Raw genomic sequence first — 44,704 nt, 5'->3', positions numbered from 1 at the left:
CTGCGCAGAGAGAACCTCGAGCTGCGCCGCGCGAACGAGATCCTGCGCAAGGCCTCGGCTTTTTTCGCAGCGGAGCCAGGCCGCCCCACGACGAGATGATCGCGTTCATCGATGAACACCGCGATCAGTTCGGGGTCGAGGCCATCTGCCGCACCCTGCGTGCGACGCAGTGTGGGTTCATCACCTCGACGTAAGCTACCGCGCCGCGAAGACACGACCCAGGTCTTCGAGAACGCTGCGGGACGAGATCCTCGTGGAGGAACTCCGCCGGATCCATGCGGAGAACTACAGCGTCTACGGCGTCCGAAAGATGCACCACGCGATGGCCCGCGCCGGGTGGGAGATCGGCCGGGACCAGGTCGCCCGACTGATGAAGCTCGCCGGCGTGGAAGGGGTGCGGCGCGGACGTAAGCCGGTCACCACGAGGCCGACAGGTGAGCCGGATGCCCGCCCAGATCTGGTCGAGCGCCGCTTCACCGCGGAAGGCCCGCACCAGCTCTGGGTCGCTGACATCACCTACGTGCGCACGATCTCGGGGTTCTGCTTGAGTCGCTTTCATCACCGACGTCTGCTCCCGGCGGATCGTGGGATGGGCGGTCTCGGGCAGCCTTCATACCGCGGGGCTGCCGTTGCTCGCCCTGGAGCACGCCCTCGTGAGCAGCGGCGCCAGCCGAGGTCGCCAAGGCCTGATCCACCACTCGGACCGCGGCAGTCAGCTTGGCCTACTCGGATGCGCTCATCACGGCGGGGGTGAGCGCCTCGGTGGGCACCGTGGGCGACTCCTACGACAACGCTCTCGCGGAGACCGTGAACGGGCTCTACAAGGCCGAGCTCATCCACTCCAAGCGGGTGTGGGAGTCGACCGAGGCGGTGGAGCTGGCCACCATGGGGTGGGTGCACTGGTGGAACACCGCCCGCCTGCATGAGGCCCTTGGCTATCACACTCCCGCAGAGGTTGAGGCGGCTTACACTCACGATCAGGATTCAGCGCCCGTTGCGTCCTGACCTCGGAACGAAACCCAGGGCGCTTCAGTCGGGGTTGTTCGAGGTGCTGCATCACCGGGCGTGGGAGCGGGCCGGGCATACGGGTGGTTTCGATGATCGGGGTCCGGTGGTGTTGGACAGGCGTCGGGCGGTGGCGCCGAACACGCCGCAGGAGGACCCTGCCGCGTGATCCCCGCGGGGCTTCGTCGTCGTCGGGGGAGCGGCTCAGTCCCTCGCCTCCACCGAGCGCAGCACGCGCGGCCCCGTGGTCAGGAGCAGCCCGCCGAGGATGTTCAGGGGGATGACCCACCAGATCCACCCCAACCAGTCGAGGTAGTCGATGCCCGCGGCCCCGGAGTGGATGGCGCCGAACATGATCACCGAGTCCAGCACCGAGTGGAACAGCGAGCCGCCGCCGAGCACCACGGCGCCGGCCACGGCCGCCGCCACCCTCGTGGGTGCGTCCTCGGCGCCGGCCTGCATCCGGGTCATCAGGGTGATGGCCGTCCCCGCCAGCAGGGCCAAGGCGGCGCCCTGCCAGCTCAGGCCGATCTCGAGGAAATGGTGGGCGGTCTCGGCCAGGTCCGGGTGGAGCTGGGGGAACGCCAGGGCGATCAGCCCGACCGTGACCCAGCCGCCGAGCAGGTTCGTGGCCAGCGTGACGCCCCACAGCCGCAGCAGCTCGAGCCAGGTGCCCTGGCCGTCGACGATGGCCATGATCGGGTAGAAGAACCCCTCGGTGAACAGCTCGGAGTGCGCCAGGAACAGGGCGATGAACCCCACTGAGAGCGCCACGCCCGCCAGCAGGTGGCTGCCGGTCTCGTGCAGGGCGAGCAGGTACGCCAGCAGTCCGATGGTGATCTCCACCCCGCCGAGGAATCCGGCGGTCAGCAGGGCCGGCCACGAGCGGTGCAGCCGGTCGGCCCCCTCCTCGGAGGCCTCTCCGTAGGTCTTCTCGACCGGCTCCTCGACGTCGTCGTCGGCCCGCTCGTGCTCCGTCCGGCCCTCACACCCGGTCCGCGGCGGTCATCGGGTGCCGCCCGAGCCAGTCGGCGACCTTCGCGTAGGCGTCCCGGCGGGCGCCCTCCCGGGAGAGGAACACGTCGTGACGCGCCCCGGGGACCTCGACGACCTCGACGTCCTTCCCCAGCGACGGCGCCCGCGCGGCGATCTGTGTGACGTCCAGGACGACGTCGGAGACGTCCGAGTCCTCCGAGCGGGTGCGGGAGAAGTGGCTGCGGTCGGAGTGCAGGACGAGCGTGGGGACCCCGACCTCGACGCCGCGGTGGACGCGGGCATGGCCGCGGCGGATCGCGCTCAGCCAGCCGGCGGTCACCGGGAAGGCGGCGTGGGGCTTCAGCTCCAGGTCGTAGTCCCACTCCCCGCCGTCGCCGACATGCAGGGACTGCCCGTACACGGTGGCGGTCGTCGTGACGGGACGGAACGGCCTCACCCGGGCGAGGGCCCGCAGGCCGACTGTGAAGGCGGCGCTGCGCATGGCGGGGCGGCCCTGCAGGTCCAGCCAGGGGCTGTTGAGCACCAGGCCGGCGATCCGGCCGGTGCGCCGTTCGCGGCGGCGCCGGTCGAGCCAGAGGGGGGTGATGAGCCCGCCGGTGGAGTGCGCCACCACGAGGAGCGGCTTCTTGGGGTTCTCCAGGGTGATGACCTTGACGGCACGGTCGAGCTCGAGGTCGTACTGGCGCAGGTTCGAGGCGTAGTGGCCGTGCTGCTCGGCCGCGCGGGCCCGGCCGCTCTTGCGCAGGTCCAGGGCGTAGAAGGCGAAGCCCCGGGCGGCGAAGAAGTCTGCCAGCTCGGTCTGGAAGAAGTAGTCGGCGAAGCCGTGCACGTACAGCACGGCTCCCCGCACCTCCTCGCCCGCCCGGGGGACGCGCCGCACCAGCACCGCGTGCACCTCGCCCTGACCGTCCGGGTCGGGGCCGAGCTCGAAGATCGTCTGCTCGTAGCCCTCGCCGAGGATGTCCGGCTGCCACTCGACTGCGGCGCTCATGCGCGGGCCCCCGATCCCGCGTCCGCGAACCTCAGGTGCTCGTCCACGACGGCGGCGCGGCGCAGGGTCTTGACGTCCTGGAAGTAGTCCATCGACATCAGCCACGGCGCGGCCGTGCCCTGCCTGGGCATGGAGCCCAGGGCACGCTGGACGTATCCGGCGCCGAAGTCCAGCAGCGGACGCGTCTCCATGTCGGGGTCGGCCACCGCCCACACGGCGTCGTGGCCGTGCTCGTCCATGTAGCCGAGCATCCGGCAGAAGTACTCGCACACCAGCCCGATCTTCAGCGTCCACGACGAGTTCGTGTAGCCGATCGCCATCGCGAAGTTCGGGATGCCGCTGAGCATCATGCCGCGGTAGGCGACGCTGTCGGCGACGTCCACGGGTTGGCCGTCGACGGTGAGGTCGACGCCGCCGAAGAGCTTGATGTTGAGCCCGGTCGCCGTCACGATCACATCCGCCTGCAGCTCCTGACCCGACTCCAGGAGGATGCCGGTCTCGGTGAACGTGACGATCCGGTCGGTGACCACGGAGGCGTCGCCGCTGCGGATGGCCCGGAAGAGGTCTCCGTCGGGGACGGCGCACAGCCGCTGGTCCCACGGGTTGTACGGGGGGTTGAAGTGCTCGTCCACGGGGAAGCCCGCGGGCAGGCGCTGCTCGTTGAACCGTCGGATGGCCTTGCGCGCCGGGCCGGGGAACTTCTGGGCGAACGTCCAGATGGCCCGCTGCTTGACGATGTTCTTGCGCCGGGCCAGCGCGTGGCCCCGCTCGTCCCCGAAGCGGCGCCGCAGGCGGATGGCGAGCTTGTCCTCGCGGGGGATGGGCATCACGTAGGTGGGGGTGCGCTGCAGCATGGTGACGTGGGCGGCCTCGTCGGACATCGAGGGCACCAGGGTGACGGCGGTGGCGCCGCTGCCGATGACCACGACCTTCTTGCCCTCGTAGTCCAGGTCCTCGGGCCAGTGCTGCGGGTGCACGATCTGCCCCTGGAAGCGCTCGCGGCACTCGAAGTGGGGGGTGTAGCCCTCCGCGTAGTCGTAGTAGCCGCCCGCGGAGAACAGCCAGCCCGCGCTGAAGAGGCGCTGCTCACCCGTCTCCGCGTGCTCCACCGTCACGAGCCAGCGGGCGGTCTCCGACGACCATTCGGCCCCCACCACGCGGTGGTGGTAGCGGATGTGCTGCTCGAGGTCGTTCTCGCGGACGGTCTCGCGCAGGTAGTCCAGGATCTGTGAGGCGTCCGCGATGGACTCCTCCTCGCGCCAGGGCTTGAACTCGTACCCGAACGTCGTGAGGTCGGAGTCCGAGCGGATGCCGGGGTACCGGAACAGGTCCCAGGTGCCGCCGGAGGCTCCCCGGCCCTCGAGGATGACGAAGCTCTTCTGCGGCAGCGTCCTCGTGAGGTAGCAGCCCACGCCGATGCCGGAGAGGCCGGCCCCGACGATGAGGACGTCGACCTGCTCGACGGCGCCGAGCGGCGCGCTCTCGGTGTCGGGCATGGATGGATGCGGCATGGTGTCTCCTGGCGGTTCGGTGCGTGGGCGCGGAGGGCCCCACGGCGTTCGATGTCTTCTGTGTCACAGTCTCCGACGCCGCCGCGTCCACGGATAGGGCGATCCGCCCCTGATCATTGAGCCGCGTGGTGCACAATGCCACTATGACCGAGCCGTGGCCGACCCCCTCGCCGCCGGTGCGGCGCCTCCTCCGCCAGGCCGCCGAGCTCGCGCTCCGGCCGCGTCCGGAATGGACGGCCGACATCGACGCCGCGGCTCTGGCCGGCACCCGCATGGAGGTCATCGCCGCGGACCCGGTCCTCGCGGAGGGCATCCGCCGCACCACCACGGCCAACCTGCTGCACTGGGCCGCCGCGAACGTGAAGGCGCCCGGCCGGAGGGTCCCGCCGAACCTCGAGCTGGACAACCTGGAGACCGCGCGCGACCTCGCCCGGCGCGGCCTGGGACGGACCGCGCTGGACAGCTACCGCACCGGCCAGAGCCTGGCCTCGCGGCGCTGGATGGCGATCTGCTTCGAGCTCACCCAGGACCTGAGCCTCCTCCACGAGCTCCTCGACGTCTCGCTGCTGTCCATCGCCACCTTCATCGACGACACCCTCGACGCCGTCTTCGCGGTCCTCGAGGCCGAGCGCGATCAGCTCCACCGCGGCAGCCATGCTGAGCGCCGGGCCGTCGTCGCCCGCATCCTCGAGGGGCAGCCCGTCAGCCGGGCGCGTGCCGAGACCCAGCTCGGCCACCCGCTGACCGGGCCGCACGTCGCCGCCGTCGTGTGGACCACCCTGGGGGGGGACCCCGCCGCGCTCGAAGCGGCCGCGGAGGCGCTGGCCCAGGCCGGCGGGACGGCCCGACGGCTCACCGTCGTCGCCAGCTCCGCCTCCCACTGGCTCTGGCTCCCCCTCGCCGCCGCGCCCGCGGTCGACGACGTCGCCTCCCGGCTGGCCGGGCACCCCGAGGTGAGCGTCGCCATCGGGCGCCCGGGCCATGACGTCGTCGGGTTCCGCCGCAGCCATCTCGACGCGGCCGCCGCCCAGCGGATGATGACCCGCCTGGCGTCCCCCCAGCGCATCGCGCGGTACCAGGACGTCCAGCTGGTCGACGTCCTCACCGCCGAGCCCGTGCGGGCGGACGGGTACGTCACTGACGTCCTGGGAGACCTCGCCACCGCGGCCCAGGAGATCCACGACGCCGTCCTGACCCTCGTGCAGGAGCGGTTTAACACCTCGCGCACCGCCGAGCGGCTGCACACCCACCGCAACACCGTCATCCGGCGCCTCGCCCGCGCGGACGAGCTGCTCCCGCGGCCGCTGGCCGAGAACCCCGTCGACGTCGCCGCCGCCCTGCAGGTCCTGCAGTGGCGCGGGGCACGCTGAGCCGTCTCGGTCCGGTGCCCGTGGCCCGACGGGGGCTCCCGCCGCTGCGGCTACGCTCGGGGGCATGACCGCCGCCTCCACTCCGTCGCCGTCCCCGGTCGTCTGGCGCTTCCGCGGCCACATCCTCGGCGTCGGCACCGTGGAGGGCACCCGGATCGTCGTCGGGCTCTGGCCGGACTCCCCGCTGGGGTCCTTCGCGGACGTCATGGTCGAGCGCTCGGACGGTCACCGGCTCCTCCTAGCCCCCACCCGCGAGGTCGCGGACTTCGTGACCGCCACCTACCGCTTCGACGAGGTGCGCATCGCGCCCGTCACCGCGGACCTCACCGCCGGCGCCCTCACCGTCACGACGCCGTCGCTCACCCTGACAGCGCACCTGGGCCGACGCCGGCCGCTGGGCTGGGCGCTGCGCCTGGTCCCGGCGTCCGTGGCCTCCCATCCCGCGTTCTGCGCGCTCTCGGACCCGATCGCCCGCGTGGTGATGCCCGGGGTTCGCACGCGCGGCACCGCGGGGCAGGGCCGGCGCGAGTTCTACGGAGCCACGGACGTGCGGGACGTCGTCGGCATCGGGGCCCGCTGGGAGGGGCAGGACCTCGGGGCGCTGGCTCCGGTGGACCCGCCCACGCGCTTCGGTTTCTCGTCCACGCCCCGCCGGCCCGCGCTCACCCGCGTGGTCACCACCATCCGCGGCGCCGCCGGCGGCGCGGGGCTACCCTCATGACCATGAGCACCACCGACGAATCCGTCCACGTCCGCCCGCTCCGCGCCGAGGACGCGGCCTGGGTCCAGCCCCTCTACGCCGCCAATAGCCGGGACGCGCTCACCCCGGAGCAGCGCGCCGAGCACGGCTTCGTCCAGGGCCGGATGAGCGCGCAGGCCCTGCGCGCCCGGCTGGACGGTCCCGGCAGCGTCGTCGCCGAGGTGGACGGCCGCCCTGCCGGGGTGCTGCTCACCTCGCCCGCCGAGAGCGCCCGGGGACGCGGGGTGCTGCGGGCCGGGGCCGAGCACGTGCTCACCGCCACGGCTGCTGCCCACCGCGCCGCCGTCGCCTTCGTGGAGGACGAGAACACCGCCTCCATGGCCGCGCACACCCGGCTGGGCGGGGAGCCGGTCGGCCGGTTCGCGCACGAGGGCCGCGGCTTCACCGTGCTCAGGCACGCCACCACCGGCACGGGAGCGTCGGCGTGAGGGCCGCGCTGCCGGTCATCGCCATGGCGGTCGGTGCCGTCGCGTTCGTCCTGGCGGTCGTCCTCCGGGGAGGCGCGGGGGACGTGCTCTCCGTGCTCGGCCTCGTGCTCATCGGCGTGGGCTCCCTCGTGCTGTTCGGACGCCTGTTCCAGGACAAGTGGGACCGGGTCTCCGGCTCCGGCTCGGGCAGTCGGCACGAGATCTCCCGGGGCGGTGGTCTGTTCTGAGTGGCTCGTCCACCGGCCCTCAGCGCTCGGAGGGTGTCGTCGCCGTGTGGCATGACGATCAGGGGTGGGGCGTGCTCGACTCCCCGGACACCCCGGGCGGGTGCTGGGCGCACTTCTCCCACCTGCCCGACGCCGGCGGGCTCCGCGCCGCGGCCGTCGGCGCGCGGGTCTCGTTCACCTTCGAGACGCTCACCGTGGGACAGGAGCAGGACGGCTTCCTCTTCCGCGCCGTGGCGGTGGAGCCGTCCCCCGCCTGATCCGGCCCGCGGTTCCGCCTACACTCGCCTCCCGTGACCGTCCCCGACCCCGCCGCCACGCCACCCCGGCCCCGCCGCATCCTCGCGGACGTGGACACCGGCATCGACGACGCCTGCGCGCTGCTGCACCTCGCCGGCGCCGAACAGCTCGGCCTGGCGGAGATCGCGGCCGTCACCGTCACCGGCGGCAACGCCTCCGCGCGGGACTGCGCCCTCAACACCGCCGCCGTCCTGGACCTGGCCGGCCGCCCGGACGTGGAGGTGGCCGTCGGCGCCGAGGCCCCGTTGCGCCGCCCAGCGGTCACCACGCCGGAGACCCACGGCGACGGCGGCCTCGGCCACGCCCGCATCAAGCGCCGTCCCGAGCGGATCAGCGCCCGCCCGGCGCTGGAGGTCTGGCTCGAGGAGCTGCACACGCATCCGGGGCAGACCACGATCCTGTGCACCGCGCCGCTGACGAACCTCGCCCTGGCCCTGCGGGCCGAGCCGGACCTGCCGGAGCTGGCGGCCGGCGTCGTGATCATGGGCGGCGCCTACTACTACCCCGGCAACACCACGCCCACCGCGGAGTGGAACACGTGGGTGGACCCGGACGCGGCCAAGGAGGTCTTCGCGGCCTTCGAGGGCCGCCCCGAGCATCAGCTGCCCCTCGTCTGCGCGCTCGAGACCACCGAACGGATCGAGTACACCCCGGCTCTGCTGGATGCGCTCCTGCACGACGCCGGCGCCCGCCCCGTGCACTGGGACGTCGCCGCCCCGCGCGTCGCCGGGCCCGCCGCGGTCACGGGGAACGCGGTCACGGACGCCCTCGCCGACGCCCTGCGGTTCTACTTCGAGTTCCACCACGACTACGACCAGGGGTACATCGCGCATCTGCACGACCTGGTCGCCGCGCAGGCGGCCACCGGCCAGGCACGACTGAGCACGCGGACCACCGTGGTGGACGTGGAGGCCGACTCCGAGCTGCTGCGCGGCACCACGGTGCACGACGACAGAGACATCTGGGGCCGTCGCCCGAACGCGCGACGCGTCACGGGCAACGACCCCAGGGGAGTGTTCGCGGCCTTCGCTCAGGCGGTGGCCGCCGTGGTCGAGGGGGAGACTGCGTCCGCAGGCCGGTAGGTGGGCTCGATCCGCTTGAGCACGAGGATCACGGCGAGGGTGACGGGCACGATCAGGATCTCGACCGCGGTCTTGTAGAGGAACCCGGTGATCGTGTAGTTGGCCAGGTCAAGCAGCGTGATGGTGCCGGCGAACGCGATGGTGCAGAAGACCAGGGTGTCGAAGAACTGGCCGACCACGGTGGAGAGGATGAGCCGGAACGCCACGTGCCGTTCCTTCATGCGCTCCTTGAGGCGGACCACGATGGACGCGTTGAGCAGGGAGCCCACGAGGAACGCCACGAAGCCGGCCACCGTGATGCGCAGCATCGGCGACAGCGCCTGGTCCCAGGCCTCGAAGCCCTCGACGGGCGTGGTCCACGAGACCACCGTGTACGTGAGCGCGGCGAGGACGAGCATCGCGAAGCCGAGGAGGATCGCGCGGCGGGCCCGGCGCCAGCCGTACACCTCGGCCAGGATGTCGCCGATGATGTAGACGAACGGGAAGAGGAAGGCGCCGCCGTCGAAGATGAGGGGCCCGCCGCCGTAGAAGACGTCGGAGAGCACGGGGACGGTGGGGCCGTAGAAGAGCTTGGCGGCGGTGACGCCGGAGAGGATGAGGAGGGCGACGAAGACGCCCACGAAGATGTCGTAGTGGCTCGCGGGCACCCGGGCGTGGGCCGGGGTGCCCTGCCCAGGGGCGGGCTGGTGGGGGGACTGGGGTGCAGTGGTGGTGTTCACCGGGACATCCAACCATCCCCGCCGGTGCCCGTCCGGTGGGCGCGGCTCCGCTGACGCGTCGAGGGGGCGTGGGGTCACTCGCAGGCGACCCCGTCGTCGTCGCCGTCCATCCGCGGCCGGTAGCCGGGCTCGCCGCGCAGCAGCGGGGCGGCACCGGCCGCACGGGCCGCGGCGCAGTTCTCGTAGAAGACCTCCGCGGCGGGCGCCGACGGCTCCTCCGCCGGCGCGGCCGGCTGCGGGGCGGGCTCGGGCGCCGCGGGGGCCTCGACCTCGGTGGGCTCCGCCTCGGGCTCCTCCGGCTCCGCCTCGACCACCGGCTCGGCGACGCCGTCGCCGGGCAGGCTCCCGGCCCGCCCCCGCGTGGGGACCTCCTGGTCCGGGCAGTCGGCGAGGACGCGGGCGATCGCATCACGCTCGGCGGCGGTGACCCAGAGGCCGTACTCGGCCTTCACGGCCACCTGCCGGGCCACGAACGGGCAGCGGTAGGCCTTGTTCGGGGGCAGCCAGGTGGCGGCGTCGCCGTCGGACTTGGACTGGTTCGTGGGCCCGTCCACCGCCAGCAGGTTCAGGGGGTCGTTGGCGAACGCGGCGCGCTCGTCCGCGCTGAGCGACTGGGCGCCCTTCTGCCAGGCGTCGGACAGGGCCACCACGTGGTCGATCTGCACGTCCGCGGAGGTGTCCGGCCCGGAGACGAACGCGATGGTGGTCCCCGTGTATGGCCCGTGCAGGGTGCCGCGCAGGACCTTGCACCCGCCCGTGCCGGCCTTGAGGACCACGTCCACGAGGTCCCGGCGCAGGATGTCGTTGCGGGTGTCGCAGCCGTTGCGGTCCACGTCCGCCCAGCTCTGCCCGAACCGCTCCCGCTCGTAGCCAGTCTTCGGCGCCCGCCCCTTCACCTCCAGGGTGTCCAGCAGGGCCAGGGCGGTGCCGGCCCGCGCGGGGGCCGTCGCCGGTGCCGTGGGAACGGCCGGAGCGGACGACGACGGCGCCGCCTCACCTGCGGTGCCCGCCGCGTCCTCCGCGGGCGGGCCGTCCGTCCGCTCCGCCTCGCTGGCGCCGGCTCCCGCGGGGGAGAGGGAGCCGCCCGCCACGGAGGGAGAGGACGGCGCGGGGGAGGGGGGCGTCGTCGCCGGCGCCGTGGAGGTCGAGGAGGCGGAGGCGCCGCCGCCCGCCGAGGGCCCGGGCGCGCCGGCGAGGGGCGCCTGGGTCGGCTCCGCCGCCGGTGTGGCGTCCGCGGCGGAGGAGGTGGGGGAGCCGGCCGCGGGAGCGGAGTCCCCGAGGTCGCGCCCGAAGCCGCCGATCAGCAGCGCCAGCAGGAGGAGCCCGACCACGAGGACCGCGAGGCACCCGCCGCACCCCGCCGTGCCCGTCCCGCGCCCACCGCCGTCCGCCGGGGCGGAGGACTCGGCGGGACGGGGGCGGGGCGGACGCGAGGAGGGCATCCGTCCACCCTAGTCAGCGCCGGATGCGGGCCGCCGCAGGCGGGGAGTGCGGGCGCGTCCGCGTAGGCTCCCACGGGTGAACCGCACCGCCTGCTCCTCCGAGAGCGCCCCAGCCCTCCCCGAGGTCGACGCCGACCGCCTCCGCTCCGACCTCGAGGAGGCCCTCGAGGCCGCCCGGTCCGAACGCGACGGCGAGCCCTCGGACTACCTCGAGGACGTGCAGCACCACGGTGTGGACGGCCTGGCCGCGGCCGTGTGCACCACGGACGGCGAGGTCGCCGTCGCCGGCGACGCCGACGCCCGCTTCGCCCTGCAGTCCGTCTCCAAGGCGCTCACCTACGCCGTGGTCCTCGAGGAGGTCGGCCTGGACGAGACCCTCGAGCACGTGGGCGTCGAGCCCTCCGGCGAGGCGTTCAACCACCTCTCCCTCCACGACGACGGCCGCCCCTACAACCCGCTCATCAACGCCGGCGCCATCATGGCGCACGCCCTCGTCCCCGGTGACGACCCCGAGGCCCGGGTGCGGTTCCTCCTGGAGCGCTACTCGGCGCTCGCAGGCGAGGAGCTGGAGGTGGACCAGGACGTCGTGGACGCGGAGCAGGAGCGCGCCGACCGCAACCTCGGACTGGCGCACCTGCTGGCCGACGGCGGCCGGCTGCCGATCCCCGCGCGGGAGGCGGTCGAGGGCTACCTGGCCCAGTGCTCCGTGACGGTGGGGGCGGAGCAGCTGGCCGTCATGGGCGCCACCCTGGCCGCCGGCGGCGTCAACCCCCGCACGGGGGAGCGCGTGCTGCGCGAGGACGTGGCGCAGCAGGCCATGTCCGTGATGCTCACGTGCGGCATGTACAACGCCTCCGGCCAGTGGGTGGCCGAGGTGGGCATCCCCGCGAAGTCCGGGGTCTCCGGCGCGCTCCTGGGCGCCGTCCCCGGGGCCCTCGGGATCGCTACGTGGTCCCCGCGCCTGGACGAGCGCGGCAACTCGCTGCGGGGCATCGCCGTGTTCGAGGACCTCACCCGCCGTTGGGACCTGCACGTCCTGCAGCACCACACGGCGCTGCGCGGCCTGCGCGGCTGAGGGCCGCCCGCGCGTCACTCCTTGTCACGTGGGGGCGGGCGCCTCCTAGAGTCGAGTCCATGACTGAGCAGACGACGCAGAAGGACCAGCCGCGCCCCGACTCCGAGATCCCGGCGGAGACCTCCCAGCTGGCGCACGACGACCCGCGCACCCGCCACCCGAAGCTCCGCGTCGACAAGCAGCGCCAGCCCGAGCCGGGCCTGGACGTGAAGACGGATCCCGCCCCGGACATCGGTCTGGACTCGTACCGGGGGATGGGCCGGCTGACCGGCCGCAAGGCCCTGATCACCGGCGGCGACTCCGGCATCGGTGCCGCGGTCGCCATCGCCTACGCCCGTGAGGGCGCGGACGTCGCCATCGCCTACCTGCCTCAGGAGCAGCCCGACGCCGACCGCGTCCTGGCGGCGATCGAGGCGGCCGGGCGCACCGCCGTTGCGCTGCCGGGCGACCTGATGGACGCCGACTACCGCGCCTCCCTCGTGGACGAGGCCGCGCAGCGCCTCGGCGGCCTGGACATCCTCGTGAACAACGCGGGCAAGCAGTTCATCTCCGATGACCTGGCCGATCTCACCGACGAGCAGGTTCACGAGACGTTCCAGATCAACATCATGTCCATGTTCACGCTCAGCCGCGCCGCGCTGAAGCACATGGGCCCGGGCAGCACGATCGTGAACACCACCTCGGTGCAGGCCTACAACCCCAACCCGAGGCTTCTCGACTACGCGGCCACCAAGGGCGCCATCAACAATTTCACCAAGGGCCTGGCCGAGCAGCTCGGCCCGAGGGGCATCCGTGTCAACGCGGTGGCGCCCGGGCCCATCTGGACGGTGCAGCACGTGTCCTATGGTGAGCCCGAGGAGAAGCTGCCCGAGTTCGGCCACAGCACCCCCATCGGCCGCGCCGGCCAGCCCGTGGAGATGGCGCCCGCCTACGTGTTCCTGGCCTCGGGCGAGTCCAGCTACGTCAACGGCGAGACCCTGAACGCCAACGGCGGCACGCCCACCCCGTGACCACGACACACGACCCCGCCCCGTCCCCGAGCCCCAGGAGCGCACCCGCCATGACCCCCACCGTCCCCCAGACCCCGTTCCAGGACGGCCATGCCATCCCGCAGCTCGGCTACGGCGTGTGGCAGGTCGAGGACGAGGTGGCCGCCGACGTCGTCGAGCAGGCCATCCGGGCCGGCTATCGGCACATCGACACCGCCGCGATCTACGGCAACGAGGAGGGCGTGGGCCGAGCGATCAAGGCCGCCGGCGTGCCCCGCGAGGAGCTGTTCGTCACCACCAAGGTGTGGAACTCGGACCAGGGGCACGACGCCGCCCTGGCCGCGCTCGACACGTCGCTCGCCAAGCTCGGCACCGACGACGTGGACCTCTACCTGATCCACTGGGCCAAGCCCGCCCAGGGCCTCTACGTGGAGACGTGGAAGGCCCTCATCGAGGCGCAGAAGGCGGGCAAGGTGCGCTCCATCGGCGTCTCGAACTTCCCGGCCGAGCAGCTGGAGGAGATCATCGACGCCACGGGCGTCACCCCCGTGATCCACCAGGTGGAGACCCATCCGTACTGGCAGCAGCGGCAGCTGCGGGCGGTGCAGGAGCGCCACGGCATCGTCCACGAGTCATGGTCCCCGCTCGGGCAGGGCGGCGAGGTCCTCGAGGACCCGGTGATCACGGCGATCGCCGAGGCCCACGGCGCCACGCCGGCCCAGGTCGTCATCGCGTGGCACCTCGCCGAGGGCTTCGTGGTCATCCCCAAGTCGGTCACCTCCGACCGGATCGTCTCGAACCTGGCCGCCGCTGAGCTCACCCTCACGGAGGAGGAGCTGGAGCAGATCCGCGGCCTGGACCGCGAGGACGGCCGCATCGGACCGGACCCGGCCACCATCACCTTCTGATCCGCGCCGGAGCGCGGGCGGCCGGCCCCGGACCTGCGGGGTGGCCGGTGATAGCGTGGCCCGGAAATCACCTCTGCGCGCGGCCCGGCCGGCTGCGTGACGACCACACGGAAGGCACGTCCCATGTCCCACGCCGCTCCCACGGGCACCGCGTCGCAGACCAGCACCGGTGCGCATCGGCAGCACCAGGCGGGCGCGCACGCCCACACGGGCGTGCGCGCGCCGCGTCCCACCACACCGGTGACCACGCAGACGCGCGCCAGCTCGCTGTCCGACCTCCTGGGCGCCCTCGTGCGCCTGCTGCCGCTGCAGCTGAAGGACGAGCTGTCCCTGGCCAAGGGGCACCTCGCCTCCAAGGGCAAGAAGGTCGGCATCGGCGCGGCCCTCGCCGTCCTGGGCCTGGGCCTGCTGGCGCTCATGCTGGTGGCCCTGGTGGTCGCCCTGATCGGGGCCTTCGCGGACCCGACGTTCTGGTTCCCGGCGCTCATGGTGGCCCTCGTGTTCCTCGTGCTCGGCCTGGTTCTCGCGGGCGTCGGCGCGATGCAGATCAAGGGCGCCATGCCGCTCGTGCCGCAGGAGACCGTGCGCAACCTGGAGTACGACCTCGGCTACCTCAAGGAGGGCAACGACTTCGACCCGGCCGAGTACGACCGCCTGAAGGCCGAGCGCAAGGAGGCGCAGCGCATCGAGAAGCAGCGCGCCGCCGAGCGGAAGAAGATCGAGGAGGAGGAGAACAAGAAGGCCCGCAAGAACGGCCTCGCCGCTCCCCATCCCGACCAGGACGACGCCTCCGACGACGAGGTCCGCCGCCGTGCCGAGCTCCGCCGCCGCCACCTCGGCGACATCCGTTCCGGCCTCGAGGAGCGGACCAGCGTCAAGGGCAACGTGGCCGCCTTCGCCGCCCAGCGCAAGCTGCGCGGCGCCACGGCGGACACCGCCCACGCCACGGACCAGACCGCCCCGTACACCGGCGCCGCCCGAGCCGGCGAGCAGGCCGCGGCCGCAGAGGACTACGTCAAGGACCGGTGGCAGCCGCTCGCGCTGCTGGGCGCCTCCGGCACCGCGTTCGCCGTCCTGGCGTCCCGTCTCCGCGGCCGCCGCGACTGACCGCCGACGACGACGCCCCGATCCGCTCCGGATCGGGGCGTCGTCGTCGTTAGGCTGGGGGAGGGGGCAGGCCTGTGCGTGCGGCGCTCGTCTCCTCCGCCCGACGCCCCGTCCGACCCCCTGAGGAGACCATGACCACCGCCGCCGGACCCGCCACCGGACCGTGCCGCTGATCCCGGTCCTGTGCGCCCTCGCGGGCGCGGTGTTCCTGGCGCTCGGCAGTGAGCGCCAGGCCCGCGGCGTGCGCGCCCTCGAGGGGCGGACGTCCACGGGGGTCGGGATGACGGCCCTGCTGCGCTCCCCCGTCTGGCTCATGGGCGGGGCGCTCATGGCGGTGGGCATCGTCCTCAACGTCACCGCCCTGGCGCTCGCCCCGCTGAGCGTGATCCAGCCCCTGGGGGCGATCGCCGTGGCCGTGACCACGCTGCTGCACGCCCGCACGGCCGGCCTGCGCATCGACCCCGGCACGTGGGCGGCCATCGCCGCGTGCACTGTGGGGTCCGCGGCCTTCGTGCTCATCGCCCTGGCCGCGACCCGGCACAACCCGGTGCCCGCGCCGCAGCAGGAGCGCCTCACGGTGGCGCTCGCGTGGGCCGCCGTCCTCCTGGCCGTCCCGGCGGCCCTGTGGCTGCGTCGCCATGTCAGCGCGCTCGTGCCGATCCTGGCCGCGGGCGTGCTGTACGGGTTCGTGGCCGTGGCCGTGCGGCTCACCGCCGTGCGCCTGCTCGGCGGGCGGCTCCCGGACGGGGACGTGATCGCCGTCGTCGCCGTGGCGGGCCTGCTGGGCGTGTGGTTCGTGCAGACCGCGTACCGGCACGGCCCCCCGGACCTGGTGATCGCGGGCCTCACCGTGATCGACCCCATGGTGGGCGTCCTGATCGGCATCCTGGTGCTGGGCGAGCTGCGCCCGGACGTGCCGGGCCCGGTGGGGCTCGGGCTCGCGGCCGCCGCGCTGGTTGCTACCGTGGGGATCGTGCGGCTGGCCCGGAGCCACCCCGACGTGCTGGCCCGGAGGCAGGACGGCCGCGCCCCCGCCCCGACCTCAGGAGACACCCCCACGTGAGCGCACGAGAGCTCCCCGGCGCACGGCGTCCGCTGACCGTGATGATCGCCGCGGACACCTATCCGCCGGACGTCAACGGGGCCGCCACCTTCTGCTTCCGCCTGGCCACCGCCCTGCATGCCCGCGGACACAAGGTGCACGTGGTGGCCGCGCGCACCGAGGACGGCCCGGACACCGTGGAGCACCGGCCCGAGGCCACCGTCCACCGACTGCAGTCCTGGCACGCGCCGACCCACGAGTACTACCGGCTGGTGTCCCCCCCGCGTGCCCGCCGCTCCATGCGCCGGATCATGGCCCAGGTGGAGCCGGACGTGGTGCATGCCCAGTGCCACTACATGATCGGCGCGGCCGCCATCCGGGTGGCCGAGCAGCGCCGCATCCGGACGGTGTCCACCAACCACTTCATGCCCGAGAACCTCGAGCCGTTCCTGCCGTTCCCCCAGTGGATCCTGAACCGGTACTCCCGCTACTCGTGGTGGCAGATGGGCCGGCTCATGGGCAGGGGCGCCGCGGTGACCACTCCCACCGCGCTGGCTGCCCGTGCCATGGCGGAGCGGGCCGGGCTGGACCGGGTGCTGCCGATCTCGAACGGGATCGACGCCGCGGCGTACGAGCCCGCGCCCGGCGAGGTGGTCGAGCATCACGCGAGCCCCACCGTCCTGTTCGTGGGCCGGCTGGCGGTGGAGAAGCACGTGGAGGTGCTCGTTCGCGCCGTGGCCCACCTGGCGCGCACGCGGCCGGACCTGGACGTGCACGCGGAGATCGTGGGCGACGGCGAGCAGCGCGACGCGATCGACCGCGTCATCGCCGAGGAGGGCGTGACGGATCGCGTCCACCGCCGGGGGCATGTCACAGACGAGGAGCTGCACCGGGCGTACCTGCGCGCGGACGTGTTCTGCCAGCCCGGCACCGCCGAGCTGCAGTCCCTGGTCTCCCTCGAGGCGATGAGCGCCTCCACCCCCGTGGTGCTCGCCGACGCCATGGCTCTGCCCCACCTCGTGGACGAGGGCGTCAACGGCTGGCTCTTCCCGCCGGGGGATCCCGTGGACCTCGCCGACCGGATCGCCCGCATCCTGGACCTGCCCGACGGCGAGCGCGCCGCCATGGGCGAGGCCTCCCACGCCAAGGCGGTGCAGCACTCGGCCCAGCGCACCGTGGACCTCTTCGAGCGCCTCTACCGGGGGGAGACGGCCGCGCGCATCCGCGCCGAGCTCTGAGGCGCGTCCCTGGCTAGGATGGGCGGGTCCCGCGTGCGGCGTGCGAGCCGCGCGGGACGGGGGGCGTTAGCTCAGTCGGTCAGAGCAGGGGACTCATAATCCCTGGGTCGCGGGTTCAAGCCCCGCACGCCCTACCCCGGCACGACGTCGGCTCCCGCCCTGGCAGTCCAGGGCGGGGGCCGACGTCGTCGCGGTGGGCGGCTCAGTAGCGGCCGACGACCGCCATGCGGTTGGAGGTCATGATGTCGATGCTCGTGACCACGAGGTCGTCGGTGGGGTTCAGGGCGTGGGCGATCTTGCCGTTCCCGAGGTAGATGGCCACGTGGTACATGCGGCCGGTGGACTGGTTGGACCAGAACACGAGGTCACCGGGCTGCGCGTTGGACAGCGAGTGGTAGGAGCGGGCGCCCGTGTACTGGTCGTGCGAGGTGCGCGGGATCGTGATGCCCGCCTGCGCGAAGGCGGCCCTGGTCAGCCCGGAGCAGTCGTACCCGTACGGGCCGTTGCCGCCCCAGGTGTAGTAGGTGTTCGGGTCGGCGATCTTGGCCAGTGCGAAGTCGATCGCGGCCTGCTTGCCCGAGGACTGGCGGACGACCGGGGCCGGCGCGGCGGCCGTGGTGGTGCCGGTGGTCTTCAGGACCATGCCGGGGTGCAGCATGGTGGAGGACGTCATGCCGTTGAGCTGCTGCAGCGTGGACATCGAGGTGCCGGTGCGCTGGCTGATGATCCACCAGCCGTCACCCGGCTGCACCGTGTACGTGCCCGACGTCGTGGTCGAGGAGACGGCGCCTGAGGTCTTCAGCACCATGCCCGGATGGAGCATGTCGCTGGACGTCATGCCGTTGAGGAGCATCAGCTGGGACGTGGACACGCCCGTGCGCTGGCTGATGATCCACCAGCCGTCGCCGGCCTGGACCGTGTAGGTGGTCTCCGCGGCCTGGGCGGCGGGGGCGACCACGGCGGTGGCGGCGCCGGCGGTGGCGAGGGTGCTCGCGCCCAAGACGAAGGCCAGGGTGGCCGAGGAGGTGCGGACGCGACGGGCGGGGGCGAGGGCGTGCTCGGTCAAGGAGGCTCCATGAGGTGAGGGGTGGGTCGGCCGCGGCGCTCGGGGAGCGGTCACGGGGACGGAATGCCGGCCCACCGGGACGAGAGGTGATCGGGGTTGACCGGGCGACGGAGACGTCCGGCGTGGGGAAGCGTGGTCTCGGTCACGTGACCGAACCGTGACCTACCGTACCGGATCGTTACCGAAACGCAATGTGAATAATCGTCGTACAGAGGACCCCCATGTCAGAGGGCGGTGGCGTCCCTCCTCCGACAGGCGCCGGCCCGGGCGACACCCGGGGAGGGACCGCTCCGCCGGCGGTCGCCGCGGCCGTTAGCGTGGGGGTGTGACCCGCCCCCTGCTGCTGCTCATGGACGCCCGCTACACCCGCGTGGACGTCCACGACGGCATCTCCCGCTACGGCGCCAGCCTGGTCGAGGCCGTCCACGGCACCGCGGACCCGGGCCGGGTGCGCCTCGAGATGCTGATCTCGGATGAGCGCCAGCTGCGGCTGCTGCCCGCCGGCGTCCCCTGGCACCGGATCTCCTCGCCGACCTCCGTCCGTGAGCCGTGGGTGGCGCGGCAGATCCGCCGGATCGAGCCCGACGTGGTGTTCTCCCCCCTGCAGACCATGGGGTCGTGGGGACGGCGGCACGGCCTGATCCTCACGCTGCACGACCTCATCTACCACGAGCACCCCACCCCGCCCGGCGACCTGCCCGAACCGCTGCGGTGGCTGTGGCGGGCCTACCACCTGGCGTACACGCCGCAGCGGCTCCTCCTCGACCGCGCCGACGCCGTGGCGACCGTCTCGCGGACCACCGCGGAGCTGATCGCCCGGCACCGCCTGACCCGACGGCCCGTCCGGGTGGTGCCGAACGCCCCCCAGCCGGTGGACGCGCCCCGCGACCCCCTCGAGCGCCCGGCGCGGGAGATCCTCTATATGGGCTCGTTCATGCCCTACAAGGACGTCGAGTCCGTGCTCGACGCCGCCCCCCTCCTGCCCGGCTACACCCTGCACCTGCTCTCGCGGCTCGACGACGAACGGCGCCGCGCCCTGGAGGCGCACCTGACCGCCGCCCGCGTCCGGCGCGGGGCGCGCGGGGCCGAGGTGGTCTTCCACGGTGGGGTCGCGGAGGCGGAGTACATCCGACTGCTGCGCCGCGTCACCGCGTCCGTGACCCTGTCCCGGGCCGAGGGGTTCGGCCTCCCGGTGGCCGAGGCCCAGGCGCACGGCACCCCGGTCGTGTGCTCCGAGCTGCCCGTGTTCCGCGAGGTGGCCGGCTCCGGCACCGCCGCATGGCGCGGCGTCCCCCTGGAGGGCGACCGCGGCGCCGCCCTCGCGCGGCACGTCCGGGACCTGGAGGACCCGGCCGTCTTCGCCGCGGCCTCGCGGGCCTCCGTGGCGCAGGCCGCGCGGTTCACCTGGGACGCCTCGGCCGCCGCGCTGCTGGACCTCGCCGAGCAGGTGGCCCGGCGCCGAACCGCCTAGGCCGAGGGGTCCTGCGGCCACAGCACCGAGGGGCCGGACCAGCCGAGGGCGACCAGCGGGTCGAGGTACCGGTCGTACCGCGCCGCCCCCACCTGCCACGCATCCTCCCGGCGCAGTCCCCAGTGCACGCACCGCACGGGGCAGTGGAGGACGGGGGCGACGGTGCCGATCTCCTGCCCCGCGGCCACGGCCTGGCCCGGCACGAGGGACGAGTCGACCGGCTCGAACGAGCTCAGGGTCCCGTCCGGATGCTCGATCGTCACCACGCCCCGTCCCACCACGGCGCCGACGAACCGCACCGTGCCCGCCGCCGGTGACGTCACCCGCCCGCCCGGGGCGGCCACGTCCACCCCGCGGTGCCCGCTGCCCCAGGGCCGCACAGGGGCGGCGAAGCCGCGGAGGATGTCCTCGGGGCCCGCTCCCGGCACGGGCGGGAGAAGGGGCGTGGCGGGTCCGGAGGCCGCTCCGCGGGCGACGACGACGCGCGACCCGGCCTCCTCCACCGGCTCCGCCGCGGGCGGGCCCTCCGGCCCCCCGGCCGGACCGGCCGCCAGGGCGAGGGCCACGGTGAGCGCGAGCGGTGGCCCCCATCCGGACCTGAGGGGGCGCGTCCTGCGAGGCGCCGACGGGCCGGGCGGGTGCCAGGGGTGCGGAAGACGGTGGGGCATGGGCCCCACGGTGGGCCCCGGCGGCCCCGGCCCGCCATCCGCCCGCACGGGCCGGTGGAGGGCTGAGGGCCCCGCGCGGCCTGTGCAGGAGCAGTCGCGGGACCGACCCCCGCACCCGGCCGGGGGACGGGGGAGACGAGGGCCGGTGGGGTAGGATCACGGGAGCGGTGTCGTGCCACCGGCGTCCAGCCGTGCCATGACACCGACTCCGCGCACCACGGTGGTCCCGCCCGAGCGGGTCCAGCCCCCACGTCCGGTCCCCGTCCGCCCGCAAGGTCGGCCGGGGTGATCGTGGGGCCCGGCAGCCGCCGTCGTGATGCCAGGGGCCGCCATGGAGGCGGCCGCCAACCGTGAAACGCAACGACCGGCAGACCGCCCGCGCGCACCGCGCGGGGTCCCACGGCTGCCACAGAAGGGAACGCCATGTCCGTCGTGACCATGCGCAATCTGCTCGACTCCGGTGTCCACTTCGGCCACCAGACCCGCCGTTGGAACCCGAAGATGAAGCGCTTCATCCTCACCGAGCGCAACGGCATCTACATCATCGACCTGCAGCAGTCGCTGACCCACATCGACCGCGCCTACGAGTTCGTCAAGCAGACGGTCGCCCACGGCGGCACCATCCTGTTCGTCGGCACGAAGAAGCAGGCCCAGGAGGCCATCTCCGAGCAGGCCTCCCGCGTCGGCATGCCCTACGTGAACCACCGTTGGCTGGGCGGCATGCTCACCAACTTCCAGACCGTCTCCAAGCGCGTGCAGCGCATGAAGGAGCTCGAGGCGATCGACTTCGAGGACGTGGCGGGCTCGAACCACACCAAGAAGGAGCTCCTGCTCCTGAACCGTGAGCTGCAGAAGCTCCAGGGCAACCTGGGCGGCATCCGCGACATGTCCAAGACCCCCTCCGCCGTGTGGATCGTGGACACCAAGAAGGAGCACCTCGCCGTCGACGAGGCGCAGAAGCTGGGCATCCCCGTGGTGGCCATCCTCGACACCAACTGCGACCCGGACGAGGTCACCTACCCGATCCCGGGCAACGACGACGCGATCCGCTCCGTGGCCGTCCTCACCCGCATCGTGGCCGACGCCGTGGCCGAGGGCCTGATCGCCCGCCAGGGCGGCACGTCCGGCGACGCCTCCGCCGAGCCGATGGCCGAGTGGGAGCGCGAGCTCCTGCAGCAGCACGAGGCCGAGCAGGGCCAGAAGGCCGCGCAGCCGGAGGTGACCCCGGCCGAGGAGGCCGCGTCGCCGACCGCGGCCCCCATGGCCGCCGAGCCCGCCGAGGCCCCGGTCGCCGAGCAGGCCGAGGTCCCCGCCGACGAGGCCGCCCCCGCCTCCGAGTGAGCCCCCGGGAGGGGCGGCGTGCGCGCGACGCCCGCGCCGCCCCTCCCGCCCAGACCCCGCTAGACCACAGACATCGGGAAGGACCGAACGAGCATGGCGAACTACACCGCTGCTGACATCAAGGCCCTGCGCGAGCGCACCGGCGCCGGCATGATGGACGTCAAGAAGGCTCTCGACGAGGCCGACGGCAACGCCGAGAAGGCCATCGAGATCATCCGCGTGAAGGGCCTCAAGGGCGCCACCAAGCGCGAGGGCCGCTCCGCCGCCGAGGGCCTCGTCGCCGCGACCGTGGAGAACGGCGTCGGCGTGATGATCGAGCTCAACTGCGAGACCGACTTCGTGGCCAAGGCCGAGAAGTTCATCACCCTGGGCGACGTCGTCCTGAAGGCCGCCGTGGCCTCCGGGGCCGCCGACGTCGAGGCCCTGCTGGCCTCCGACCACGAGGGCCGCACCCTGGGCGAGTACGTCACCGAGGAGGGCGCGCTGCTGGGCGAGAAGGTCGCCGTGCGCCGCGTGGCCCGTGTGGAGGGCGCCACCGTGGACGCCTACCTGCACAAGACCTCCAAGGACCTGCCGGCGCAGGTGGGCGTGCTGCTCGCCGTCGACGCCGACTCCGCCGAGGCCAAGACCGCGGCGCACGACATTGCCGTGCACACCGCCGCGTACTCGCCGACCTACCTCTCCCGCGAGGACGTCCCGGCCGAGACCGTGGAGAACGAGCGTCGCATCGCCGACGAGACCGCGCGCGCCGAGGGCAAGCCGGAGCAGGCCCTGCCGAAGATCGTCGAGGGTCGCCTGACCGGCTTCTACAAGGAGATCGTCCTCGAGGACCAGCCGTTCGCGAAGGACCCGAAGACCACCGTGGGCAAGGTCGCCGCCGAGGCCGGCACCAAGGTCACCGGCTTCGCGCGCTTCCGCGTGGGCAACTGATCCCACCGCGGCCGCGGGGTCCCGCCCCGAGGCCGCACCCCGACGCCCCGTCCCCTCCCGTGCGGAGGGGGCGGGGCGTCGTCGTCCCGGCCGGGGGCGGCCGGTAGGATCGACGGCGACCCCCAGCGGCGCCGGCCTCCCGGTGCACGCCGTCCGCGAGCCCGAGGAGCGCCAGCACCCATGAGCATCACCCCGCACCCTGCGACCCCGTCCGTCGACTCCGAGGACACCGGCCGCCGGCGGGTCCTGCTGAAGCTCTCCGGCGAGGTGTTCGGCGGCGGCGCCGTGGGCGTGGACCCGCACACGGTCAGCGGCATCGCCGAGCAGATCGCCGCGGCCGCGGACCGCGTGGAGATCGCGATCGTGGTGGGCGGCGGCAACTTTTTCCGCGGCGCGGAGCTGTCCGAGAACGGCATGGACCGACGCCGCGCGGACTACATGGGCATGCTCGGCACCGTGATGAACTGCCTGGCCCTGCAGGACTTCCTGATCCAGGCCGGCGTGTCCACCCGCGTGCAGTCCGCCATCCACATGGAGCAGGTGGCCGAGTCCTACATCCCGCTGCGCGCCATCCGGCACATGCAGAAGGGCCGCGTCGTGGTCTTCGGCGCCGGCACTGGCCTGCCCTACTTCTCCACGGACACCGTGGCCGCTCAGCGTGCCCTCGAGGTGGGCGCGGACGAGGTGCTCATGGCCAAGTCGGGCGTGGACGGCGTCTACACCGCGGACCCCAAGAAGGACTCGGCTGCGGAGCGACTCGACCACCTCACGTATGACGACGCCCTGCGCCGTGACATCCGGGTGATGGACCTGACGGCCATGACCATGTGCAAGGACAACGGCCTGAGCATGCGCGTCTTCGGCATGGAGGGCCCCGGGAACGTCACCCGCGCCCTGCTGGGGGAGCCGATCGGCACGTCGGTCACCCCCTGAGCCCCGGGTGGCCTCGCCGCCCCGGACCCGACCGCCCGCGTAGGATGGGCGCAGACCTGAACCCCCACCGAGGAGAGATCGTGATCCAGGACACCCTGAAGTCCGCCCAGGAGCAGATGGACCGGACCATCGACGCCACCCGCGAGGACTTCGCGTCCGTGCGGACCGGTCGTGCGAACCCGGGCCTGTACTCGAAGGTGATGGTGGACTACTACGGAGCCATGACGCCCCTGCAGCAGCTGGCGTCCTTCACCACCACGGACGCCCGCACCCTGCTCATCACGCCCTTCGACGTGTCCGCCCTGCGGAACATCGAGAAGGCCCTGTCCGAGTCCGAGGTCGGCGCCAACCCGTCCAACGACGGCAAGGTCATCCGCGTGGTCATGCCTGAGCTCACCGAGGAGCGCCGCAAGGAGTACGTGAAGCTCGTCAAGAACAAGGCGGAGGAGCACAAGGTCTCCGTGCGCAACGCCCGCCGCAAGGCCAAGGAGGCCATCGACAGGGCCGTCAAGGACGGCGAGGTCGGCGAGGACGAGGGCACTCGTGGCGAGAAGGAGCTCGACGCCATGACCAAGAAGCACACCGACACGATCGAGGAGATGGCGAAGAAGAAGGAGACCGAGCTCCTCGAGGTGTGAGCCTCAGGACTCCTCCTGACGCCCCATGACGTCCACCGTGCAGACCCCCGCGCCCCCACGGGGCGGCCGTGACCTCAGGTCCGCCGTCCTCGTGGGGGTCGGTCTGCTGGTGACGGCCCTCATCGGCCTCGTGTGGCTGCCCTGGCTGCTCGTGCTGCTCGTGGTGGCCCTGCTGATCGGCGGGGTCAACGAGATCGCCGTGGCCGTCCGCCAGATCGGCATGGACGTGCCCCGCCCGCCGCTGTGGGTCGGCGCGGCCGCCATGCCCCTGGCCGCGTGGACGGGCGGCATCCCGGCCCTCTTCCTGGCGCTCATGGCCGCCATCCTGCTGATGTGCGCGTGGACGGCGGCCACGCGCCGGCGCCCCACCGGCCAGTTCATGCTCGCCGGTGTGTTCGTCCTGCTGTGGGTGCCCTTCCTGCTGTCCTTCGCGGTGGCCCTGCTGGACCAGCCGCGCGGGAACCTGATGGTCGCCTGCCTGCTGCTGATGGTCGTCTCCAACGACACCTTCGGCTACATCGTGGGCTACCGCTGGGGGCGCACCCCGATCGCCCCGCGCATCAGCCCCAAGAAGTCCTGGGAGGGGGCCCTGGGCTCCCTCGTCGGCTCGGTCGCCGTCGGCACCGTGCTGGTCCCCCTGCTGGTCGGCCAGCCCTGGTGGTCGGGCGCGCTGCTCGGGGCCGCCACGGTGGCCGCCGCCACCGCCGGCGACTTCTCGGAGTCCATGGTCAAGCGTGAGCTCGGCATCAAGGACATGTCCTCCGCCCTGCCCGGGCACGGCGGCATCATGGACCGACTGGACTCCCTGGTCTTCGCGGCGCCCGTGGTCTACACGGTCCTCGCGCTGCCCCTGCTCTGACCCCACCACCCCGTGCCCCGCACGGGACCCGATCCGCTCAGGAGACGCACATGACCACCTCCCACGACACCCCCGGCTTCGACCACGTCGAGTCGGACGAGATCGGCTACGAGCCCAGCCACGTGGACGCGTTCCTCGACCGCGCGCGCCGCGCCGAGCAGGGCGAGGGCACCCTCACGGCCGACGACGTCCGCCAGGCCCGGTTCGCCACCGTGAACGGCGGCTACGCCGCAGACCAGGTCGACGACGAGCTCGACCGCCTCGAAGAGGTCCTCACCTCGCGTGAGCGCGAGTCCGCCCAGGACGGCGACGGGTGGTCGGCCGCGCTCGCCGAGGACACCCGCGAACTCGTGACGCGGGCCGACCGCGCCCCGGCCGAGCGGTTCCGCAGGCCCTCCTTGAACGATGCGCAGGGCTACGACGTGGACCAGGTGGACGCTCTCCTGGACCGCCTGCGGGACACCCTCGACGGCGACGGCGACCTCACCGCGGACGACGTGCGCCGCGCGTCGTTCGGCTCGGCCGACGGGCGCGAGGGCTATGACGAGGCGCAGGTGGACGCCTACCTGGACGCCGCCGTCGACGTCCTGCTGCGCCGCGGCTGAGCCCCTGCCCGGCGCGTGCGGGGCGGGCGGACGGGGGACGGGCTCACAGCCGCCCGCCGCCTGTGATTAGAATCACAGTCGATGCGCCCGGCGCCACCCCGTCCGTGCGCGACCGCCCTGCCCCGCACCCCGGGGGCGACCACCGGAAGGACCGCCGCATGACCGACGTCGACCTGAGCACCGAGGCCGCCTCGCCGCCGACCTGCCCGCCGGACCAGCTCCAGGTGCTGGACGCCGCGGGCGTCCGCCGGCCGCAGCCCGAGCTCGACCCGTGGCTGGGCGACGTGGACGAGGCCATGCTGGCCCGCCTGCACCGGGACATGACGGTGATCCGCCGCCTGGACACCGAGGCCACACACCTGCAGCGCCAGGGCGAGCTGGCGCTGTGGCCGCCGCTGCTGGGCCAGGAGGCCTCCCAGGTCGGCTCGGCGCTGGCCCTGCGGGGGGCCGACGTCGTGTTCCCCTCCTACCGGGAGAACGGCGTCGCACTGCTGCGGGGCGTCGAGGCGCTGGACCTGCTGCGCGTGTGGCGCGGGTCGACGTTCTCCGGCTGGGACCCGGCCACGACCGGCGTGGCCACCCAACAGCTCATCATCGGCGCCCAGGCGCTGCACGCCGTGGGGTATGCCATGGGCGTGGTCCGTGACCGTTCGGACGCAGCCACGATCGTCTACTTCGGCGATGGCGCCACGAGCCAGGGCGACGTCAACGAGGCCATGATCTTCGCGGCCTCGTACCAGGCGCCGGTGGTCTTCCTCTGCCAGAACAACCACTGGGCCATCTCCGAGCCGGTGCGGCTGCAGAGCCGCCGGCACATCGCCGACCGCCCGTGGGGCTTCGGCATCCCGTCCCTGCGCGTGGACGGCAACGACGTGCTGGCCGTGCTCGCCGCCACGCGGCGTGCCGTCGAGCGTGCGGCCGCCGGCGGCGGGCCCACCTTCGTCGAGACGGTCACCTACCGCATGGGCCCGCACACCACGGCCGACGACCCCACCCGCTACCAGGCGCCCGAGGAGCTCGAGGCCTGGCGACGGCGCGACCCGATCGACCGGCTCGAGGCGCACCTGGAGTCCCTCGGTGCGGAGGTCGAGGCGGTGCGGGCGGAGTCGGCGACGGCGGCCGACGCCCTGGCGGCGGACGTGCGGGCGGCCCTGGCGCTGCTGACCGAGGCGGCGCCGGACTCGGTCTTCGAGCACGTGTACGCCGAGCCGCACCAGGAGCTCGAGCGCCAGCGGCGCGAGCTGGCCCTGCACCTGACCCAGTTCGAGGGCGGTGGTCAGGAGTGAGCGAGCGCATGGCCTTCGGCCGCGCGATCAACCGCGGCCTGCACCGCGCCCTGACGGACGACCCCAAGGTCCTGCTGATGGGCGAGGACATCGGCGCCCTGGGCGGCGTCTTCCGCATCACGGACGGGCTGCTGGAGGAGTTCGGCCCCGAGCGCGTGGTGGACACCCCGCTCGCGGAGTCCGGGATCGTGGGCACGGCCGTGGGCCTGGCCATGCGCGGCTACCGCCCCGTGGTGGAGATCCAGTTCGACGGCTTCGTCTACCCGGCCTTCGACCAGATCGTGGCGAACCTCGCCAAGCTGCGGGCCCGCACCCAGGGACGGGTGGCCATGCCGGTCACGATCCGCATCCCGTTCGGCGGCGGCATCGGCTCGCCGGAGCATCATTCGGAGTCACCGGAGGCCTACTTCCTGCACACACCGGGCCTGCGCGTGGTGTCCCCGTCCTCGCCGCAGGACGGCCACGACATGATCCGCGCCGCCATCGCCTCGGACGACCCGGTCGTCTACCTCGAGCCCAAGCGGTGCTACCACGACAAGGGCGAGGTGGACCTCGACGCCGTGCCCGGCCCGCTGACCACCGGCACGGTCCTGCGTCCCGGCCGGGACGTCACGGTCGTCGCCTACGGGCCGATGGTCCGCACGGCCCTCCAGGCGGCGGAGGTGGCGGCCGAGGAGGGCGTGGAGGTCGAGCTGATCGACCTGCGCAGCCTCTCCCCGCTGGACACCGGCCTGGTCGAGTGCTCGGTCCGCCGCACGGGCCGCCTGGTGGTGACCCACGAGGCCTCCCGCACCGGCGGTCTCGGCGCGGAGCTCGTGGCCACGGTGGCCGAGCGGGCCTTCCACTGGCTCGAGGCCCCGCCCGTCCGGGTGACCGGACTGGACATCCCGTATCCGCCCGCCAAGCTCGAGCACGTCCACCTGCCGGACCTGGACCGCGTGCTGGACGGCATCGACCGCGTGATGGGCCGGCCGAACGCGCTCGACTCCGTGGACGCCTTCGCGGCGCCGCAGACCGCCGAGCAGTTCCTCGCCGAGCACGCCGCAGGGAAGGAGGCCCGCTGATGGCCGTGAAGGTCTTCCGACTGCCGGACCTGGGCGAGGGCCTCACCGAGTCGGAGGTGGTCGCCTGGCGCGTGAGCACGGGGGACGCCGTCGCGGTGAACCAGATCCTCGCGGAGGTGGAGACGGCGAAGGCCGTCGTCGAGGTGTCCAGCCCTGTCGAGGGCACGGTCGCCGAGCTGCACGCGGAGGAGGGCACCACGCTCGACGTCGGCGCGCCCCTGGTGACCTTCGAGGTCGCCGCCGCCGAGGGGGAGGACGAGGCCGCCGACCGCGTGCCCACCCTCGTGGGCTACGGGGCCGCGCCGGACTCCGGCGCGCCCGCCCGGCGCCGGCGTGTCGGGCGCGGGGCCGCGCCCACCACGGGAGAGGACGCGACGGCCCCGCCCGCCCCGGACGGTCCCGTCGGCGAGCGGCCGCGCTCCACCCCGCCGGTCCGTCTGCTGGCACGCCGGCTCGGCGTGGACCTCGAGACGGTCACCGGCTCCGGGGCCCACGGTGTCATCGTGCGCGAGGACGTCGAGCGCGCCGCTCAGGGCGGAGCCGCGGCGTCGACCACCCCGCACGGCGGGACCTCTCCGGGCACCACCCCCGCTGCCGCCGAGGCCGCGGCAGGCGTGGGTGGGCGCACGCTCGGCGGGCGACCGCGCGTCGAGGTGGAGCCGGTCCGCGGGGTGCGGAAGGCCACCGCCGCGGCGATGGTGCAGTCCGCGTTCACGGCGCCACACGTCACCGAGTTCCTCACGGTGGACGTCACGGAGTCCCTCGAGCTGATCGAGGACCTGAAGCGGGACCGGGCGTTCCGCGACCTGAAGCTGACCCCCATGACGCTGGCGGCCCGGGCGTGCGTGCTGGCGATGGAGCGCACCCCCGAGGTCAACGCCCGCTGGGACGAGGCCGCCGGCAGCATCCAGCGGCAGAACTTCGTGAACCTGGGGTTCGCCGCGGCCACGCCGCGCGGTCTCATGGTCCCCCACGTCAAGGAGGCGCAGGGCATGGACCTGCGCGCCCTGGCGCAGGAGATCGCCGTGCTGACCGGGCGCGCCCGTGAGGGAGCGCTGACCCCGGCCGAGCTCACCGGCGGCACGTTCACGCTGACCAACGTGGGCGTGTTCGGCGTGGACACGGGCACCCCGATCATCAACCCGGGGGAGGCGGCCATCCTCTGCCTCGGCGCTGTGCGTCGTCAGCCGTGGGAGCATCGCGGGGAGATCGCCCTGCGGGACATGGTGACGCTGTCCCTGTCCTTCGACCACCGCCTCGTGGACGGCGAGCAGGGGTCCCGCTTCCTCGCGGACGTCGGCGCGCTGCTGCGCCGGCCGGGCATGACGCTCGCCCTGGTCTGACCGGCGCCCGCGCCCCAGGACGACGGCGACCCCTCACCCGGTCAGGGTGAGGGGCCGCCGGCGTCGTCCGGGGGAGGGGTCAGTCCCCGGCGAGCTCGAGGACGTGCTCGACGACGACCGCCGCGCGGGCGTTGGAGAACACCTTCTCCTCGCCGACCTTCTCGAACCCGCGGCGCGTGAGGACCTTGACGGACCCGGCGTTGTCCTCGGGGACGTGCGCGCGGATCGGTCGCCGGGGGTGGGAGGCCAGGAACTCGTCCACAGCGGCGGTGGTGAGGCCGCGACCCCAGAACTCGCGGGCGGTCCAGAAGGAGAGCTCGTCCACCCCGTCCACCCGCGAGCACACGAGCGCACCGGCCGCCCGGCCCTCGTGCTCGATGGTCTGCACAGTGGTGTCCGGGTCGCTCAGCAGGTGCGCCCAGTGGTAGTCGAACACGCCGCGGTCGGCGGGGCTGCGGGGCGCGAACGCGGACATGAGGTTGGCGCGCTCGTCCTGCTGGTGCAGGAAGAACTCGTCCAGGTCTGCGCTGCGGACGTCGCGGAGGGGCACGTCGATGGACCTCTCGTCGGTGGGCGGGCGCGCTCCCGTGGGGAGGCGTCCGGATGTGTCGGTCAGGCTACCACCGGGGCAGCAGGCCGCAGCGGGGCGGAAGCCGCCGCCCACGCCATGGAGGTCAGGGCCTGACGTCGGGCGCTGCGGTCCGACGGGGTGCGGCGGACCGAGTGCGGGGTGGAGTTGAGCATGCCGAGCACGGCCTGCGCGCGGAACACGGCCGTGGCGTGGTCCTCGCCCGGGTGCAGGTGCCGCAGGTGGGCCGCCCACAGCTCGATGTACCGGCGCTGCACCCGCGCGATGGCGGTGCGATCGGCGGCGGGCAGGGAGGACATGTCCCGGTCCTGGACGCGGATGACGTCCCGGTTGTCCACGGCGAAGTCCGCGTGGAACGCGATCAGGGCGCGCAGGGACTCCGCCCCCGGGGCGAGGTCCCGGACGGCGTCGTGCCCGCCCTCGAGCAGGCCGGAGCTGGCGGTCTCCAGGATCTCCGCGAGCACGGCGGCCTTGCCGGCGAAGTGGCGGTACACCGCCGGGCCGCTCACCCCGGCGGCGGCCCCGATGTCCTCGAGTCGGGCGGCGTCGAACCCCTCGGCGGCGAACAGTCGGGCGGCGGCCGTCAGGAGGTCCGCGCGGCGGCGGGCCTTGGCCCGTTCGCGGGAGGTGCGGGAGGGGGCCGTGGCGTCCAGTGCGGCGGGGGTGTCGGGGGCCTCGGGCATGGGGTCACTGTAGTGAGCGGTCACCGACCGTCCCCGCCGATGGACACCTGTGACCCGGGACACGACTCCGGCACCAGGGGATTGCAGTGGATGACGATGCACCGAGGCGGAGGTCCACGTGACCGTCGCAGCACAGGCCACCGTCGCCACGGCGGCCGAGGACGCTGCAGCCCTGGGCTGCGCCGCGACCGCACGCCTGCATCCACGCCAGATCCCCGCGGTCCGTACTGCATACACGCCGGCGCCGAGGGCGGTGAACCCGGCGTGTCGGGCGCTGGCGTCCGCCCGGGGTCGCCGCGGGCCCTCGCGCTGGTCGGGGTGCCGGTCGAGGAGGTCGTCGCGGACCCGGCCCGCACGGTCCTGGCGCGGGCCGAGAGGGGCGGGGCGTCGTCGGGGGATGCTCCGGAGCTGCGCAGGAGCGCGAGGCGCGTCACACAGGTGTCATCCCGGGCTCTGTATACAGCTCCGCTTGACCTGGGCCCCGCGAGGCCGCAGAGTGTGATCACCGACACTGTGATCCAGATCACGGTGTTCTCGCACCCATCCCTCGGAGGCACCCATGTCATCCATCGAACACGCTCCGCCGTCGCCGACGGCCGAGCAGTTCCGCGCCGCCCAGCGCTCGGAGGAGTTCGTCGAGCTCCGCCGCACCCACCGCTCCTTCGCCTTCCCCATGACCGTGGCGTTCTTCGTCTGGTACCTCTTGTTCGTGATCATGGGCGCGTTCTTCCCCCAGGTCATGGCGATCCGCCTGTGGGACAACATCACCCTGGGCCTCGTGCTCGGGCTGCTGCAGTTCGTCACCACGTTCGCCATCACGTTCGCCTACGTCCGCTTCTCCAACCGCGTCCTGGACCCCCGCGCCACCGCCCTGCGCGAGCGCCTCGAGCGTGAGGCCGTCACCGGCCCCGAGACCCCGGAGGCCGCCCGATGAACGCCCCCCTGCTCCAGGCCGCGGCCACCGTGGGCAACCCCCTGGTCAACATCGGCATCTTCGCCGCCTTCGTGGTGGTCACCCTCGTGATCGTGATCCGCGCGTCGAAGACCAGCAGCTCCTCGGCGGACTACTACGCCGGCGGCCGCGGCTTCTCCGGCACCCAGAACGGCACGGCCATCGCGGGCGACTACCTCTCCGCCGCGTCCTTCCTCGGCATCGTCGGCGCGATCGCCCTCTACGGCTACGACGGCTTCCTCTACTCGATCGGCTTCCTCGTGGCGTGGCTCGTGGCTCTGCTGCTCGTGGCCGAGCTGCTGCGCAACACCGGCCGCTTCACCATGGCCGACGTGCTCTCGTTCCGCCTGCGCCAGAAGCCGGTCCGCATCGCGGCCGCCTTCGGCACCATGGCGGTCTGCCTCTTCTACCTGCTGGCCCAGATGGCCGGGGCCGGCGGCCTCGTGGCCCTGCTGCTGAACATCACGGACCGCACGGGCCAGGCGCTCGTGATCATCGTCGTCGGCGTGCTCATGATCGTGTACGTGCTGATCGGCGGCATGAAGGGCACCACCTACGTCCAGATCATCAAGGCGATCCTGCTGATCGCCGGCGCCGGCATCATGACCGTGTGGTCCCTGGCCCTGTTCGGATTCGACTTCAACGGCATGCTGGGCGCCGCCGTGGACCTGCACCCCAAGGGTGAGGCGATCCTCGAGCCCGGTCTGCAGTACGGCAAGGACTTCACCACGCGCCTGGACTTCGTGTCGCTCGGCTTGGCCCTGGTGCTCGGCACCGCCGGCCTGCCGCACGTGCTGATGCGCTTCTACACCGTCCCCACGGCCAAGGAGGCCCGCACGTCCGTGGTGTGGGCGATCGTGCTCATCGGCGCGTTCTACCTGTTCACCCTCGTGCTCGGCACCGGCGCCGGAGCCCTCATCGGTCCGGAGCGCATCCTGGCGGCTCCGGGCGGCGTCAACTCGGCGGCCCCGCTGCTGGCGTTCGAGCTCGGCGGCTCCATCCTGCTGGGCCTGATCTCCGCGGTGGCCTTCGCCACGATCCTCGCGGTGGTCGCGGGCCTGGCCATCACGGCGGCGGCGTCCTTCGCCCACGACGTGTACGGCTCCGTGATCGCGAAGAAGCCGCTCACCCCCCAGGAGGAGGTGCGGATCGGCAAGATCACCGTGGTGGTCATCGGCGTCCTGGCGATCGTCGGCGGCATCGCCGCGCAGGGCCAGAACGTCGCGTTCCTCGTGGCGCTGGCGTTCGCGGTGGCGGCCTCGGCCAACCTGCCGACCATCCTGTACTCGCTGTTCTGGAGGGGCTTCACCACGCGCGGCGCGGTGTGGTCCATGTACGGCGGCCTGATCTCCGCGATCGTCCTGATCATCTTCTCCCCGGTGATGTCCGGGGCGGAGACCTCCATGATCCCGGGCGCCGACTTCGCGCTCTTCCCGCTGAAGAACCCGGGCATCGTGTCCATCCCGCTGGCCTTCCTCCTCGGCTGGCTGGGCTCCGTGACCTCCAGGGAGGCCGAGGACCCGGACAAGCAGGCCGAGATGGAGGTGCGCTCGCTCACCGGCGTCGGCGCCGAGAAGCCGGTCCAGCACTGATCCCGGTGCGTCCGCCCGCGGACGCCCCACGACGACGGGCCCGCCCGCCCCGCCCTCACCGGCGGGCCCGGCGGGCCCTCGCCGTCGCCGGCGCCTGGTCAGGACCGGACCCGGCCCGGCCCGCGTCCAGGCGGCGCTGGCATGATGGCCCGGTGACCCACGGATCCCTCACGGACTTCACGCACCCCCGCCACGCCGACGCAGGCACGGCCTCCGAGCCCCGCCGCGTCGCCCTGATCGGCTCGACCGGCTCGATCGGCACCCAGGGCCTGGACGTCATCGCCCGGTCCCCGGAGCGGTTCCGGGCTGTGGCCCTGGCCGGCGGGGCCAACACCGCCCTCCTCGCGGAGCAGGCGGTGCGGTTCGCCGTCGAGGCGGTCGGTGCGGCCTCCGGCACGCCGGAGCAGCTGCGCGCCGCCCTGGCCGACGCCGCCGCGCGCCTGGACCTGCCGGACCCCCGCCCGCACGTGGTCACGGGCCCCGCGGCGGCCACGGAGATCGCCGCGTGGTCCGGCGCGGACACGGTGCTCAACGGCATCACCGGCTCGATCGGCCTGCGCCCCACCCTCGCGGCGCTCGCGGCCGGGCACCGGCTGGCGCTGGCCAACAAGGAGTCGCTCATCGTGGGCGGGGCCCTCGTGAAGGCCGCAGCCGCCCCGGGCCAGCTGGTCCCCGTGGACTCGGAGCACTCCGCGCTCGCCCAGGCCCTGCGCGGCGGCACCGCGGAGGAGGTCCGCCGGCTGGTCCTCACCGCCTCGGGCGGGCCGTTCCGGGGGTGGTCCGCCGAGCGGCTGCGGGACGTCACCCCCGCCCAGGCGCTCGCCCACCCCACGTGGGACATGGGTCGCGTGGTCACCACCAACTCCGCCTCGCTCGTGAACAAGGCCCTCGAGGTGGTCGAGGCGCACCTGCTCTTCGACGTCCCGCTCGAGCGGATCGACGTGGTGGTCCACCCGCAGTCCGTCGTCCACTCCCTGGTGGAGTTCACGGACGGCTCCACCCTGGCGCAGGCGTCCCCGCCGGACATGCGCCTGCCGATCGCCCTCGGCATCGGCTGGCCCGAGCGTGTGCCAGGCGCCGCCCCCGGCTGCGACTGGACGCAGGCGGCCACGTGGACCTTCGAGCCCCTCGACGGGGAGGCGTTCCCCGCCGTCGCGCTGGCCAAGGAGGCCGCCGGCGCCTCGGCCACGCACATGGCCGTGTTCAACGCCGCCAACGAGGTGGCCGTGGACGCGTTCCACGACGGCGTGATCCGCTTCGACCGGATCCTCGAGACCGTGCGCGTCGTCCTGGGGGAGTACCGGTCCGAGGACGTCCTGGCCGCGGCCGGCCAGGACCCGGACGCGCTCACGGTGGAAGCCGTGCTGGCCGCCGAGGCCTGGGCGCGCCGCGCCGCGCGGGAGTGCTGGTGAGCCCCGTGGACGCCCTCTGGTTCCTGGCCGGCGTGCTCGTCGTCGCCCTCGGCCTGGCCCTGTCCATCGCCCTGCACGAGGTGGGGCACCTGGTGCCCGCCAAGGCGTTCGGGGTGCGTGTGACGCAGTACATGGTGGGCTTCGGCCCCACGGTGGCCTCGTGGCGGCGCGGGGAGACCGAGTACGGGATCAAGGCCGTGCCCCTGGGCGGCTACGTCGCCATGGTGGGCATGCTCCCGCCCCCGAGGAACGGAACGGTGGCCCGCACCGGGTCCACCGGCATGCTCGCCCGGGCCGGTCGCATGGCGGACGACGCCCGGGCCCAGGCGGCCGCCGAGCTGACGGCCGCCGACGAGGGCCGGCAGTTCATCCAGCTGCCGGTGTGGAAGCGGGTGGTCATCATGCTGGGCGGCCCCTTCATGAACCTGCTGATCGCACTCGCGCTCACCGGCGTCCTGGTCAGCACGTTCGGCGTCTCCCAGCCCTCCACCACGGCGGCCGAGGTGTACCGGTGCGTGGTCCCCGCCGCGGACCGGCAGGCCCGGCAGGCGGCCGGGGAGGACCCGGAGGCCTGCCGGGAGGGCGACCCGGTGGCGCCCGCCTACGCGGCGGGCCTGCGTCCGGGGGACACCGTGGTGTCCTTCGCCGGGCAGGAGGTGCGCACGTGGGACCAGCTCTCCGCCGCGATCCGCGAGCGGGCCGGTCAGCCCACCCCCATCGCGTGGGAACGGGGCGGGCAGCGGATCGAGTCGACCCTCACCCCGCGTCTGACGGAGCGGCCCGTGACAGACGCCCTCGGCATGCCCGAGCACGCCGCCGACGGCGGGGTCCGCACGGAGCCGGTCGGGTTCATCGGGCTCGGCTCGCAGCAGGAGACGGTGCGACTGCCGGCGTGGGAGGCCGTCCCCACCGTGGGGCGGCAGATCGCCGCCGTGGCGGACGTGGTCCTGGTGCTGCCGCAGCGGCTGTGGGACACCGCCGTCGCCGTGGTCACCCCCGCCGAGCGGGATCCGAACGGGCCGATGTCCGTGGTGGGCGTCGGCCGGATCGCCGGGGAGGCCGCGGCGCTGGACTCCGTGGCGCTCGCGGACAAGGCGGCGCTGATGCTCTCCCTGGTGGCCGGGGTCAACGTGGCGCTCATGGTCTTCAACCTGATCCCGCTGCTCCCGCTGGACGGCGGCCACGTGGCCGGCGCGCTGTGGGAGGGCCTGCGGCGCGGCTGGGCCCGTCTGCGGGGCCGGCCGGACCCGGGGCCGTTCGACCTGGCCGTGATGATGCCGCTGACCTACGTCGTCGGCGCGGCGATGCTGGCCATGGGTGTCCTGCTGATCGTGGCGGACGTGGTGGAGCCGGTGCGCATGTTCTGACCCGGGATCCGCGCGGCCCCAAGCCGCGCCTGGCCTGGGGCTCTCCGTGATGTGACCGTGACTTGGGCGTCATAGATTTGCTCCATACCATCAACGTCTTTCTTGCCTACACCGGGCCCTGCCCTCTCCCGCCGATCGGCCCTGCTGGGTCTGGGTGGACTGACCGCCGCGCTCGTGGGCTGCGGCGCCCAGGAGGAGTCCGCGGTGAAGGCGGGCCCGTCGGACGGCTCCGCTCCCTCCACGTCGGTGGGCTCCACCACGTCCACCTCCCCGCTGGCGACGGCCACGGCGACCCCCACCCCCGCGCAGGCCGAGCTGCCGGGCGGTGGCCGCCAGGTGTTCCCCGCACGGCGACTGGTGGCCCTCTACGGCACTCCCGGGGTGCCCCAGCTGGGCGTTCTCGGCGAGCAGGACCTGCAGGCGAGCATCGAGCGGGTCAAGGACCTCGCGGCCTCCTACCAGCCCTTCTCCGAGGAGCCGGTGCAGCCGGCGTTCGAGATGATCACCACCATGGCCACCGCCGACCCCGGCCCGCAGGGGGCGTACTCGCGGCCGGTGGACAGGGAGCGGCTGGAGGAGTGGGTCACCGGGGCGGGCGAGGCCGGCGTCCACGTGGTGCTGGACCTGCAGACCGGGTTCGAGGACTTCCTCACCCAGGCCAAGCGCATCGAGGACCTGCTCGTCCAGCCCCATGTGGGCCTCGCCCTGGACCCGGAGTGGCGGCTGCGTACGGGCCAGAAGCACATGCGGGACATCGGCCAGGTCACCGGCGCCGAGGTCAACGCCACGAGCGCGTGGCTGGCGGACCTCGTGGCCCGCGAGTCGCTTCCGGAGAAGGTGTTCATGCTCCACCGGTTCCGGCTGACCATGATCGAGCAGCGCGAGCAGATCGTGGACCGCGAGGGGCTCGCGTTCGTCCTGCACGCGGACGGCCACGGCCATCCCGAGCTGAAGTTCAACACCTGGGAGTGGCTCATCAAGGAGCTGCCGGAGCACTTCTTCATGGGCTGGAAGAACTTCATCGACGAGGACACCCCCACGTTCACCCCCCAGGAGACCTTCGAGGTCGAGCCCAAGCCCTGGTTCGTGTCCTACCAGTGAGACCGACGCCGGGGGCCCGCCTGTGGGGGTGTGGCCCCCGGCGCCTAGACTGGGCGGGACGTCCGGCGGCCGTGCCGGAAGCCTCGACCCCCTCGTGAGGAGCGCCCCGTGCCTGTGAGCCTTGGAATGCCGTCCGCCCCGCCGCCCGTGCTGGCCCCCCGTCGGCCCACCCGGCAGATCCAGGTGGGGCGCGTGGGCGTGGGCTCGCAGCACCAGGTCTCGGTGCAGTCCATGACCACCACCAAGACGCACGACATCGGCGCCACGCTCCAGCAGATCGCCGAGCTCACCGCGGCCGGCTGCGACATCGTGCGCGTGGCCTGCCCCACGGACAAGGACGCCGACGCCCTCAAGGTCATCGCGCGGCAGTCCACCATCCCGGTGATCGCGGACATCCACTTCCAGCCGAAGTACGTGTTCGCCGCGATCGAGGCCGGCTGCGGCGCCGTGCGCGTGAACCCGGGCAACATCAAGAAGTTCGACGACAAGGTCAAGGAGATCGCCCAGGCGGCCACCGAGCACGGCACGTCGCTGCGCATCGGGGTCAACGCCGGGTCCCTGGACCCGCGCCTGCTGCAGAAGCACGGCAAGGCCACGCCGGAGGCCCTCGTGGAGTCGGCCGTGTGGGAGGCGTCGCTGTTCGAGGAGCACGGCTTCAAGGACTTCAAGATCTCGGTGAAGCACAACGACCCGGTGATCATGGCCCGCGCCTACGAGCTGCTGGCGGAGCAGGGCGACTGGCCGCTGCATCTCGGCGTGACCGAGGCCGGTCCCGCGTTCCAGGGCACCATCAAGTCCGCCACCGCGTTCGGCTACCTGCTCGGCAAGGGCATCGGGGACACCATCCGCGTGTCCCTCTCCGCCCCGCCGGTCGAGGAGATCAAGGTCGGCCTGCAGATCCTGCAGTCGCTGAACCTGCGGGAGCGCAAGCTGGAGATCGTGTCCTGCCCCTCGTGCGGCCGCGCTCAGGTGGACGTCTACACCCTGGCCGAGGAGGTCACCGAGGGACTCAAGGACGTCACCGTCCCGTTGCGCGTGGCCGTCATGGGCTGCGTCGTGAACGGCCCGGGCGAAGCCCGCGAGGCGGATCTCGGCGTCGCCTCCGGCAACGGCAAGGGGCAGATCTTCGTCAAGGGCGAGGTCATCCGCACCGTCCCCGAGGACCAGATCGTGGACACCCTCGTCGAGGAGGCCCGCCGCATCGCGGCCGAGATGGGCCACCAGGAGGACGGCGGTGAGGCGCCTGCCGCCGGTGCCCCGACGGTCTCCGTCCACTGACCGGGACGTCCGCGCCGCCTCCGATGGCCGGGTCCGTCTGCTGACGGATGCGGACACCGCGGCGCTCGTCGCCCTCGTGGCGCGGGACCCGGTGGTGAACGTCTACGTCGAATCCCTCCTCGAGGCCGGCCGCCTGGCCGGGCCCCGCGGCGGCGCGGACGGCACTCTGTTCCTCGGCGCGGAGGACCCGGCCCAACCCGGTGAGCTCCGCTCCGCCGTCTGGGTGGGCTCCACCGTGGTCCCCGTGGCCGGGCACGACGACGACGTCCCGGCCCTCGCGGCCGCCGTCGCCTCCCTGCGCCGCCGGTTCGCCTCCGTGTACGGTCCGGCGTCGGCGGTCCTGCCGATCGGTGCGGCGCTGCGCGCCGCCGGCCACCGCCCGCGCACCGTCCGTGGGGACCAGCCCCTGCTCGTGCTGGGGGAGCGGCGCGCGACGTCCCCCGGCGAGGCGGTCTCGTGCGTCGGCGTGCTCCCCGCGACGCCGGAGGACCTGGACGCGGTGCTGCCGGCCAGTGCCGCGATGTTCGAGGAGGAGCTCGGCTTCTCCCCGTTCCTCACGGGCGCGGCCCAGTACCGTGACCGGGTGCGGCGCCTGGTGGTCGACGGGCGGGTGATGCACGCCCCGGGCCTGCCCGTGGACGGGGACCCCACCTCGGGGGTGCTGTTCAAGGCGGACATCGGCCTGCTCTCCTCCCGCTGCGCCCAGATCCAGGGCGTCTGGCTCCACCCGGGGCACCGCGGCCGCGGCCTCGCGGTGCCCGCCATGGCCGAGGCCGTCCGACTGATCGAGCGCCGCGCCCCCCGCGTGAGCCTCTACGTCAACGCGTTCAACACCCCGGCGCTGCGCACGTACGCGCGGGTGGGGTTCGAACAGCGGGGCACGTTCGCCACCGTCCTGTACTGACGGCCGATAGGATCGGGCCACCACGGCGCGGCCGCACGTCCGCCGCGCACCCCACCCGGCGCCCGAAGGAGGCCCACCCATGCCCCTGCGCATGTCCACCCTGTTCCTGCGGACCCTGCGGGACGACCCGGCCGACGCCGAGGTGGCCAGCCACCGGCTGCTGGTGCGCGCGGGCTACATCCGCCGCGCGGCTCCCGGCATCTACACCTGGCTGCCGCTGGGGCTGAAGGTGCTGGCGAGGGTGGAGGCCGTCATCCGCGAGGAGATGGACGCGATCGGCGGCCAGGAGGTCCACTTCCCGGCGCTGCTGCCCCGTGAGCCCTACGAGGCCACCGGCCGCTGGGACGAGTACGGCGACGGCCTGTTCCGCCTGAAGGACCGCAAGGAGAACGACTACCTGCTGGCGCCCACGCACGAGGAGATGTTCACCCTCCTGGTGAAGGACCTCTACTCGTCCTACAAGGACCTGCCGGCGTACCTGTACCAGATCCAGACGAAGTACCGCGACGAGGCCCGGCCGCGCGCGGGGCTGCTGCGCGGCCGCGAGTTCGTCATGAAGGACTCCTACTCCTTCACCGTGGACGACGCCGGCCTGGAGGAGGCGTACGACGCGCACCGCGCGGCCTACCTGCGCATCTTCGAGCGCCTCGGCCTCGAGGTCGTGCCGGTGAAGGCCACCTCGGGCGCCATGGGCGGCTCCCGCTCGGAGGAGTTCCTGCATCCCACCGAGGTCGGGGAGGACACCTTCGTGGAGTCCGACGGCGGCTACCGGGCCAACGTGGAGGCCGTCACCACCGTGGCCCCCGCGCCCCTGACCGAGGAGCAGATGGCGGGCCTGCCGGCCGCCGAGGTGAAGGACACCCCGGACTCCACCACCATCGCCGCGCTCGTGGACGTGGCGAATTCCCTGCAGCCCCGCGGGGACCGCGCGTGGGGGGCCGCGGACACGCTCAAGTGCGTCGTCCTGACGGCGGTCGTGGACGGCGGCGAGCGCCGCCAGTTCGTCGTCGCCGTGCCCGGTGATCGCGAGGTGGACCTCAAGCGCCTCGAGGCGTCGGTGGGCCCGGCCCTCGGCGTCGTCGGCGAGCCCACGCTCGAGGCCGCCACGGCGGAGGACCTGGAGCAGCACCCGACCCTCGTCAAGGGCTACATCGGCCCCTCCTCGGCCGGTGCGGTGGAGGGGGTGCCCGTCCTGGGCGCCGAGGGCTCCACGTCCGGCCTGCCGTTCTTCGTGGACCCGCGCGTCGCCCCCGGCACCGTGTGGATCACGGGCGCGAACGCCGCCCAGCAGCACGTGTTCGGCCTCGTCGCCGGCCGTGACTTCCACTGGGACGGCGTCCTGGAGGCCACCGCGGTACGCGAGGGCGACCCCGCACCGGACGGCTCGGGCCCGCTGCACGCGCGCCGCGGCATGGAGATGGGCCACATCTTTCAGCTGGGCCGCAAGTACGCCGAGGCGCTGGACCTGACGGTCCTGGACGAGAACGGCAAGCAGGTCGTGGTGTCCATGGGCTCCTACGGCGTCGGCGTGACCCGCGCCGTCGCCGCGATCGCCGAGCGCTACCACGATGAGAAGGGCCTGGTCTGGCCCCGCGCGGTCGCCCCCGCGGACGTGCACGTGGTCGTCGCCACCAAGGGGGAGGACGGCGTGGCGGCCGCGCTCGCGCTGGCCGCCGAGCTGGAGGCCGAGGGCCTGACGGTGCTCGTGGACGACCGCCCCAAGGTCAGCCCCGGCGTGAAGTTCAAGGACAACGAGCTGATCGGCGTGCCCACGGCGGTGGTGGTCGGCCGGGGCCTGGCCGACGGCGAGCTCGAGCTCAAGGACCGGGCCACGGGCGACTCCCGGCCGATCCGCGTGGACTCCGCCGCGGCCGAGGTGCTGGCCGTCGTGCGCCCGCAGGGCTGACCCGGACGCCCGCCGGCCATGGACCTGTTCGGACCCGTCGAGCTCACCCTCGGCCTCGTGTTGCTGGTGCTGGCCGCGGGGTTCGCGGCCGGCTGGATCGACGCCGTGGTCGGCGGCGGCGGGCTGCTGCAGCTGCCGGTGCTGCTCCTGGTGCCGGGGCTGAGTCCGGTCCAGGCGCTGGCCACCAACAAGATGGGCTCGGTCTTCGGGACGGCGGTGTCCGCCGCCACGTACACGCGCCGGGTGCGCCCGGACCTGCGCACGGCGCTGCCCATGGCCGGCATCGCCCTGGTGTGCAGCCTGGGCGGCGCCGTGGTGGCCACGGTGCTGCCCGCCGCGGTGATCCGGCCCGTGATCCTGGTCGCGCTCGTGGCGGTGTTCGCGGTGACGGCGCTGCGTCCGCAGATGGGCCTGACCCAGGGCCTGCGGCACACCGGTGCCGCCCATGCCGTGCGGGCCCTGGCGGTGGGCGGCGTCGTCGGCTTCTACGACGGCGTGCTCGGCCCCGGCACGGGCACGTTCCTCATCCTGGGCCTGGTGGGGGTGCTGGGCTACGACTTCCTGCAGGCCTCTGCGAAGGCCAAGATCGTGAACCTCGCCACCAACCTCGGGGCGCTGGCCTTCTTCCTCCCCGCCGGCCACGCGGTGCTCGGGCTGGGGCTCCTGCTCGGCCTGGCGAACCTCACCGGCGGCTACGTCGGCGCCCGCATGGCGATCGCCCGCGGCACCGGCTTCATCCGCGTCGTGTTCCTGACGGTGGTCGCCGCGCTGATCCTGCGCCTGGGGTGGGACGTTCTGGTCCCGCTGGCGGCCTGACGCGCCCGCGGCGGCCCGCGTACAGTGGCCGTGCCGCGGACCGCGGCGCCCCGACCCGCCCGACCCCGCCTGGAGGACCCATGGACCGCACCCCGGAGACCGCCCCCGCCGCCCCCACCGAACTGGAGGCCCTGATCGCGGACGCGCTCGCACACCGGGACGTCGTGGTGGAGTCCGTGCGGGTGGCGGGTGCCGCGGCCACGCCCACCGTGGAGGTCCTCGTGGACCGCGCCGAGGGCACGGACGGGCTCAGCCTGGACGAGGTCGCCGAGCTCTCCGGCCTGGTCTCCGCCGCCCTCGACGCCCAGGGAGCGGACGTGCCCGGCGTCGGGACGGGGGAGTACCTGCTCGAGGTCGGCACGGTCGGCGTCGACCGACCGCTGACGGAGCCGCGCCACTGGTCCCGGGCCGTGGGCCGCCTCGTGGAGGTGAGCATCGACCGCGCGCTGCCCGTCACCGCGCGCGTGCTCGCCGTAGAGCCGGTGGGCGTCGAGCTGCAGACCGTCCGGGCCGGCGCCAAGAAGGGGATGCGTCCCACGGTGCTGCCCGCCGAGCACGTGCCCTTCGACCGGCTCGGCCCCGGACGCGTCCAGGTAGAGTGGTCCACCGCCCAGGACGCCGACGGCCCCGGGGCATCGGACACGGCAAAGCACACGGAGGCCTGAGTTGGACATCGACATGAGCGCGCTGCGCATGCTGGTCGCGGAGCGGGACATCCCCCTGGACCAGCTCGTGCCGGCCATCGAGCAGGCCCTGCTGATGGCCTACCAGCGCACCCCCGGCGCCATCCGCGGCTCCCGCGTGGAGCTGGACCGCACCACCGGCCATGTGACGGTGTGGGCGCCCGAGGTGGACGACGACGGCACGCGGGTGGGCGAGTTCGACGACACCCCCAACGGCTTCGGCCGGATCGCCGCCTCCACCGCACGGCAGGTGATCTTCCAGCGCCTGCGGGACGCGGACGACGCGAAGGTCCTGGGGGAGTTCAAGGACCGCGAGGGCGAGCTCGTCTCCGGCGTCATCCAGCAGGGCACCCACCGGCACATGGTCCAGGTGGACCTCGGTTCCCTCGAGGCCGTGTTGCCTCCGCCGGAGCAGGTCCCGGGTGAGGAGTACCGTCACGGCCGCCGGCTGCGCGCCGTGATCATCTCGGCCACGCGCGGCCCCAAGGGCCCCTCCGTCACGCTCTCCCGTTCGCACCCGGACCTCGTGCGCCGCCTGTTCGCCCTCGAGGTCCCCGAGATCTCCGAGGGCGTGGTGGAGATCACCGCCCTGGCCCGCGAGGCCGGACATCGCACCAAGATGGCCGTCCGGGCCACCCGCGCCGGCGTGAACCCCAAGGGCGCCGCGATCGGTGAGATGGGCACCCGCGTGCGGGCCGTGATGGCCGAGCTCGGCGGGGAGAAGATCGACATCGTCGAGCACTCGGACGACCCCGCCGAGATGATCGCCCACGCCCTGTCCCCGGCCCAGACCGTCGCGGTGGAGATCCTGGACGAGGCGCAGCACTCCGCGCGCGTGACCGTGCCCCAGCACCAGCTCTCCCTGGCCATCGGCAAGGAAGGGCAGAACGCCCGCCTGGCCGCCCGCCTGACCGGGTGGCGCATCGACATCGTCGGCGACGCCCCGCAGGAGGGCGAGGCCCCCGCCGAGGCCGCGCCCGGGCAGTCCTGAGCCCTGCGGAGCGGCGGACGCGCTAGGATGGCTGAGGTCCATCCTCGTTCCGGCGCCCGCAGGAGGCTGAACGCATGACGTCCAGGACGGTCGTGCGCACCTGCGTCGGGTGTCGCGCCGAGGTGGACCGGACAGAGCTGGTGCGCGTGGCACTGGACCCGTCGACGGAACCCCCATCCGTCGTGTGGGACCGGAGCCGACGCCGTCCCGGACGAGGTGCCTGGGTGCACCCCGGACCGGAGTGCCTGCAGCTTGCCCTGCGTCGTCGTGCGTTCCACCGGGCCTTCCGTGGCCCCGTGGATCCCGGCGGACTCATGGCGGAGCCGCGGGCCACCCCCGGTGCCCCGCAGGGGCCGGGTGGGACGGAGCACGCCGCACCGGCTGACAGACCGACAGATGAAGGCGGGTCAGAGATCTGATGCGTACCCGATGAGCACTGAAGCATGAGTGCCCAGCGATGAACTTCACCCCCTGCTATCAGGCAGGCCGTGACGCGCGCGCCACGACGGCGGGCGCGACGGCCTGGACAGACGTCAACGGTCTCGCGACGCGCTGACCGGCGCCCCACGGCTCCGGCGGCCCGCGAGGCCAGAACAGGAGAACCGTGGCAAAGGTCCGCGTCCATGAGCTCGCCAAGGAGCTCGGCATCACCTCGAAGGAGGCCTTGAGCACCCTCAAGGACATGGGGGAGTTCGTCTCCTCCGCCTCCTCCACCATCGAGCCCCCCGTGGTGAAGAAGCTGCGCGGCGCCTACGCCGGCGCCGCCAAGGGCTCTCCGACCTCCGGTGGCCCGGCCCAGGGCAAGCCGGCGTCCGGGGCCCCCGCCCCGAAGACCGGCCAGGGCCCCAAACCCGGCCAGAAGGCCACTCCCACCCCCGGCACGGCACCCAAGCCGGGTCAGAAGCCGGCCCCCGCCCCGGCCGCCCCCGAGGCTCCCGCCCCGGCGGCTCGGGCACAGCCGAGGGCCCAGGCCCCGGCGCAGCCGAGGGCCCAGGCCCCGGCGCAGCCGAGGGCCCAGGCCCCGCGCCCCGGCGGCCCG

At 73.4% G+C, this 44,704-nt stretch carries 45 protein-coding genes, 1 tRNA gene and 1 pseudogene; 38 read left to right on the top strand and 9 right to left on the bottom strand.

Annotation, left to right across the window (positions count from 1 at the left end; all coding sequences use genetic code 11):
• The first annotated feature begins 169 nt into the window (after positions 1–169).
• Together MA879_RS12680 and MA879_RS12675 are read left to right on the top strand one after the other, a co-directional pair.
• Entirely contained in the window at positions 170–754 is a 585-nt protein-coding gene (locus MA879_RS12680) for an IS3 family transposase (protein WP_418001243.1), read from the top strand.
• Positions 718–1,005, top strand: coding sequence for an integrase core domain-containing protein (locus tag MA879_RS12675; RefSeq protein WP_418001242.1), 288 nt, complete (start codon positions 718–720; stop codon positions 1,003–1,005). Before MA879_RS12680 ends, MA879_RS12675 begins: the two co-directional genes overlap by 37 nt.
• A gap of 204 nt (positions 1,006–1,209) precedes the next feature.
• Here MA879_RS12675 and MA879_RS09985 read toward each other — a convergent pair.
• The 3 genes and pseudogenes from MA879_RS09985 to MA879_RS09975 all read right to left on the bottom strand — a co-directional run.
• Positions 1,210–1,920, bottom strand: a pseudogene (locus tag MA879_RS09985) (formate/nitrite transporter family protein); the annotation flags it as partial.
• A 70-nt stretch (positions 1,921–1,990) separates the two neighbouring features.
• Complete coding sequence (locus MA879_RS09980; RefSeq protein ID WP_248125887.1) at positions 1,991–2,992, bottom strand: alpha/beta hydrolase; 1,002 nt, start codon at positions 2,990–2,992, stop codon at positions 1,991–1,993.
• On the bottom strand, positions 2,989–4,488 hold the full coding sequence (locus MA879_RS09975) for a flavin-containing monooxygenase (protein ID WP_248125884.1): 1,500 nt from the start codon (positions 4,486–4,488) through the stop codon (positions 2,989–2,991). The genes MA879_RS09980 and MA879_RS09975 overlap by 4 nt, the downstream gene beginning before the upstream one ends.
• 158 nt (positions 4,489–4,646) lie before the next feature.
• Between MA879_RS09975 and MA879_RS09970 the strand changes: the two genes are divergently transcribed.
• The 6 genes from MA879_RS09970 to MA879_RS09945 all read left to right on the top strand — a co-directional run bounded on the left by MA879_RS09970 (position 4,647) and on the right by MA879_RS09945 (position 8,667).
• Entirely contained in the window at positions 4,647–5,873 is a 1,227-nt protein-coding gene (locus MA879_RS09970) for a PucR family transcriptional regulator (protein WP_248125881.1), read from the top strand.
• Between the two features lie 64 nt (positions 5,874–5,937).
• Complete coding sequence (locus MA879_RS09965; RefSeq protein ID WP_248125878.1) at positions 5,938–6,594, top strand: hypothetical protein; 657 nt, start codon at positions 5,938–5,940, stop codon at positions 6,592–6,594.
• Positions 6,595–6,596: 2 nt separating this feature from the next.
• On the top strand, positions 6,597–7,061 hold the full coding sequence (locus MA879_RS09960; protein WP_248125875.1) for a GNAT family N-acetyltransferase: 465 nt from the start codon (positions 6,597–6,599) through the stop codon (positions 7,059–7,061).
• Positions 7,058–7,288, top strand: coding sequence for a hypothetical protein (locus tag MA879_RS09955; RefSeq protein ID WP_248125872.1), 231 nt, complete (start codon positions 7,058–7,060; stop codon positions 7,286–7,288). Before MA879_RS09960 ends, MA879_RS09955 begins: the two co-directional genes overlap by 4 nt.
• Before the next feature lie 44 nt (positions 7,289–7,332).
• Positions 7,333–7,545: a hypothetical protein gene (locus tag MA879_RS09950; RefSeq protein WP_248125868.1), complete on the top strand. Its 213-nt coding sequence runs from the start codon at positions 7,333–7,335 to the stop codon at positions 7,543–7,545.
• Positions 7,546–7,578: 33 nt separating this feature from the next.
• On the top strand, positions 7,579–8,667 hold the full coding sequence (locus MA879_RS09945; RefSeq protein WP_248125865.1) for a nucleoside hydrolase: 1,089 nt from the start codon (positions 7,579–7,581) through the stop codon (positions 8,665–8,667).
• Here the strand turns inward: MA879_RS09945 and MA879_RS09940 are convergent.
• Together MA879_RS09940 and MA879_RS09935 are read right to left on the bottom strand one after the other, a co-directional pair.
• Positions 8,616–9,386, bottom strand: a complete 771-nt coding sequence (locus MA879_RS09940; RefSeq protein ID WP_248125862.1) for a queuosine precursor transporter — start codon at positions 9,384–9,386, stop codon at positions 8,616–8,618. The two genes, MA879_RS09945 and MA879_RS09940, sit on opposite strands and share 52 nt — an antisense overlap.
• A 74-nt stretch (positions 9,387–9,460) precedes the next feature.
• A complete protein-coding gene (locus MA879_RS09935; RefSeq protein ID WP_248125859.1) occupies positions 9,461–10,828 on the bottom strand; it encodes a GmrSD restriction endonuclease domain-containing protein in 1,368 nt (455 codons plus the stop codon).
• A 76-nt stretch (positions 10,829–10,904) separates the two neighbouring features.
• Between MA879_RS09935 and glsA the strand changes: the two genes are divergently transcribed.
• The 7 genes from glsA (at position 10,905) to MA879_RS09900 (ending at position 17,321) form a co-directional block, all read left to right on the top strand.
• A complete protein-coding gene (glsA, locus tag MA879_RS09930) occupies positions 10,905–11,903 on the top strand; it encodes a glutaminase A (protein WP_248125856.1) in 999 nt (332 codons plus the stop codon).
• 59 nt (positions 11,904–11,962) lie between these two features.
• Complete coding sequence (locus tag MA879_RS09925; protein ID WP_248125853.1) at positions 11,963–12,913, top strand: SDR family oxidoreductase; 951 nt, start codon at positions 11,963–11,965, stop codon at positions 12,911–12,913.
• Between the two features lie 50 nt (positions 12,914–12,963).
• Positions 12,964–13,800, top strand: a complete 837-nt coding sequence (locus MA879_RS09920; RefSeq protein ID WP_248125850.1) for an aldo/keto reductase — start codon at positions 12,964–12,966, stop codon at positions 13,798–13,800.
• A 123-nt stretch (positions 13,801–13,923) separates the two neighbouring features.
• A complete protein-coding gene (locus MA879_RS09915) occupies positions 13,924–14,907 on the top strand; it encodes a phage holin family protein (protein WP_248125847.1) in 984 nt (327 codons plus the stop codon).
• 163 nt (positions 14,908–15,070) lie between these two features.
• The gene (locus MA879_RS09910; RefSeq protein ID WP_248125844.1) at positions 15,071–15,970 is read left to right on the top strand and encodes a DMT family transporter; all 900 of its coding nucleotides are present in this window, start codon (positions 15,071–15,073) and stop codon (positions 15,968–15,970) included.
• A gap of 41 nt (positions 15,971–16,011) precedes the next feature.
• Entirely contained in the window at positions 16,012–17,187 is a 1,176-nt protein-coding gene (locus MA879_RS09905; protein WP_248125896.1) for a glycosyltransferase, read from the top strand.
• A gap of 60 nt (positions 17,188–17,247) precedes the next feature.
• Positions 17,248–17,321: transfer RNA gene (locus tag MA879_RS09900), tRNA-Ile, on the top strand.
• Positions 17,322–17,389: 68 nt separating this feature from the next.
• On the opposite strand, the gene MA879_RS09895 is transcribed toward MA879_RS09900, so the two are convergent.
• Positions 17,390–18,253 carry a C40 family peptidase gene (locus MA879_RS09895; RefSeq protein ID WP_248125821.1) on the bottom strand — a complete coding sequence of 288 codons (864 nt, stop codon included), beginning with the start codon at positions 18,251–18,253 and terminating at the stop codon, positions 17,390–17,392.
• 349 nt (positions 18,254–18,602) lie between these two features.
• Here MA879_RS09895 and MA879_RS09890 point away from each other — a divergent pair, with 349 nt between their 5' ends.
• Complete coding sequence (locus MA879_RS09890) at positions 18,603–19,724, top strand: glycosyltransferase (RefSeq protein ID WP_248125893.1); 1,122 nt, start codon at positions 18,603–18,605, stop codon at positions 19,722–19,724.
• Here the strand turns inward: MA879_RS09890 and MA879_RS09885 are convergent.
• Positions 19,721–20,290, bottom strand: a complete 570-nt coding sequence (locus tag MA879_RS09885; protein WP_248125807.1) for a peptidoglycan DD-metalloendopeptidase family protein — start codon at positions 20,288–20,290, stop codon at positions 19,721–19,723. The genes MA879_RS09890 and MA879_RS09885 overlap by 4 nt on opposite strands.
• 525 nt (positions 20,291–20,815) lie before the next feature.
• On the opposite strand from MA879_RS09885, the gene rpsB reads away from it, so the two are divergent.
• From rpsB to MA879_RS09840, 9 genes are all read left to right on the top strand, one after another.
• Positions 20,816–21,733 (top strand): 30S ribosomal protein S2, encoded by a 918-nt coding sequence (gene rpsB, locus MA879_RS09880; protein ID WP_248125804.1) that lies wholly within the window; start codon positions 20,816–20,818, stop codon positions 21,731–21,733.
• A gap of 93 nt (positions 21,734–21,826) precedes the next feature.
• Positions 21,827–22,663: a translation elongation factor Ts gene (tsf, locus tag MA879_RS09875; RefSeq protein WP_248125801.1), complete on the top strand. Its 837-nt coding sequence runs from the start codon at positions 21,827–21,829 to the stop codon at positions 22,661–22,663.
• Between the two features lie 180 nt (positions 22,664–22,843).
• On the top strand, positions 22,844–23,596 hold the full coding sequence (gene pyrH, locus MA879_RS09870) for a UMP kinase (RefSeq protein WP_248125798.1): 753 nt from the start codon (positions 22,844–22,846) through the stop codon (positions 23,594–23,596).
• An 80-nt stretch (positions 23,597–23,676) separates the two neighbouring features.
• On the top strand, positions 23,677–24,234 hold the full coding sequence (gene frr / locus MA879_RS09865) for a ribosome recycling factor (RefSeq protein ID WP_248125796.1): 558 nt from the start codon (positions 23,677–23,679) through the stop codon (positions 24,232–24,234).
• 25 nt (positions 24,235–24,259) lie between these two features.
• Positions 24,260–25,093 (top strand): phosphatidate cytidylyltransferase, encoded by an 834-nt coding sequence (locus tag MA879_RS09860; protein ID WP_248125794.1) that lies wholly within the window; start codon positions 24,260–24,262, stop codon positions 25,091–25,093.
• 50 nt (positions 25,094–25,143) lie between these two features.
• On the top strand, positions 25,144–25,698 hold the full coding sequence (locus MA879_RS09855; RefSeq protein WP_248125792.1) for a DivIVA domain-containing protein: 555 nt from the start codon (positions 25,144–25,146) through the stop codon (positions 25,696–25,698).
• A gap of 158 nt (positions 25,699–25,856) precedes the next feature.
• Entirely contained in the window at positions 25,857–26,984 is a 1,128-nt protein-coding gene (locus MA879_RS09850; RefSeq protein ID WP_248125791.1) for a thiamine pyrophosphate-dependent dehydrogenase E1 component subunit alpha, read from the top strand.
• An 8-nt stretch (positions 26,985–26,992) separates the two neighbouring features.
• Complete coding sequence (locus tag MA879_RS09845; RefSeq protein ID WP_248125789.1) at positions 26,993–28,048, top strand: alpha-ketoacid dehydrogenase subunit beta; 1,056 nt, start codon at positions 26,993–26,995, stop codon at positions 28,046–28,048.
• A complete protein-coding gene (locus MA879_RS09840) occupies positions 28,048–29,391 on the top strand; it encodes a dihydrolipoamide acetyltransferase family protein (RefSeq protein ID WP_248125787.1) in 1,344 nt (447 codons plus the stop codon). The genes MA879_RS09845 and MA879_RS09840 overlap by 1 nt, the downstream gene beginning before the upstream one ends.
• Before the next feature lie 79 nt (positions 29,392–29,470).
• Here MA879_RS09840 and MA879_RS09835 read toward each other — a convergent pair whose 3' ends face one another.
• Positions 29,471–29,941: a GNAT family N-acetyltransferase gene (locus MA879_RS09835; protein ID WP_248125785.1), complete on the bottom strand. Its 471-nt coding sequence runs from the start codon at positions 29,939–29,941 to the stop codon at positions 29,471–29,473.
• Between the two features lie 62 nt (positions 29,942–30,003).
• Entirely contained in the window at positions 30,004–30,663 is a 660-nt protein-coding gene (locus tag MA879_RS09830) for a TetR/AcrR family transcriptional regulator (RefSeq protein ID WP_248125783.1), read from the bottom strand.
• 559 nt (positions 30,664–31,222) lie between these two features.
• On the opposite strand from MA879_RS09830, the gene MA879_RS09825 reads away from it, so the two are divergent.
• The 13 genes from MA879_RS09825 to MA879_RS09765 all read left to right on the top strand — a co-directional run.
• Entirely contained in the window at positions 31,223–31,597 is a 375-nt protein-coding gene (locus tag MA879_RS09825) for a DUF485 domain-containing protein (protein ID WP_248125780.1), read from the top strand.
• On the top strand, positions 31,594–33,207 hold the full coding sequence (locus MA879_RS09820) for a solute symporter family protein (protein ID WP_248125777.1): 1,614 nt from the start codon (positions 31,594–31,596) through the stop codon (positions 33,205–33,207). Before MA879_RS09825 ends, MA879_RS09820 begins: the two co-directional genes overlap by 4 nt.
• Positions 33,208–33,359: 152 nt before the next feature.
• Positions 33,360–34,619: a 1-deoxy-D-xylulose-5-phosphate reductoisomerase gene (gene dxr, locus MA879_RS09815; RefSeq protein ID WP_248125774.1), complete on the top strand. Its 1,260-nt coding sequence runs from the start codon at positions 33,360–33,362 to the stop codon at positions 34,617–34,619.
• Positions 34,616–35,986, top strand: coding sequence for a M50 family metallopeptidase (locus MA879_RS09810; RefSeq protein ID WP_248125771.1), 1,371 nt, complete (start codon positions 34,616–34,618; stop codon positions 35,984–35,986). Before dxr ends, MA879_RS09810 begins: the two co-directional genes overlap by 4 nt.
• A 102-nt stretch (positions 35,987–36,088) precedes the next feature.
• Positions 36,089–37,087: a hypothetical protein gene (locus tag MA879_RS09805; protein WP_248125769.1), complete on the top strand. Its 999-nt coding sequence runs from the start codon at positions 36,089–36,091 to the stop codon at positions 37,085–37,087.
• A gap of 126 nt (positions 37,088–37,213) precedes the next feature.
• Positions 37,214–38,365, top strand: a complete 1,152-nt coding sequence (gene ispG, locus MA879_RS09800) for a flavodoxin-dependent (E)-4-hydroxy-3-methylbut-2-enyl-diphosphate synthase (RefSeq protein ID WP_248125890.1) — start codon at positions 37,214–37,216, stop codon at positions 38,363–38,365.
• Positions 38,322–39,269 carry a GNAT family N-acetyltransferase gene (locus MA879_RS09795; RefSeq protein WP_248125766.1) on the top strand — a complete coding sequence of 316 codons (948 nt, stop codon included), beginning with the start codon at positions 38,322–38,324 and terminating at the stop codon, positions 39,267–39,269. The genes ispG and MA879_RS09795 overlap by 44 nt, the downstream gene beginning before the upstream one ends.
• Before the next feature lie 79 nt (positions 39,270–39,348).
• Positions 39,349–41,175: a proline--tRNA ligase gene (locus tag MA879_RS09790; protein ID WP_248125762.1), complete on the top strand. Its 1,827-nt coding sequence runs from the start codon at positions 39,349–39,351 to the stop codon at positions 41,173–41,175.
• Between the two features lie 18 nt (positions 41,176–41,193).
• On the top strand, positions 41,194–41,991 hold the full coding sequence (locus MA879_RS09785; RefSeq protein ID WP_248125759.1) for a sulfite exporter TauE/SafE family protein: 798 nt from the start codon (positions 41,194–41,196) through the stop codon (positions 41,989–41,991).
• A gap of 80 nt (positions 41,992–42,071) precedes the next feature.
• Entirely contained in the window at positions 42,072–42,656 is a 585-nt protein-coding gene (locus MA879_RS09780; RefSeq protein WP_248125756.1) for a ribosome maturation factor RimP, read from the top strand.
• Between the two features lies 1 nt (position 42,657).
• Positions 42,658–43,665, top strand: coding sequence for a transcription termination factor NusA (nusA, locus tag MA879_RS09775; protein ID WP_248125753.1), 1,008 nt, complete (start codon positions 42,658–42,660; stop codon positions 43,663–43,665).
• Between the two features lie 74 nt (positions 43,666–43,739).
• Positions 43,740–44,084 carry a YlxR family protein gene (locus MA879_RS09770; protein ID WP_248125750.1) on the top strand — a complete coding sequence of 115 codons (345 nt, stop codon included), beginning with the start codon at positions 43,740–43,742 and terminating at the stop codon, positions 44,082–44,084.
• Between the two features lie 185 nt (positions 44,085–44,269).
• Positions 44,270–44,704: translation initiation factor IF-2 N-terminal domain-containing protein (locus tag MA879_RS09765; protein ID WP_248125747.1), on the top strand; the 435-nt coding region annotated here is incomplete at its 3' end.

The organism is Micrococcus lacusdianchii (assembly GCF_023155805.1).
GTDB classification, from domain to species: Bacteria; Actinomycetota; Actinomycetes; order Actinomycetales; family Micrococcaceae; genus Micrococcus; species Micrococcus lacusdianchii.
Note: the sequence above shows the minus strand (reverse complement) of the source record. Positions and strands in the feature narration are given on the sequence as shown.

What these genes read in the sequence shown, in the direction of transcription:
- MA879_RS09980 (WP_248125887.1), bottom strand. Translation starts at nt 2,992, where the DNA reads ATGAGCGCCGCAGTCGAGTGGCAGCCGGACATCCTCGGCGAGGGCTAC.
- MA879_RS09975 (WP_248125884.1), bottom strand. Translation starts at nt 4,488, where the DNA reads ATGCCCGACACCGAGAGCGCGCCGCTCGGCGCCGTCGAGCAGGTCGAC.
- MA879_RS09970 (WP_248125881.1), top strand. Translation starts at nt 4,647, where the DNA reads ATGACCGAGCCGTGGCCGACCCCCTCGCCGCCGGTGCGGCGCCTCCTC.
- MA879_RS09965 (WP_248125878.1), top strand. Translation starts at nt 5,938, where the DNA reads ATGACCGCCGCCTCCACTCCGTCGCCGTCCCCGGTCGTCTGGCGCTTC.
- MA879_RS09960 (WP_248125875.1), top strand. Translation starts at nt 6,597, where the DNA reads ATGAGCACCACCGACGAATCCGTCCACGTCCGCCCGCTCCGCGCCGAG.
- MA879_RS09935 (WP_248125859.1), bottom strand. Translation starts at nt 10,828, where the DNA reads ATGCCCTCCTCGCGTCCGCCCCGCCCCCGTCCCGCCGAGTCCTCCGCC.
- MA879_RS09925 (WP_248125853.1), top strand. Translation starts at nt 11,963, where the DNA reads ATGACTGAGCAGACGACGCAGAAGGACCAGCCGCGCCCCGACTCCGAG.
- MA879_RS09920 (WP_248125850.1), top strand. Translation starts at nt 12,964, where the DNA reads ATGACCCCCACCGTCCCCCAGACCCCGTTCCAGGACGGCCATGCCATC.
- MA879_RS09915 (WP_248125847.1), top strand. Translation starts at nt 13,924, where the DNA reads ATGTCCCACGCCGCTCCCACGGGCACCGCGTCGCAGACCAGCACCGGT.
- MA879_RS09905 (WP_248125896.1), top strand. Translation starts at nt 16,012, where the DNA reads ATGATCGCCGCGGACACCTATCCGCCGGACGTCAACGGGGCCGCCACC.
- MA879_RS09890 (WP_248125893.1), top strand. Translation starts at nt 18,603, where the DNA reads ATGGACGCCCGCTACACCCGCGTGGACGTCCACGACGGCATCTCCCGC.
- rpsB (WP_248125804.1), top strand. Translation starts at nt 20,816, where the DNA reads ATGTCCGTCGTGACCATGCGCAATCTGCTCGACTCCGGTGTCCACTTC.
- tsf (WP_248125801.1), top strand. Translation starts at nt 21,827, where the DNA reads ATGGCGAACTACACCGCTGCTGACATCAAGGCCCTGCGCGAGCGCACC.
- pyrH (WP_248125798.1), top strand. Translation starts at nt 22,844, where the DNA reads ATGAGCATCACCCCGCACCCTGCGACCCCGTCCGTCGACTCCGAGGAC.
- MA879_RS09860 (WP_248125794.1), top strand. Translation starts at nt 24,260, where the DNA reads ATGACGTCCACCGTGCAGACCCCCGCGCCCCCACGGGGCGGCCGTGAC.
- MA879_RS09855 (WP_248125792.1), top strand. Translation starts at nt 25,144, where the DNA reads ATGACCACCTCCCACGACACCCCCGGCTTCGACCACGTCGAGTCGGAC.
- MA879_RS09850 (WP_248125791.1), top strand. Translation starts at nt 25,857, where the DNA reads ATGACCGACGTCGACCTGAGCACCGAGGCCGCCTCGCCGCCGACCTGC.
- MA879_RS09845 (WP_248125789.1), top strand. Translation starts at nt 26,993, where the DNA reads ATGGCCTTCGGCCGCGCGATCAACCGCGGCCTGCACCGCGCCCTGACG.
- MA879_RS09840 (WP_248125787.1), top strand. Translation starts at nt 28,048, where the DNA reads ATGGCCGTGAAGGTCTTCCGACTGCCGGACCTGGGCGAGGGCCTCACC.
- MA879_RS09830 (WP_248125783.1), bottom strand. Translation starts at nt 30,663, where the DNA reads ATGCCCGAGGCCCCCGACACCCCCGCCGCACTGGACGCCACGGCCCCC.
- MA879_RS09825 (WP_248125780.1), top strand. Translation starts at nt 31,223, where the DNA reads ATGTCATCCATCGAACACGCTCCGCCGTCGCCGACGGCCGAGCAGTTC.
- MA879_RS09820 (WP_248125777.1), top strand. Translation starts at nt 31,594, where the DNA reads ATGAACGCCCCCCTGCTCCAGGCCGCGGCCACCGTGGGCAACCCCCTG.
- ispG (WP_248125890.1), top strand. Translation starts at nt 37,214, where the DNA reads ATGCCGTCCGCCCCGCCGCCCGTGCTGGCCCCCCGTCGGCCCACCCGG.
- MA879_RS09790 (WP_248125762.1), top strand. Translation starts at nt 39,349, where the DNA reads ATGCCCCTGCGCATGTCCACCCTGTTCCTGCGGACCCTGCGGGACGAC.
- MA879_RS09785 (WP_248125759.1), top strand. Translation starts at nt 41,194, where the DNA reads ATGGACCTGTTCGGACCCGTCGAGCTCACCCTCGGCCTCGTGTTGCTG.
- MA879_RS09780 (WP_248125756.1), top strand. Translation starts at nt 42,072, where the DNA reads ATGGACCGCACCCCGGAGACCGCCCCCGCCGCCCCCACCGAACTGGAG.
- MA879_RS09770 (WP_248125750.1), top strand. Translation starts at nt 43,740, where the DNA reads ATGACGTCCAGGACGGTCGTGCGCACCTGCGTCGGGTGTCGCGCCGAG.